At 57.4% G+C, this 55,463-nt stretch carries 56 protein-coding genes and 1 pseudogene (2 of these 57 running past the window's edge); 27 read left to right on the top strand and 30 right to left on the bottom strand.

The genetic code is table 11. From position 1 onward, the window contains the following. From ACJBF3_RS13175 to ACJBF3_RS13160, 4 genes are all read right to left on the bottom strand, one after another. On the bottom strand, nt 1-1,079 hold the 5' portion of the coding sequence (locus ACJBF3_RS13175) for a DUF1479 domain-containing protein (RefSeq protein WP_045327414.1). Its footprint begins 178 nt before the window's first position; only the first 1,079 of its 1,257 coding nucleotides appear in the window; its start codon is at nt 1,077-1,079; its stop codon lies off the left edge, out of view. Between the two features lie 150 nt (nt 1,080-1,229). Beyond that, nucleotides 1,230-2,045 (bottom strand): Cof-type HAD-IIB family hydrolase, encoded by an 816-nt coding sequence (locus ACJBF3_RS13170; protein WP_045327413.1) that lies wholly within the window; start codon nt 2,043-2,045, stop codon nt 1,230-1,232. 165 nt (nt 2,046-2,210) lie between these two features. Further along, nucleotides 2,211-4,643, bottom strand: coding sequence for a formate C-acetyltransferase/glycerol dehydratase family glycyl radical enzyme (locus ACJBF3_RS13165; protein WP_045327411.1), 2,433 nt, complete (start codon nt 4,641-4,643; stop codon nt 2,211-2,213). A 4-nt stretch (nt 4,644-4,647) separates the two neighbouring features. Next, nucleotides 4,648-5,547 (bottom strand): glycyl-radical enzyme activating protein, encoded by a 900-nt coding sequence (locus ACJBF3_RS13160; protein WP_047717661.1) that lies wholly within the window; start codon nt 5,545-5,547, stop codon nt 4,648-4,650. A 128-nt stretch (nt 5,548-5,675) separates the two neighbouring features. On the opposite strand from ACJBF3_RS13160, the gene fsa reads away from it, so the two are divergent. After that, nucleotides 5,676-6,338: a fructose-6-phosphate aldolase gene (gene fsa / locus ACJBF3_RS13155; RefSeq protein ID WP_008501195.1), complete on the top strand. Its 663-nt coding sequence runs from the start codon at nt 5,676-5,678 to the stop codon at nt 6,336-6,338. Nucleotides 6,339-6,442: 104 nt separating this feature from the next. On the opposite strand, the gene moeB is transcribed toward fsa, so the two are convergent. Next, nucleotides 6,443-7,195: a molybdopterin-synthase adenylyltransferase MoeB gene (gene moeB / locus ACJBF3_RS13150; protein WP_045327408.1), complete on the bottom strand. Its 753-nt coding sequence runs from the start codon at nt 7,193-7,195 to the stop codon at nt 6,443-6,445. 1 nt (nt 7,196) lies between these two features. Then, a complete protein-coding gene (gene moeA / locus ACJBF3_RS13145) occupies nt 7,197-8,429 on the bottom strand; it encodes a molybdopterin molybdotransferase MoeA (protein WP_045327406.1) in 1,233 nt (410 codons plus the stop codon). Nucleotides 8,430-8,617: 188 nt separating this feature from the next. On the opposite strand from moeA, the gene iaaA reads away from it, so the two are divergent. From iaaA to gsiD, 5 genes are read left to right on the top strand one after another with little or no spacing between them, the layout of a single operon-like run. Further along, complete coding sequence (iaaA, locus tag ACJBF3_RS13140; RefSeq protein ID WP_045327443.1) at nt 8,618-9,556, top strand: beta-aspartyl-peptidase; 939 nt, start codon at nt 8,618-8,620, stop codon at nt 9,554-9,556. A gap of 11 nt (nt 9,557-9,567) precedes the next feature. Further along, on the top strand, nt 9,568-11,439 hold the full coding sequence (gene gsiA, locus ACJBF3_RS13135; RefSeq protein ID WP_045327404.1) for a glutathione ABC transporter ATP-binding protein GsiA: 1,872 nt from the start codon (nt 9,568-9,570) through the stop codon (nt 11,437-11,439). Nucleotides 11,440-11,462: 23 nt separating this feature from the next. Then, complete coding sequence (gene gsiB, locus ACJBF3_RS13130) at nt 11,463-13,001, top strand: glutathione ABC transporter substrate-binding protein GsiB (protein WP_045327402.1); 1,539 nt, start codon at nt 11,463-11,465, stop codon at nt 12,999-13,001. 5 nt (nt 13,002-13,006) lie between these two features. Then, nucleotides 13,007-13,927, top strand: coding sequence for a glutathione ABC transporter permease GsiC (gene gsiC, locus ACJBF3_RS13125; RefSeq protein ID WP_045327401.1), 921 nt, complete (start codon nt 13,007-13,009; stop codon nt 13,925-13,927). A gap of 1 nt (nt 13,928) precedes the next feature. Then, complete coding sequence (gene gsiD / locus ACJBF3_RS13120) at nt 13,929-14,840, top strand: glutathione ABC transporter permease GsiD (protein WP_045327399.1); 912 nt, start codon at nt 13,929-13,931, stop codon at nt 14,838-14,840. A 60-nt stretch (nt 14,841-14,900) separates the two neighbouring features. Here gsiD and rimO read toward each other — a convergent pair whose 3' ends face one another. Further along, nucleotides 14,901-16,226: a 30S ribosomal protein S12 methylthiotransferase RimO gene (gene rimO / locus ACJBF3_RS13115; RefSeq protein WP_008501203.1), complete on the bottom strand. Its 1,326-nt coding sequence runs from the start codon at nt 16,224-16,226 to the stop codon at nt 14,901-14,903. A 216-nt stretch (nt 16,227-16,442) separates the two neighbouring features. Between rimO and bssR the strand changes: the two genes are divergently transcribed. Together bssR and ACJBF3_RS13105 are read left to right on the top strand one after the other, a co-directional pair. Beyond that, nucleotides 16,443-16,826, top strand: coding sequence for a biofilm formation regulator BssR (gene bssR, locus ACJBF3_RS13110; protein WP_045327397.1), 384 nt, complete (start codon nt 16,443-16,445; stop codon nt 16,824-16,826). 106 nt (nt 16,827-16,932) lie between these two features. Further along, nucleotides 16,933-18,051: a PQQ-dependent sugar dehydrogenase gene (locus tag ACJBF3_RS13105; protein ID WP_045327396.1), complete on the top strand. Its 1,119-nt coding sequence runs from the start codon at nt 16,933-16,935 to the stop codon at nt 18,049-18,051. On the opposite strand, the gene ACJBF3_RS13100 is transcribed toward ACJBF3_RS13105, so the two are convergent. Beyond that, on the bottom strand, nt 18,052-18,678 hold the full coding sequence (locus ACJBF3_RS13100; RefSeq protein ID WP_045327394.1) for a glutathione S-transferase family protein: 627 nt from the start codon (nt 18,676-18,678) through the stop codon (nt 18,052-18,054). Between the two features lie 241 nt (nt 18,679-18,919). Here ACJBF3_RS13100 and dacC point away from each other — a divergent pair, with 241 nt between their 5' ends. Continuing rightward, on the top strand, nt 18,920-20,125 hold the full coding sequence (gene dacC / locus ACJBF3_RS13095; protein WP_008501207.1) for a serine-type D-Ala-D-Ala carboxypeptidase: 1,206 nt from the start codon (nt 18,920-18,922) through the stop codon (nt 20,123-20,125). Between the two features lie 85 nt (nt 20,126-20,210). Here dacC and deoR read toward each other — a convergent pair whose 3' ends face one another. From deoR to ACJBF3_RS13080, 3 genes are all read right to left on the bottom strand, one after another. Then, nucleotides 20,211-20,969: a DNA-binding transcriptional repressor DeoR gene (gene deoR, locus ACJBF3_RS13090; protein ID WP_045327392.1), complete on the bottom strand. Its 759-nt coding sequence runs from the start codon at nt 20,967-20,969 to the stop codon at nt 20,211-20,213. A gap of 67 nt (nt 20,970-21,036) precedes the next feature. Next, on the bottom strand, nt 21,037-21,645 hold the full coding sequence (ybjG, locus tag ACJBF3_RS13085) for an undecaprenyl-diphosphate phosphatase (RefSeq protein WP_045327390.1): 609 nt from the start codon (nt 21,643-21,645) through the stop codon (nt 21,037-21,039). 7 nt (nt 21,646-21,652) lie between these two features. Then, nucleotides 21,653-22,381, bottom strand: coding sequence for a phosphatase PAP2 family protein (locus ACJBF3_RS13080; protein ID WP_045327389.1), 729 nt, complete (start codon nt 22,379-22,381; stop codon nt 21,653-21,655). 168 nt (nt 22,382-22,549) lie between these two features. Between ACJBF3_RS13080 and ACJBF3_RS13075 the strand changes: the two genes are divergently transcribed. Beyond that, complete coding sequence (locus tag ACJBF3_RS13075) at nt 22,550-23,782, top strand: MFS transporter (protein WP_045327387.1); 1,233 nt, start codon at nt 22,550-22,552, stop codon at nt 23,780-23,782. Nucleotides 23,783-24,272: 490 nt separating this feature from the next. On the opposite strand, the gene ACJBF3_RS13070 is transcribed toward ACJBF3_RS13075, so the two are convergent. Continuing rightward, nucleotides 24,273-25,085: a Cof-type HAD-IIB family hydrolase gene (locus tag ACJBF3_RS13070; RefSeq protein WP_045327385.1), complete on the bottom strand. Its 813-nt coding sequence runs from the start codon at nt 25,083-25,085 to the stop codon at nt 24,273-24,275. Next, entirely contained in the window at nt 25,075-26,289 is a 1,215-nt protein-coding gene (locus ACJBF3_RS13065) for an MFS transporter (RefSeq protein WP_045327383.1), read from the bottom strand. The genes ACJBF3_RS13070 and ACJBF3_RS13065 overlap by 11 nt, the downstream gene beginning before the upstream one ends. 81 nt (nt 26,290-26,370) lie before the next feature. Between ACJBF3_RS13065 and ACJBF3_RS13060 the strand changes: the two genes are divergently transcribed. Further along, the gene (locus ACJBF3_RS13060; RefSeq protein ID WP_045327381.1) at nt 26,371-26,922 is read left to right on the top strand and encodes a TetR/AcrR family transcriptional regulator; all 552 of its coding nucleotides are present in this window, start codon (nt 26,371-26,373) and stop codon (nt 26,920-26,922) included. A gap of 21 nt (nt 26,923-26,943) precedes the next feature. Here ACJBF3_RS13060 and arsC read toward each other — a convergent pair whose 3' ends face one another. From arsC to ACJBF3_RS13030, 6 genes are all read right to left on the bottom strand, one after another. Further along, entirely contained in the window at nt 26,944-27,375 is a 432-nt protein-coding gene (arsC, locus tag ACJBF3_RS13055) for a glutaredoxin-dependent arsenate reductase (RefSeq protein WP_045327379.1), read from the bottom strand. Nucleotides 27,376-27,387: 12 nt separating this feature from the next. Next, entirely contained in the window at nt 27,388-28,677 is a 1,290-nt protein-coding gene (locus ACJBF3_RS13050) for an arsenic transporter (protein ID WP_047717658.1), read from the bottom strand. Nucleotides 28,678-28,716: 39 nt separating this feature from the next. Continuing rightward, entirely contained in the window at nt 28,717-29,037 is a 321-nt protein-coding gene (locus ACJBF3_RS13045) for a metalloregulator ArsR/SmtB family transcription factor (RefSeq protein ID WP_045327375.1), read from the bottom strand. Nucleotides 29,038-29,259: 222 nt separating this feature from the next. Then, entirely contained in the window at nt 29,260-29,739 is a 480-nt protein-coding gene (locus ACJBF3_RS13040; protein WP_045327373.1) for a type VI secretion system tube protein TssD, read from the bottom strand. Between the two features lie 221 nt (nt 29,740-29,960). After that, a complete protein-coding gene (locus tag ACJBF3_RS13035; protein WP_045327372.1) occupies nt 29,961-30,668 on the bottom strand; it encodes a hypothetical protein in 708 nt (235 codons plus the stop codon). Between the two features lie 857 nt (nt 30,669-31,525). After that, nucleotides 31,526-32,320: a DUF6216 family protein gene (locus ACJBF3_RS13030; protein ID WP_045327371.1), complete on the bottom strand. Its 795-nt coding sequence runs from the start codon at nt 32,318-32,320 to the stop codon at nt 31,526-31,528. Between the two features lie 232 nt (nt 32,321-32,552). On the opposite strand from ACJBF3_RS13030, the pseudogene ACJBF3_RS13025 reads away from it, so the two are divergent. Continuing rightward, nucleotides 32,553-32,690 (top strand): annotated as a pseudogene (locus ACJBF3_RS13025) (ogr/Delta-like zinc finger family protein); the annotation flags it as partial. A gap of 73 nt (nt 32,691-32,763) precedes the next feature. Here the strand turns inward: ACJBF3_RS13025 and ACJBF3_RS13020 are convergent. Both ACJBF3_RS13020 and ACJBF3_RS13015 read right to left on the bottom strand, forming a co-directional pair. Continuing rightward, nucleotides 32,764-33,390, bottom strand: a complete 627-nt coding sequence (locus ACJBF3_RS13020; protein WP_223239969.1) for a GIY-YIG nuclease family protein — start codon at nt 33,388-33,390, stop codon at nt 32,764-32,766. A gap of 538 nt (nt 33,391-33,928) precedes the next feature. Further along, the gene (locus ACJBF3_RS13015; RefSeq protein WP_014169303.1) at nt 33,929-35,614 is read right to left on the bottom strand and encodes an aspartate:alanine antiporter; all 1,686 of its coding nucleotides are present in this window, start codon (nt 35,612-35,614) and stop codon (nt 33,929-33,931) included. A gap of 273 nt (nt 35,615-35,887) precedes the next feature. Between ACJBF3_RS13015 and ACJBF3_RS13010 the strand changes: the two genes are divergently transcribed. Continuing rightward, nucleotides 35,888-36,262 (top strand): inner membrane protein YbjM, encoded by a 375-nt coding sequence (locus tag ACJBF3_RS13010; RefSeq protein WP_045327367.1) that lies wholly within the window; start codon nt 35,888-35,890, stop codon nt 36,260-36,262. A gap of 35 nt (nt 36,263-36,297) precedes the next feature. Here the strand turns inward: ACJBF3_RS13010 and ACJBF3_RS13005 are convergent, their stop codons facing one another. Then, entirely contained in the window at nt 36,298-36,567 is a 270-nt protein-coding gene (locus tag ACJBF3_RS13005; protein ID WP_028012502.1) for a GrxA family glutaredoxin, read from the bottom strand. A gap of 183 nt (nt 36,568-36,750) precedes the next feature. Here ACJBF3_RS13005 and nfsA point away from each other — a divergent pair, with 183 nt between their 5' ends. The 11 genes from nfsA (at nt 36,751) to ACJBF3_RS12950 (ending at nt 47,531) form a co-directional block, all read left to right on the top strand. Further along, nucleotides 36,751-37,473, top strand: a complete 723-nt coding sequence (gene nfsA, locus ACJBF3_RS13000; protein WP_045327365.1) for a nitroreductase NfsA — start codon at nt 36,751-36,753, stop codon at nt 37,471-37,473. Nucleotides 37,474-37,542: 69 nt separating this feature from the next. Continuing rightward, entirely contained in the window at nt 37,543-38,445 is a 903-nt protein-coding gene (gene rimK / locus ACJBF3_RS12995; RefSeq protein WP_045327363.1) for a 30S ribosomal protein S6--L-glutamate ligase, read from the top strand. 63 nt (nt 38,446-38,508) lie between these two features. After that, a complete protein-coding gene (locus ACJBF3_RS12990) occupies nt 38,509-38,985 on the top strand; it encodes a YbjN domain-containing protein (protein ID WP_032639153.1) in 477 nt (158 codons plus the stop codon). 351 nt (nt 38,986-39,336) lie between these two features. Beyond that, a complete protein-coding gene (gene potF, locus ACJBF3_RS12985; protein ID WP_045327361.1) occupies nt 39,337-40,449 on the top strand; it encodes a spermidine/putrescine ABC transporter substrate-binding protein PotF in 1,113 nt (370 codons plus the stop codon). Between the two features lie 98 nt (nt 40,450-40,547). Next, nucleotides 40,548-41,681: a putrescine ABC transporter ATP-binding subunit PotG gene (potG, locus tag ACJBF3_RS12980; protein ID WP_047723690.1), complete on the top strand. Its 1,134-nt coding sequence runs from the start codon at nt 40,548-40,550 to the stop codon at nt 41,679-41,681. A gap of 9 nt (nt 41,682-41,690) precedes the next feature. Further along, a complete protein-coding gene (gene potH / locus ACJBF3_RS12975) occupies nt 41,691-42,644 on the top strand; it encodes a putrescine ABC transporter permease PotH (RefSeq protein WP_045327357.1) in 954 nt (317 codons plus the stop codon). Continuing rightward, the gene (gene potI / locus ACJBF3_RS12970; protein ID WP_008503447.1) at nt 42,641-43,486 is read left to right on the top strand and encodes a putrescine ABC transporter permease PotI; all 846 of its coding nucleotides are present in this window, start codon (nt 42,641-42,643) and stop codon (nt 43,484-43,486) included. Before potH ends, potI begins: the two co-directional genes overlap by 4 nt. Before the next feature lie 65 nt (nt 43,487-43,551). Beyond that, nucleotides 43,552-44,025, top strand: coding sequence for a YbjO family protein (locus tag ACJBF3_RS12965; RefSeq protein WP_045327355.1), 474 nt, complete (start codon nt 43,552-43,554; stop codon nt 44,023-44,025). Nucleotides 44,026-44,065: 40 nt separating this feature from the next. Next, nucleotides 44,066-45,196, top strand: a complete 1,131-nt coding sequence (rlmC, locus tag ACJBF3_RS12960) for a 23S rRNA (uracil(747)-C(5))-methyltransferase RlmC (protein ID WP_045327354.1) — start codon at nt 44,066-44,068, stop codon at nt 45,194-45,196. A 174-nt stretch (nt 45,197-45,370) separates the two neighbouring features. Then, on the top strand, nt 45,371-46,078 hold the full coding sequence (locus ACJBF3_RS12955; RefSeq protein ID WP_045327351.1) for a response regulator transcription factor: 708 nt from the start codon (nt 45,371-45,373) through the stop codon (nt 46,076-46,078). Further along, complete coding sequence (locus ACJBF3_RS12950) at nt 46,062-47,531, top strand: ATP-binding protein (RefSeq protein ID WP_045327350.1); 1,470 nt, start codon at nt 46,062-46,064, stop codon at nt 47,529-47,531. The genes ACJBF3_RS12955 and ACJBF3_RS12950 overlap by 17 nt, the downstream gene beginning before the upstream one ends. A gap of 85 nt (nt 47,532-47,616) precedes the next feature. Here the strand turns inward: ACJBF3_RS12950 and artJ are convergent, their stop codons facing one another. The 6 genes from artJ to ACJBF3_RS12920 form a co-directional block, all read right to left on the bottom strand. Next, on the bottom strand, nt 47,617-48,348 hold the full coding sequence (artJ, locus tag ACJBF3_RS12945; RefSeq protein WP_045327349.1) for an arginine ABC transporter substrate-binding protein ArtJ: 732 nt from the start codon (nt 48,346-48,348) through the stop codon (nt 47,617-47,619). Between the two features lie 195 nt (nt 48,349-48,543). Continuing rightward, a complete protein-coding gene (gene artM / locus ACJBF3_RS12940; RefSeq protein ID WP_045327347.1) occupies nt 48,544-49,212 on the bottom strand; it encodes an arginine ABC transporter permease ArtM in 669 nt (222 codons plus the stop codon). After that, entirely contained in the window at nt 49,212-49,928 is a 717-nt protein-coding gene (artQ, locus tag ACJBF3_RS12935) for an arginine ABC transporter permease ArtQ (RefSeq protein ID WP_045327345.1), read from the bottom strand. Before artQ ends, artM begins: the two co-directional genes overlap by 1 nt. 6 nt (nt 49,929-49,934) lie before the next feature. Beyond that, entirely contained in the window at nt 49,935-50,666 is a 732-nt protein-coding gene (gene artI / locus ACJBF3_RS12930) for an arginine ABC transporter substrate-binding protein ArtI (RefSeq protein WP_045327343.1), read from the bottom strand. A 19-nt stretch (nt 50,667-50,685) separates the two neighbouring features. After that, the gene (gene artP, locus ACJBF3_RS12925) at nt 50,686-51,414 is read right to left on the bottom strand and encodes an arginine ABC transporter ATP-binding protein ArtP (protein ID WP_032639162.1); all 729 of its coding nucleotides are present in this window, start codon (nt 51,412-51,414) and stop codon (nt 50,686-50,688) included. A 226-nt stretch (nt 51,415-51,640) separates the two neighbouring features. Further along, on the bottom strand, nt 51,641-52,159 hold the full coding sequence (locus ACJBF3_RS12920) for a lipoprotein (protein ID WP_045327342.1): 519 nt from the start codon (nt 52,157-52,159) through the stop codon (nt 51,641-51,643). 97 nt (nt 52,160-52,256) lie between these two features. Here ACJBF3_RS12920 and ACJBF3_RS12915 point away from each other — a divergent pair, with 97 nt between their 5' ends. From ACJBF3_RS12915 to ACJBF3_RS12905, 3 genes are all read left to right on the top strand, one after another. Then, complete coding sequence (locus ACJBF3_RS12915; RefSeq protein WP_045327341.1) at nt 52,257-52,580, top strand: heavy metal-binding domain-containing protein; 324 nt, start codon at nt 52,257-52,259, stop codon at nt 52,578-52,580. Next, the gene (locus ACJBF3_RS12910; RefSeq protein WP_045327340.1) at nt 52,577-53,407 is read left to right on the top strand and encodes an N-acetylmuramoyl-L-alanine amidase; all 831 of its coding nucleotides are present in this window, start codon (nt 52,577-52,579) and stop codon (nt 53,405-53,407) included. The genes ACJBF3_RS12915 and ACJBF3_RS12910 overlap by 4 nt, the downstream gene beginning before the upstream one ends. Nucleotides 53,408-53,677: 270 nt before the next feature. Further along, the gene (locus tag ACJBF3_RS12905; protein WP_045327339.1) at nt 53,678-54,301 is read left to right on the top strand and encodes a helix-turn-helix domain-containing protein; all 624 of its coding nucleotides are present in this window, start codon (nt 53,678-53,680) and stop codon (nt 54,299-54,301) included. Here the strand turns inward: ACJBF3_RS12905 and ACJBF3_RS12900 are convergent, their stop codons facing one another. Next, nucleotides 54,302-54,934: a hypothetical protein gene (locus tag ACJBF3_RS12900; RefSeq protein WP_045327338.1), complete on the bottom strand. Its 633-nt coding sequence runs from the start codon at nt 54,932-54,934 to the stop codon at nt 54,302-54,304. It abuts the gene before it with no gap. Further along, on the bottom strand, nt 54,934-55,463 hold the end of the coding sequence (locus ACJBF3_RS12895; protein ID WP_045327337.1) for an ExeA family protein. The gene runs 1,036 nt beyond the window's last position; the window shows 530 of its 1,566 coding nt (coding positions 1,037-1,566); its start codon lies beyond the right edge, outside the window; its stop codon occupies nt 54,934-54,936. The genes ACJBF3_RS12900 and ACJBF3_RS12895 overlap by 1 nt, the downstream gene beginning before the upstream one ends.

Here is a 55,463-nt window from a genome sequence, read left to right as displayed (position 1 = left end):
ATGTACATCACGTTGCCCCATCCCTGCTGATTGTCCACCGGTGCGACGGAGTGGATCACATCGCAGTGCCACCACACGGAATCGCCCGCCTCAAGTGCCGGAATGCTGGTCAGCGCCTCGATGAGCAGCGGGTGCCACTTCTCGGAAACCGGCAGCACGCGGCCCGGCGCCACGCCGCAGAGCTCGTCTTCCGGCACGTCGTCCAAAAGCGGACGCAGCAGGATGTAGGCCATCGCTTCCGGGATCGGCACCACGTGCAGCAGACCCTGGCCTGGGATCATGTCCGACAGCGCCGTCCAGCCCTGGAAGGTGCGGAACACCGAGCACTTGGTGGTGTTGTCCACGGTGTACTCTTCTACCTCGGTGCGGTGCGCGGCGTTCCACGGATCGTATTTCTCAACGTTGCCGTCAAACACGCGGGCAAAGACCTGCTGGTAGGCCGGCAGCAGCCAGCGCTCCAGCGCGCCGGAGTCGGTATGCGCGCCCAGCCCTTTCGAGGTCGTTCCCGGCGGACGGCGGCGAATACGGTCCGGATAAATCACGCTGACGTCCGGGTTAAACCACGTTTTACCGTTGCTCTCGAACGTCCATAAACGGTTCAGGAACGACTGCACCTGCGCCATCTCTTCGCTCTGGCGCGCCTGCATCTGCGCCTGGGACCAGTAAATCGGGTAAATTTCCGGACGGGAGGCGGTCAGGGTACCGAAGAAGTTATCGCCCGGCCCTTTGTACACTTCGTCAAACTTGTTCAGATCGAGGTAGTCGAGCATCGACCGATCCCACGCCAGCGCCTGTTCGCGCGGGAAATGACCTTTGATCACCGCGCAGCCGCGACGCTTAACCGCCTCGCGCTGTTCAGCGGTGATGGTGCCGTTTTTCACATCGGCAAACGGGATCTCCGGCCAGACGGTTTCGCCTTTGTTCTTAAGGGCGTTGATTTCCGCCACGCGGGTGGCAATTTTATCGCTGAGCGTATTAAACACCGCCTGCACGTCGCCGATCTGCGCGCGCAGCTCGCGCTTCAACTGGCGGATTGTCGCTTTGTGGTCCGCCGGCAAGGTTTCACTGGTAAGGGTCATAACTGCCTCGCATCTTTCATTTGAAAGTAAAAGTATCTACAAATGATACTTTAAGTTAAAAATAAGTTAATGCAAGTTTAAAAACTTGACGGAAGCCACAGGACGGAAAAAGAGTGAGGATGCCGGAGCGAGGCTCCGGCGAGGAGAGGATCAGGCGTCGAACGGGGAATGGCTGTCGAGCACGGCCTGAATGACGTTAAGCGCGCCCTGATGGTTGTTGTCGTCGGTGCTGTAGCGGCTGATTTCTTTGATGCTTTCCGCCGCGTTGCCCATCGCAAAAGAGTATTTCACCAGCTTCAGCATCTCGGCATCGTTGCCGCTGTCGCCAATCGCCACGCACTGTTGCGGGGAGAGCTCCCAACGCTTCAGCAGGCGGCTAATGCCGTTGGCTTTATGCAGGCCTGGAATAATCAAATCGACAAAGCCAAAGCCGCTGGTGACCGGCTTCATGATGCCGTCCAGAGAGACGTGCAGCTTATCGATCAGGTTTGGGATATCGCTGTCCGGCAGGTTCAGGGAGAATTTAAACAGCACGTCGTTAATCTCGTGATAGTCGCTGACGCGCTTTAAGCGGTGGTAGTGCTTTGACATCAGCGACACAAATTCATCCGGCGCTTTATCGCTCACGTACGCGCTCTCCAGCCCGCAGGCCACGAAGTTCAGCGCTTTGTCTTTCAGCAGCTCGCCAATCACGATTTGCGACTCGTGGCGCGTCAGCTCGCCGTGGAAAATCTGCTCGCCGCGATCGAACACCAGCGCGCCGTTTTCCGCCACGAAGGAGATGCGATCTTTCAGCTCGGGGAAGAAGGAGATGAGCTGGTAATACTGGTTGCCGCTGGCGACCACGAATTCAATGCCGCGGGCGTTAAGCTGCTCAAACTGTGCCTGGAAGCGGTCGCGATCGTACTGCTTGGCATCATCAAGGAAAGTTCCGTCCATATCGGTGACGATAACTTTAACGGTCATACTGTGCTCCTGGGTCACTGCGTTTTGAAACATTCTAATAACAAGGTGACGGGGAGCACAAATTTATTTCGAATGAAAGTCAGAAAGCCGGGTGGCGGCTTCGCCTTACCCGGCCTACGGAGAGAATATGTAGGCCCGGTAAGCGCAGCGCCACCGGGCGTTTTTTTACAGCGTATGCTCGGTACGGGCGATAATATCGTCCTGCGCATCCGGGGACAGGGCGGTGAAGAACGCCGAGTATCCTGCGACGCGCACCACCAGATCGCGGTACTGGTCCGGGTGTTTCTTCGCTTCCAGCAGCGTTTCGCGCGAGACGATGTTGTACTGAATATGCCAGCCTTTATGCACCTCGAAGAAGGTGCGCAGCAGCACCATCAGCTTCTGGCGATCGCTGTCGTTCTCCAGCGTCGACGGGTTCAGCTTCTGGTTCAGCAGCACGCCGCCCAGAATCGCTTCCGTCGGCAGTTTGCCCACCGAGCCGATCACCGCCGTCGGGCCGAGGTGGTCGGTACCGGACGCCGGGCTGGCCCCTTCCGCCAGCGGGGTGTGCGCCTTACGTCCGTCAGGCGTCGCCATCGTCGCCGCGCCAAACGGCACGTTTGCCGAGATGGACGACGTGCCCGCGTAGTAGTTACCGCCAATCGGGCCGCGGCCGTAGCGCGGGTTATGGTACTGCTTCAGCTCCTCAATGTAGGTCTGATAGGCGCGCGTCAGCAGCATGTCCACGCTGTCGTCGTCGTTGCCGTACTTTGGCGCGCCGTTGATCAGGCGCTGACGCAGCTGCTCGTGGGTCAGGCCGCCGAAATCATCCGCCAGCGCGGCCGCCAGCTGCTGTTGACCGATGACGCCCTGTTCAAACACCAGCTTCTTCACCGCCGCCAGGCTGTTGCCGAGGTTGGCGATACCGACCTGCAGGCCGGAGACCCAGTCATACTTCGCGCCGCCCTGCTTGATGCTTTTTGCGCGCTCGATGCAGTCGTCCACCAGCGCCGAGCAGAGAATATCGTGGACGTTCTCTTCCAGCATGGTGTCCACCACGTATTCAATCTCGATGGATTTACGGGTGTAGTAGCGGATCTGGCTATCCCACGCCGCCATGACTTCGTCGAAGCTATTGAAGTTACCGGCAGAGAGCGCTTTCTCCTGCGGCAGGAATACCTTGCCGCTGGTGGCGTCGCGGCCACCTTCCAGCGCGGCCAGCATCACGCGGGCGAAGTTGATAAAGCTCATGCCGGTGCAGCGATAGCCCCACTTGCCGCCCACCGCGGTTTCGATACAGCCGATGGCCGCGTAGTCGTAGGCGTCCTCTTTTTCGACGCCGAGCTTGATGAATTCCGGGATGACGATTTCGTCGTTGTTGAACGCCGGCATGCCGAAGCCGCAGCGGATCACCTGCACGCAGGCGTCGAGGAAGTCGTTGCTCATGCCCGCGTGGTAGCGCACGCTCAGGTTCGGCTGGGTGGAGCGCAGGCGACCGCAGGATTCCAGAATCGCGTAGGAGAGCGGGTTCACCGCGTCCATCGGCTCACCGTTGACCAGCTTCTGGCCGCCGATGGTCACGTTCTGGTACAGCGGGCTGCCTGCAGACGCTTTGGAGTGCGAGCCGGAGCGGATCTTGTTCACTTCCAGCAGCTTCAGCCAGCAGCTGTGCAGCAGCTCGATGGCGTGTTCGCGGTCAAGACTCTGGTTCAGCTCCACGTCGCGGCGGTAGAACGGATAGAGATACTGGTCCATGCGGGCAAAGGACAAGGAGTGGCCGTTGGACTCAATCTGCAGGATCAGCTGAATGAAGTAGCACAGCTGCAGCGCCTGCCAGAAGGTTTTTGGCGGCTCGTGGGCAATGATGTCGCAGTTTTCCGCCATTGCGAGCAGCTCGTCGCGACGGCTTTCGCGGGTCTCGGTTGACGCCATTTCGCGCGCCAGATCGGCAAAGCGCGTGATGTGCAGGCTCACCGCCTCCAGCACGATATCAATCGCCTTCAGGAACTGGTCGCCGTGCAGGTCTTCCAGCACCGTCAGGTTGATGCGCGAGCGGCGCTCGGCCACTTTGGCGCGCAGGCCGTCGAGGCCTTTCTCCAGCACCAGCGGGAAGTTCACCGCCAGGTGCGCGTCACCGGAGGTCATGTTGCCTTCGGCTTTGATAATGCCGGTTTCCAGCAGGCCTTTCTGCTCGTCGGTGAACATGCCGTAGCAGCGGTCCTGAACCGTCTGGCCGCGCCACCACGGGCAGATTTCATGCAGGACGCGCTTGTTCTCTTCGCTTACCGCAAAGCCCGCGCCGGGACGGTCCGCCAGATCGTCGATCTCTTTCTCAATCCAGGAGACGGTGTATTCCGGGAAGATCGGCGCAGCGCGGACTTCGCTTGCCTGGTTACCGATAATCAGCTCGTCGTGTTTGATCCAGATGGTGCGTTTCGCCAGGTGATGCGCCAGCGCCAGGGCGCGACGCACTGGGATCGGCTTATCCATGTGCTGCTGATACATTTCGGTGTAATGCTGCGCGCGCTCGGTGCAGACCGGCGGCTTAACGATATGGACCAGCGCGGTTTTGTGCGCCTTGATGCGCTCGCTGAGGGTGTTGAGATTCAGGGTTGTCATAAGTTTATCCTCGTAAGGTCGCGGTTAACCCTTTCTGGCAGGCGTACTGATGCGCGAAGTCCAGCAGGGCAGGGTTATCCAGCGGTTTGTCAGGGGCAGAGTAGGGTTGGCCGAGCAGGGTGTATTTGTTCATGCCCAGCGTGTGATACGGCAGAAAATGAATATCATCGACGCCGAGTTCGTCGGCGGCGAAGTTGGTTATGGCGGCTATGGACGCTTCGTCAGCGTTGAAGCCCTGGATCAGCGGCACGCGGATGGTGATCTTTTTCCCGGCAGCGGCCAGGCGTTTGAGATTATCGAGGATCCGTTTCGCCGAGCCGTCCGTCCACTGCTTGAACACCTCAGGATCGACGTGCTTCAGATCGGCGAGGAACAGGTCGACGTACGGTAATGACGGCGCGATATAGCGCCACGGCACGTGAAGACACGTTTCAACGGCGGTGTGGATCCCCTGTTCATGGCTGGCTTTAAACAGCGCATGGGCCAGCTCCGGGTTCATAAACGGCTCGCCGCCGGAGAGGGTGATCCCGCCGCCGCTGCGGTCGTAAAAGGGTTTATCGCGCAGCACGGTCGCCATGATCTCCTCGACCTGCTGCTCTTCACCGCAGACGGTCAGCGCCTGCGTCGGGCAGCAGTCGGTGAGGGCATTGAGCGTCTCTTCGCTCAATTTTTCACGGTGGATGACGAGGCCATTCAGCGCGCGTTCGATACAGCCCGGCGCCGCCTGCTGGCACAGGTCGCAGCCGTCCAGGCACAGGCGCGCATCAAACAGCACGTCCCGGCTGCGGGAGCGGCTTTCGGGGTTCTGGCACCAGCGACAGCCCAGCGAGCAGCCTTTCAGGAACACCACGGTACGAATACCGGGGCCATCGTGGGTAGAGTAACGCTGAATATTGAAGATCATGTTTTCGCCTCTCATCTTGCATATGAAGATTAAATGACTTTCGAATGAAAGTTATCTTGATGCAGGTCAACTCCTGAGCAGGTTTTCCTGTGATAGGTTAAGTGCAGGCTAATTTTGAGGGTGACATCATGGAACTTTATCTCGACACATCTGACGTTGCGGCGGTCAAAAAGCTGGCGCGTATCTTCCCGCTGGCGGGCGTAACCACTAACCCAAGCATTGTGGCGGCAGGTAAAACGCCGCTGGACGAACTGCTGCCCGCGCTGCACGACGCGCTGGGCGGTAAAGGCCGTCTGTTCGCCCAGGTGATGGCGACCACCGCCGAAGGGATGGTGGAAGACGCGCGTAAGCTGCGCGCCATCATTAACGATCTGGTGGTGAAAGTGCCGGTGACTGCCGAAGGGCTGGCGGCGATCAAGATGCTGAAGGCTGAAGGGATCCCGACGCTGGGCACGGCGGTGTACGGCGCCGCGCAGGGGATGCTTTCCGCGCTGGCAGGGGCGGAATATGTCGCACCTTACGTGAACCGCGTGGACGCGCAGGGCGGGGACGGGATCCAGACCGTGATTGAGCTGCAGCAGCTGCTGACGCTGCACGCTCCGCAGTCAAAAGTGCTGGCGGCGAGCTTTAAAACCCCGCGTCAGGCGCTGGACTGCCTGCTGGCAGGATGCGAATCCATCACGCTGCCGCTGGACGTGGCGCAGCAGTTTATTACCTCTCCTGCGGTAGACGCAGCGATCGTGAAGTTTGAGCAGGACTGGCAGGGGGCGTTTGGACGGACGTCCATCTGATGCGATTGCCGGGTGGCGCTAACGCTTACCCGGCCTACGTTCGAGCCGTTGTAGCCGTTGTAGCCGTTGTAGGTCGGGTAAGGCGAAGCCGCCACCCGACTTGTTTACCGGCTACACACCTCACACCCCGGGTTGCGCATCAGCTTCATCTCGCGGAACTGGCAGGTCATCGCGTCATACATCACGATTTTCCCCGCTGCGGGCGTGCCGTAGTGCGCCAGCACTTTGATCGCTTCCATTGCCTGCAATGAGCCAATCACGCCGACGAGCGGCGCCATCACGCCCGCCTCAACGCAGGTCAGCGCATTCTCGCCGAACAGGCGGCTCAGGCAGCGGTAGCAGGGTTCCCCTTCCGCGTAGGTGAAGACGCTGATTTGCCCTTCCATGCGGATTGCCGCGCCGGAAACCAGCGGGATTTTGTGGGCAAAACAGCCCGCGTTGAGCTGGTTGCGGACGGCGACGTTATCGGTGCAGTCCAGCACCAGGTCATGCTGCGCAATCTGCGCCGACACCGCGTCGTCATCCAGCATTGCGTCAATCAGGGTGAACTGAACGTTGGGGTTGATGCGCGCCAGCGCGGCCCTGGCGGATTCCACTTTCGGCTGGCCCACCGTCGCGTCGCCGTGCAGCGTCTGGCGCTGCAGGTTAGACACCGACACGGTATCGAAATCCAGCAGCGTCATCCTGCCCACGCCCGCGGCGGCAAGGTACTGCGCGGCGGCGCAGCCCAGACCGCCAAGCCCGACGACCAGCACATTGGCCGCCTTGAGCGCTTCCTGGCCCTCGAAATCAAACCCGCGCAGCACGATCTGGCGGTTGTAGCGCAGCATCTCCGGGTCGCTCAGCTCCACCGTCATGTCAGCCTCCGAACAGGTGGTTAAAGCGCTCTACCTCAACCCACTCGCCCGCTTCCACGTTGCCGCGCTCGCGCTCCAGCACGATAAAGCAGTTGCCCTGGCTGAAGGAGCTGAAAATGTGCGAGCCCTGGTGCCCGGTGGTGCTCACCTCGAGCTGTCCGTCCGCGCTACGTGCCAGAATGCCGCGCTGGAAATCGAGGCGGCCCGGCGATTTTTTCAGGCGCGTGGCGGCACGCACGCGCAGGCGTTCCGGCAGCGGGCTGGCGCGGTTGCCGGAAAGCTTCGCCAGCAGCGGGATCACCAGCTGATAGAAGGTGAGCGCCGCCGAGACCGGGTTACCCGGCAGGCCGCAGAACCAGCCGTGCGGGAGCTTGCCAAAGGCGAACGGCTTGCCCGGCTTGATCGCCAGCTTCCAGAAGGCGATTTCGCCCAGCTCTTCAAGCAGGGTTTTGGTGTAATCCGCTTCCCCCACGGAGACGCCGCCGGAGCTGATGACCACGTCGGCGGAGGTGTCCGCCTCGATAAACGCCGCGCGCAGTTTTTCCGGATCGTCTGGAATAATCCCGAGGTTAATCACCTCGCAGCCCAGCTGCTCCAGCATCAGGTGTACCGCCAGGCGGTTGGTATCGTAAATCTGGCCGTCCTGCAGCGGCTGGCCCGGAAGCTGCAGCTCGTCGCCGGTGGAGAAAATGGCGACGCGCACTTTACGGATAACGTCGACGTCCGCGATGCCGAGCGAGGCCAGCACCGGCAGTTCGGCCACCGTCAGCTTCTGCCCGGCAGAAAACACCGTCGCACCGAGGGTGATGTCTTCACCCGTGCGGCGGATGTTCTGGCCCGCTTTGACGCTGGCGGTAAAACGCACGCCGTCTTCGGTTTGCTCGGTCTCTTCCTGCATCACCACGGCATCGCAGCCAGCCGGTATTGGTGCGCCGGTCATGATGCGCACGCAGGTGCCCGCAGGCCATTCACCGCTAAACGGCTGACCTGCAAAGGCCTTACCCGCCACCGGCAGGGCGTTACCCGTCTGGAGATCCGCCAGGCGCACCGCGTAACCGTCCATCGCGGAGTTATCAAACCCCGGCACGTTAAGCGGAGAGACGATATCGCGCGCGGCAATGCGGCCAAAACAGCGCACGAGGGGCAGCGTTTCGACATCTTGCAGCGGGGAAAGTCGGTCAAGCATCTGCGTGAGTGCCGTCTCAAGCGGCATCAGTCCGGCGGTAAAATCCATGGTGGGCTCCTGCGGAGTAACAACGAAAGCGCCCATTATGGCAGAAAAGTGCGGCTAACTGTATGACCCGATGGGTGTACGCTTTACATCACTGTTACGTCTTTCTATATTCAAAAATCATCTGAAGTTTCGTCGACGATAATGATATTTATAGAAAAAGCCGCCAATCAGGCTAACGGGTGATGCGAATGGTTAATGCGGTAATCGCAATTCATGGTGGCGCAGGGGCAATCACCCGTGCTCAGCTCAGTCCCGAGCAGGAAAAGCGCTACATTGACGCGCTGTACGCCATTGTGGAAACGGGGCAGAAAATGCTGGAAGCGGGCGAGAGCGCGCTGGACGTGGTCACCGAGGCGGTGCGCCTGCTGGAGGAGTGTCCGCTCTTTAATGCGGGCATCGGTTCAGTCTTTACCCGGGATGAAACCCACGAGCTGGATGCCTGCGTGATGGACGGCGTCACCCTGAAAGCAGGGGCCGTGGCGGGCGTGAGTCGTCTGCGCAATCCGGTGCTGGCGGCGCGTCTGGTGATGGAGCAAAGTCCGCACGTGCTGCTGGCGGGCGCCGGGGCGGAGGCGTTTGCCTTCGAATACGGGATGGAACCGGTATCGCCGAATCTGTTTTCCACGGAAGAACGTTATCAGCAGCTGCTGGACGCCCGCTCCGCGGGCATGACGCAGCTTGACCATGCTGCCCCGCTGGACGAAAAAACCAAGATGGGCACGGTGGGCGCGGTGGCGCTCGATAAGGCAGGCAACCTTGCGGCGGCAACCTCTACGGGCGGGATGACCAACAAGCTGCCCGGACGCGTCGGCGACAGCCCGCTGCCGGGCGCGGGCTGCTACGCCAATAACGCCACGGCGGCGGTGTCGTGTACCGGCACTGGAGAAGTGTTTATCCGCGCCCTCGCGGCCTACGACATCACCGCGCTGATGGACTACGGTGGCTTAAGCCTCAGCGAAGCCTGCGAGCGCGTGGTGATGGAAAAACTGCCTGCGCTGGGCGGCGTCGGCGGGCTCATTGCGGTGGATCGTGAGGGCAACGTGGCCCTGCCGTTCAACAGCGAGGGCATGTATCGCGCCTGGGGTTATGCCGGTGATGAACCGAGCACGGGCATCTATCGTGAATAAGGGGGCCACGCGTGCCGCACTGTGAAGAACTGGACACCCGCGAAGTGCTGGCTGTCCATCAGCTGAATATTGCGTTTCAGGAAGAGCGGCAGTTCATCCCCGCAGTGCAGAATTTATCGTTTACGCTTCGGCGCGGCGAGACGCTGGCGATTGTTGGCGAGTCCGGCTCCGGTAAATCGGTCACCGCGCTGGCGCTGATGCGCCTGCTGGAACAGACGGGTGGGCAAATCAGCAGCGAGAAAATGCTCCTGCGCCGCCGTAACCGTGATGTCATTGATTTAAATGAGCTGAGCGGTTCGCAGATGCAGGGCGTGCGCGGGGCGGATATTGCAATGATCTTCCAGGAGCCGATGACCTCCCTGAACCCGGTTTTCCCGGTCGGGGAACAGATCGCCGAGTCCATCCGCCTGCATCAGGGGCTGAGCGGCGATGAGGCGCTCAGGGAAGCCAGAAGGATGCTGGAGCTGGTGCGCATTCCGGAGGCGCAGGCCATTCTGGGGCGCTACCCGCACCAGCTTTCCGGCGGCATGCGCCAGCGGGTGATGATTGCCATGGCGCTCTCCTGCCGTCCGGCGGTACTGATTGCCGATGAACCGACGACGGCGCTGGACGTGACGATTCAGGCGCAGATCCTGCAGCTCATCAAAGTGCTTCAGCAGGAGATGGAGATGGGGGTGATTTTCATCACCCACGATATGGGCGTGGTCGCCGATATCGCCGATCGGGTGCTGGTTATGCACAAGGGCAGCGCGGTGGAAACCGGCCCGGTGGAGCAGATATTTCACTCGCCCGCGCATCCCTACACCAAAGCGCTGCTGGCGGCGGTGCCGCGCCTGGGGGCGATGAACGGGCGCGACCTGCCGCGCCGTTTTCCGCTGATTTCTCTCGAGGCATCAGAGGTGCAGGAGGAGGAGCGCGAGCAGGACACCGTGGTGCCGGGCAGGCCCATTCTGGAAGTGCGCAATCTGGTCACCCGTTTTCCGCTGCGAAGCGGCGTACTGAACCGCGTGAAGCGCGAAGTGCACGCGGTGGAAAACGTCAGTTTCGATTTATGGCCCGGCGAAACCCTGGCTCTGGTGGGGGAGTCCGGCTGCGGTAAATCCACCACCGGACGCGCGTTGCTCCGTCTGGTGGAGTCTCAGGAAGGCAGCATCACCTTTAACGGTGAGCGCATTGATACCCTGCCGGACAGCAGGCTGCAGGCGGTGCGGCGAGATATTCAGTTCATTTTTCAGGATCCGTATGCCTCTCTCGATCCGCGCCATACGGTGGGGTACTCGATCATGGAGCCGCTGCGGGTCCATAACCTGCTCGACGGCGAGGCGGCGCAGCGGCGCGTCGCCTGGCTGCTGGAGCGCGTCGGCCTGAAGCCGGAGCACGCCTGGCGCTATCCGCACGAGTTTTCCGGCGGGCAGCGCCAGCGTATCTGCATCGCCCGCGCGCTGGCGCTGAACCCGAAGGTGGTGATTGCCGATGAATCCGTCTCGGCGCTGGACGTCTCCATCCGCGCGCAGATCATCAACTTATTACTGGATTTACAGCGGGATATGGGGATCGCCTTCCTGTTTATCTCGCACGATATGGCGGTGGTTGAGCGCATCAGCCATCGCGTGGCGGTGATGTTTATGGGGCAGATCGTGGAGATCGGGCCTCGACGAGCGGTGTTTGAGAACCCGCAGCACCTGTATACCCGCAAGCTCATCGCGGCGGTCCCGGTCGCCGACCCGGCGCATCGTCACGGCCAGCGGGTGCTGCTGCAGGATGAAATGCCGAGCAATATTCGTAAACGCGGCGAGGCCGTGGAGCGCGTGGCGCTGCGCGAGGTCGGTCCGGGCCATTTCGTCGCGCCGCCGCGTCAGGACAACGCGTTTTCGCGGTTATAACTTACAACAGGCAGGAGAACACAATGGTTACATTTGTAGCGCGTAGATGGTTGTTAGCCGCGAGCGTGACGGCAGCCCTGGCCGCTGCCCCCGCGTTCGCTGCCAAAGATGTGGTGGTGGCCGTCGGCTCTAATTTCACCACGCTCGATCCGTATGACGCCAACGACACGCTGTCGCAGGCGGTAGCGAAATCGTTCTATCAGGGCCTGTTCGGCCTGGATAAAGAGATGAAGCTGAAAAACGTGCTGGCGGAGGGGTACACCGTCTCCGGCGACGGGCTGGTGTATACCATCAAGCTCAGAACCGGCGTGAAGTTCCAGGACGGAACCGATTTCAATGCGGAGGCGGTAAAGATTAACCTCGATCGCGCCAGCAATCCGGACAATAGCCTCAAGCGCTATAACCTGTATAAAAATATCGCTAAAACAGAGGTGGTCGACCCGGCGACGGTAAAAATTACCCTGAAAGAGCCGTTCTCCGCGTTTATCAATATTCTGGCGCATCCGGCAACGGCGATGATTTCCCCTGCCGCGCTGAAGAAATACGGCAAGGAGATCGGCTTCCACCCGGTCGGTACCGGCCCGTACGAGCTGCTCACCTGGAACCAGACCGATTTTGTGAAGGTGAAGAAATTCGCGGGTTACTGGCAGCAGGGGCTGCCGAAGCTGGACACCATCACCTGGCGCCCGGTGGTCGACAACAACACCCGCGCGGCGATGCTGCAAACCGGCGAGGCGCAGTTTGCCTTCCCGATCCCGTATGAGCAGGCCGCCATTTTGCAGAAAAACAGCAAGCTGGAGCTGGTCGCCAGCCCGTCGATCATGCAGCGCTACATCAGCATGAACGTCACGCAAAAGCCGTTCGATAACCCGAAGGTGCGTGAAGCCATCAACTACGCCATCAACCGCCAGGCGCTGGTGAAGGTCGCTTTTGCGGGCTATGCTACCCCGGCGACCGGCGTACTGCCACCGGCGATTGCCTATGCCCAGAGCTATCAGCCGTGGCCGTACGATCCGGCCAAAGCCCGCGAGCTGCTGAAAGAGGCGGGCTTCCCGAACGGCTTCAGCACCACGCTGTGGTCGTCGCATAATCACAGTACCGCCCAGAAGGTGCTGCAGTTCACCCAGCAGCAGCTGGCGCAGGTGGGCATCAAGGTGCAGGTCACCGCGATGGATGCCGGACAGCGTGCGGCTGAAGTGGAAGGGAAGGGGCAGAAAGAGAGCGGGGTGCGGATGTTCTACACCGGCTGGTCGGCCTCGACCGGCGAAGCCGACTGGGCGCTGTCGCCGCTGTTTGCCTCGCAAAACTGGCCGCCAACGCTGTTCAACACCGCGTTCTACAGCAATCCGCAGGTGGACAAAGACCTTGCGGATGCCCTGAAAACCACCAAACCGGACGAGAAAGCGCGCCTCTACAAAGACGCGCAGGATATTATCTGGAAAGAGTCGCCGTGGGTGCCGCTGGTGGTGGAGAAACTGGTGTCAGCCCATAACAAAGCGTTGACCGGGTTCTACATCATGCCGGACACGGGCTTTAGCTTTGACGATGCGGATTTAAAATAAACCTCATGCTGAATTATGTTTGTAAACGCCTGCTGGGGCTTATCCCAACGCTGCTGATTGTGGCAGTGCTGGTGTTTTTGTTTGTGCATCTGCTGCCGGGCGATCCGGCGCGCCTGATCGCCGGGCCGGAAGCGGATGCCACCGTCATTGAGCTGGTGCGCAAGCAGCTGGGCCTCGACCAGCCGCTGTATATGCAGTTCATCCATTATATCTGCAACGTTCTGCAGGGCGATTTCGGCATCTCGATGGTGTCGCGTCGTCCGGTGTCCGAGGAGATTGCCAGCCGCTTTATGCCCACCTTCTGGTTAACGATTGCCAGCATGAGCTGGGCGGTCGTGTTTGGGCTTGGCGCCGGGATTGTGGCGGCGGTCTGGCGCAACCGCTGGCCGGACAAGCTTGGCATGGCGCTGGCGGTGACCGGCATCTCCTTCCCGGCGTTCGCGCTGGGGATGCTGCTGATGCAGATCTTCTCCGTTGAGCTGGGCTGGCTGCCGACCGTCGGGGCCGATACCTGGCAGCATTACATCCTGCCGTCCCTGACCCTGGGGGCTGCCGTTTCGGCGGTGATGGCCCGCTTTACCCGCGCCTCGTTCGTTGACGTGCTGAGCGAAGACTATATTCGCACCGCGCGGGCGAAAGGGGTCAGCGAGAAGTGGGTTATTCTCAAGCACGGGTTTCGCAATGCGATGATCCCGGTGGTGACGATGATGGGGCTGCAGTTTGGCTTCCTGCTGGGCGGTTCGATCGTTGTGGAAAAGGTGTTCAACTGGCCGGGGCTGGGGCGCCTGCTGGTTGATTCCGTCGAGATGCGCGACTACCCGGTGATTCAGGCGGAAGTTCTGCTGTTCTCCCTGGAGTTTATTCTTATCAACTTAGTGGTGGACGTGCTCTACGCCGCCATTAACCCGGCCATCAGGTATAAGTAAGATGCGATTGTTGAACTGGCGACGTCAGGCCGTGTTAAACGCGATGCCGGGGCTCAAACCGGACCATATCCATACCCCATGGTCTGAATTCTGGCGGCGTTTTCGCCGTCAGCCGGTCGCGATGGCGGCGGGGCTGTTCGTGCTGCTGCTGATAGCGGTGGCGATTGTGGCGCAGTGGGTCGCGCCGTTTGATGCGGAAAACTATTTTGACTACGACCGTCTGAACGACGGCCCCTCGATGCTGCACTGGTTCGGCGTGGACTCCCTCGGTCGCGATATCTTCAGCCGCGTGCTGGTGGGGGCGCAGATCTCGCTCGCCGCCGGGGTGTTTGCGGTGCTGATCGGCGCGGCCATCGGGACCGTGCTGGGTCTCGTTGCCGGGTACTACGAAGGCTGGTGGGACCGCATCATCATGCGCATTTGCGACGTGCTGTTTGCCTTTCCCGGTATTTTGCTGGCGATTGCCGTGGTGGCGATCATGGGCAGCGGCATGGCAAACGTCATCGTTGCCGTCGCGGTCTTTTCGATTCCGGCGTTTGCCCGCCTGGTGCGCGGCAACACGCTGGTGCTGAAACAGCAGACGTTTATCGAGTCTGCCCGCAGCATGGGGGCCAGCGATGCCACCATCCTGTTCAGCCATATTCTGCCGGGAACGGTGTCGTCCATCGTGGTCTATTTCACCATGCGCATCGGCGTATCGATTATCTCGGCGGCCAGCCTGTCGTTTCTGGGGCTAGGCGCGCAGCCGCCGACGCCGGAGTGGGGCGCGATGCTGAACGAGGCGAGGGCGGATATGGTGATTGCGCCGCACGTGGCGATCTTCCCGAGTCTGGCGATTTTCCTGACCGTGCTGGCGTTTAACCTGCTGGGAGATGGGCTGCGCGACGCGCTGGATCCGAGGATAAAGGGGTAGTGCAGTGAAAATGTGCCGGGTGGCGGCTACGCCTTACCCGGCCTACAACAGAGGGGGAGATTAAACCCGGCTACCCCACAGATCATACTCGTCCGCGTTTTCAACCTTCACGCGAATGATATCGCCCGGCTTAACGTTGGTTTCACCGTTCAGGTACACCGCACCGTCGATTTCAGGGGCGTCCGCCATGCTGCGGCCAATCGCGCCTTCTTCGTCCACTTCGTCGATGATGACCATGATCTCGCGGCCCACTTTCTCCTGCAGACGCTCGGCAGAGATCTGCTGCTGGAGCTGCATGAAGCGGTTCCAGCGCTCTTCTTTCACCTCTTCCGGCACCTGATCCGCCAGCTCGTTGGCGGTCGCACCTTCCACCGGGCTGTACTTGAAGCAGCCGACGCGGTCCAGACGCGCTTCTTTCAGGAAGTCGAGCAGCATCTGGAAATCTTCTTCGGTTTCACCCGGGAAGCCGACGATGAAGGTTGAGCGCAGGGTCAGATCCGGGCAGATCTCGCGCCACTGCTTGATGCGCGCCAGCTGACGGTCAACGGAGCCTGGGCGCTTCATCAGCTTCAGGATACGCGGGCTGGCGTGCTGCAGCGGGATGTCGAGGTACGGCAGAATTTTGCCTTCCGCCATCAATGGGATCACGTCGTCAACGTGCGGATACGGGTAGACGTAGTGCAGACGCGTCCAGATGCCGAGTTTAGACAGCTGCTCGCACAGGCCCACCATGCTGGTTTTCACCGGCTCGCCGTTGTGGAAGCCGGAGCGGTGCTTCACGTCCACGCCGTAGGCAGAGGTGTCCTGGGAGATGACCAGCAGCTCCTTCACGCCCGCGTCGGCCAGACGCTTGGCTTCTGCCAGCACTTCACCAATTGGACGGCTCACCAGATCGCCACGCATGGACGGGATGATGCAGAAGGTGCAGCGGTGGTTGCAGCCTTCGGAAATTTTCAGGTACGCGTAGTGGCGCGGCGTCAGCTTCACGCCCTGTTCCGGCACCAGGCTCAGGAACGGGTTGTGCTTAGGTTTTGGCACGTAGTGATGAACATGTTGCAGCACCTGCTCATAGCTGTGCGGGCCGGTGATCTCCAGCACCTTCGGGTGCACTTCGCGGATCTGGTCTTCTTTCGCGCCCAGACAGCCGGTCACGATCACTTTGCCGTTTTCGGTCAGGGCTTCACCGATGGCTTCCAGGGACTCCTGAACCGCGCTGTCGATAAACCCGCAGGTGTTAACAATCACCATATCGGCGTTGTCGTAGCTTGGCACCACGTCATAGCCCTCGGTGCGCAGTTCGGTCAGGATGCGTTCGGAATCCACGAGGTTTTTCGGGCAGCCCAGGGAGACGAAGCCGATTTTCGGCTGGTGCGTAACATTGCTCATAGGTTAAAAATTCATCAATTATGGAGTTATCAGGGCGGGATTTTACAGCGTATCGCGGGGGATTTATACACTCTTTGCAAGGCGGATGCGTCGGGCGGAGGTTGTAACATTGTAAATAATGTTAATCAGTTAATAAAAATTGATCCCAGGCATTAAACTGTACAAAAAATGTACTTATTCTGACTATGCACCATGGCTGACAGAGGAGGAAAGAGCATGACCGTTGACAGACTAAAACGCGATCTGCTGAACAAGCTGATCAACGCCCGAATCGACCTGGCCGCGTACCTGCAGTTGAGGAAGGCGAAAGGGTATATGTCAGTCAGCGAAAGCGAACATCTGCGTGATAACCTGTTTGAACTGTGTAATTTCATGCGTGAAAAAGCACCGACCCTGAAGGTGGACTACGGCGAAAGTGAAGAAGTCGCGCTGCGCCGCGCCGCCGAGGTGCTCTCCATTGCTGGGGTATGTTTGATGAATGGACGCCACGACTGTCCGAACTTTATCGCCGTAAACGCGGAGAAGCTTGAAAACTGCCTGACCACGCTCTCTCTATGCATCATGTGCCTGAACGAGCACAAACAGCTTGAACAGCACTGATTCCGGGGGAGGCAACTCCCCCTTCTGATTAAGCTTTTGTAAATGTGATAACGCCCCCGGTCGCAGTGGCTACCCTTTATGCCATATGCTGATAAAGGAGCGCGTTATGCACCGATCCTCGCTGATTTTCCTGCCTGCGTTGTTGTTTCCCGTGTCGCTGCTTGCTGCGCCAGAAGCGGTCAAGGTCGAGGTGCTGCAAAACCGGCTCGATCATCCCTGGTCCCTGGCGTTCCTGCCGGACAATCAAGGGCTGCTGGTGACCCTGAAGGGCGGTCAGCTCAAACGCTGGCAGGCCGGAAAAGGGCTATCCGATCCGATTATCGGCGTGCCGAAGGTGTGGGCAAACGGCCAGGGAGGTTTGCTGGACGTGGTTCTCGCCCCGGATTTTAAAACGTCGCGCCGCGTCTGGCTGAGCTACGCCGAGGCCGGTGATGACGGCAAAGCCGGAACGGCGGTGGGCTATGGCCGTCTGAGCGACGACTATTCCCGCATCGAAGGATTCCAGGTGGCGTTCCGCCAGATGCCGAAACTCTCGACCGGTAACCATTTCGGCGGGCGGCTGGTGTTCGACGGCAAAGGCTCACTCTTCATCGGGCTCGGCGAGAATAACCAGCGCCCGACGGCGCAGGATCTGGACAAGCTGCAGGGCAAAGTGGTACGTCTCACCGAAGACGGAAAAGTGCCGCCGGATAACCCCTTTGTGAATACCCCCGGCGCGCGGCCCGAAATCTGGTCTTACGGCATCCGCAACCCGCAGGGGATGGCGATGAATCCCTGGAGCGACACGCTGTGGCTGAACGAGCACGGTCCGCGCGGCGGGGACGAGATCAACATTCCGGAAAAGGGAAAGAACTACGGCTGGCCGCTGGCGACGCACGGCATCAACTACAGCGGGTTAAAAATCCCGGAAGCCAAAGGCGAGCACGTTGAGGGAACCGAGAAGCCGCTGTTCGTCTGGAAAGTCTCACCTGCCGTAAGCGGCATGGCGTTTTACAACAGCGACGTTTTCCCGCAGTGGAAAAACAAGCTGTTCATCGGCGCGCTGAAGGAGAAGGACGTTATCGTCCTGAGCGTGGACGGCAACAAGGTGACGGAGGACGGGCGCATTCTGGGCGACCGGGACCAGCGTATTCGCGACGTGCGGGTGGGGCCGGATGGCTATTTATATGTTCTGACCGACGAGACGGACGGGCAGCTCTTAAAAGTCAGCCCGTCCGATGCGTAATCAGGTAACCGGAATCATCACCACGTTGCGGTACGCCGGGCGATCGCTCAGCTGGTTTAGCCAGCGCTCAAGGTGAGGGCGCGGCGTCCACGTCAGGCCCATGTTGGTCAGGTTCCAGACGAACGGCGCCACGGCGATATCGCCCGTGCCGAAGGCCTCGCCGGAGAACCAGGCGTGCTTCGCCAGCTCGTCATCCATCATTGCAAACAGACTTTCGCAGGCATCCTGCGCGGCATGAATCGCGGGATAATCGCGTTCGGCTTCCGGCGTGCGGATAAGCCCCATCAGGATCACGCGGTGGGTCGGAGATAGCGTCTGGTTTGCCCAGTCCATCCATTTATCACCCTGTGCGCGGCGGGCCGGATTTTCAACCCACAGGCGGCCCTGGCCGTACTGGGCGGCAAGATAACGCACAATGGTGTTGGACTCCCAAAGCGTCGCGTCTGTTTCATCATCGCGCAGCAGCGGCACCAGGCCGTTCGGGTTCATGGCCAGGTAGTCGGCCTCTTTATTTACGCCAAACGACAGCCCGGCCATGATTTGATTGAACGGTAAATCCAGCTCTTCCAGCGTCCAGAGCACTTTCTTAACGTTGGTCGAATTATTCCTGCCCCACAGCGTAATCATATTTACTCCCGATGAGATGTGAATCCGAGTCAGCTTTTCGCCATGGTGAGATAAACCTAACAATTACGCAACAGAAGACAAAAAAATCGTCTTAATCAAAGCGTATCTGAATGTTATTGCATAAACTTTAATAACTTTACCCTCGCTGGGTTTCTTTAACCGTTTTAGTGCGCTATTACTCATCGCTTCTTGCGACACGGTGATGTGACGTAATTTTTGAATGGACACTCGGGTGGCATTTATGACGCGTAAAATGACTTCTCTGCGCAGCCTGGCGGCAGGCTCTGCGCTCCTTTTCCTGTTTGCACCAACGCTCTACGCAGCTGAGCAGGCTGCGCCCGAAGCGCCGCCTGTGGATGCGCGCGCCTGGATCCTGATGGACTACGCCAGCGGTAAGGTGCTGGCGGAAGGCAATGCGGATGAGAAACTCGATCCGGCCAGCCTCACCAAAATCATGACCAGCTATGTGGTGGGCCAGGCGCTAAAAGCGGGCAAGATCAAGCTGGACGATATGGTCACCATCGGGAAGGATGCCTGGGCGACCGGCAACCCGGCGCTGCGGGGCTCTTCCGTGATGTTCCTGAAGCCGGGCGATCAGGTTTCCGTTTCCGATCTTAATAAAGGGGTGATTATTCAGTCGGGGAATGATGCGTGCATCGCGCTGGCCGATTACGTTGCCGGCAGCCAGGATTCTTTCATCGGTTTGATGAATGGCTATGCGCAGAAGCTGGGCTTAACCAACACCACGTTTAAAACGGTTCACGGTCTGGATGCGCCGGGGCAGTTCAGTACCGCGCGCGACATGGCGCTGCTGGGGAAAGCGCTGATCCACGACGTGCCGGATGAATACGCCATCCATAAAGAGAAAGAGTTTACCTTCAACAAAATCCGCCAGCCGAACCGCAACCGCCTGCTGTGGAGCAGCAACGTTAACGTGGACGGCATGAAGACCGGCACCACGGCGGGCGCGGGTTATAACCTGGTAGCCTCCGCGACGCAGGGCGACATGCGCCTGATTTCGGTGGTGCTGGGCACCAAAACCGACCGCATTCGCTTTAACGAATCAGAAAAGCTGCTGACCTGGGGCTTCCGCTTCTATGAGACCGTGACGCCGATTAAGCCGGATGCCACGTTCGTCAGCCAGCGTGTCTGGTTTGGAGACAAGAGCGAAGTCAACCTGGGCGCGGGTGAGGCGGGTTCGGTAACCATTCCGCGCGGCCAGCTGAAAAACCTGAAGGCCAGCTACACCCTGACTGACCCGCAGCTCACCGCCCCGCTGAAAAAAGGCCAGGTGGTCGGGACGATAGATTTCCAGCTTAACGGGAAGTCGATTGAACAGCGTCCGCTGATTGTGATGGAAGCGGTGGAAGAGGGCGGCTTCTTCAGCCGGATGTGGGATTTCGTGATGATGAAATTCCACGGGTGGTTTGGCAGCTGGTTTAGCTAAGTTTTTGCCGAGTGGCGCTGCGCTTACCCGGCCTACGTTCGAGCCCCTGTAGGCCGGGTAAGGCGAAGCCGCACCCGGCATAACCTCAATACATCAACTTCACCTGCTGCGCCTTCGCGTGGGCCACAATCTCGTCATCCGGGCGGCAATCGCTGACGATGGCGTCAAACTGGGCCAGCTCGCCCATTCGTGCCGAACGCACCTTGCCAAACTTGCTGTGGTCGACCACCAGCACATGGTATTGCGCCGCGCTTAACGCCCAGTGCTTTACCGGCAGCTCTTCCAGGTTAAAGCAGGTCGCCCCCTGATGCACATTCACGCCCGCGGCGGAATAAAACGCGATATCCGGGCAGAGATTGCTGAGGGTGTCCTGCAGGTTGAGCGGCTTAAAGATCGCGTTGCTGGCGTGAAACTCGCCGCCGCAAAGGATCACCCGGCATTCGGGTTTTTCCTGCAGCGCCAGAAAGGTGTTCAGGGAGTAGCACACGGCGGTAAACGGAATGCTGCTGTCGATGGCTTCGATAATCCACGGCGTGGTGGTCCCGCAGTCAAAAAACAGCGTCTGGTGCGGCTGCACCAGCGAGGCCGCAAGCCGTGCGGCTTTGCGTTTCTCTTCCACCAGGCGCGTCTTCTGGTCGCTGATCAGATAATGGCTGGCGCTGCGCGGCTCAAGAACGATGTATCCGCCCAGCAGCACGACGGGCGCGCTTTCGCTGTTCAGATCCCGACGAATGGTCATCTCCGAGACGCCGAGGAGGTTGGCAGCTTCCTTAAGATGCAGCTTATCGCTGCGCTTCAGCGCCTGCAGCAGCTGAGCAATGCGGTCATCGCGACGTGTTTCCATAGTTCCTCGGCATAAAAAAGTGAACCCCCGCAGGGCGGGGGTTCAAGTGTAACCTGTCAGGTCAGGGTTAGTCACGTATCCAGCCTTTGCGGATCGGGATAGCGAAAAGGGCGCGATAGAGTGAAGACAGCGTGCGATAAAGCGCTTCACCAAAGAGGCTCCACAGGATAGCCGCGCTTACGCAGCCAATCAGCCCCACCAGGAAACCGCCCACCATATCCAGCGGCCAGTGAACGCCAAGGTAAATGCGGGACCAGGCGATGGCCAGAGCCGCCACCATCAGGACCGCGCCCGACCACAGGCGGTGCCAGAACAGGAAGGCCAGCGCGAAGGTGAAGATCACCGTACCGTGGTCGCTCGGGAAGGAGTCATCCGGCGCGTGGTGCAGGAAGGTATAGCCGACGTGAGCAACAAAAGGACGGGGATGCGGGAACACATGCCCCAGTGCAAAGCTCACCAGTACGCTCACGCCCAGCGCCATCGCCACTTTGATCACCAGCTGGCGGTGTGCCTTCACCTGGCTGCGGGGACCCCATAGCCAGAGGATGGCGGCCAGCGCAGGAACGATACCGATCAGATCTTTTGCCAGAAAGGTAGCGAAATCAATCATCGCCTCTGGCGAGGTCGGGGTAGCGTTGATCAGATAAAACAGCTGATAATTCAGATTCTCTAACATAGCGTTATCACTCTTTAGCAAACCGGGTGGAAATAAGCCCGTAGACCACCACCTGGGAAAACCAAACCCACCACCCGGCCCACAGGTTGTGAGAGAAAAAATGTGCCCCGCGCATGATCTGGCCGTAGCCCATCACCAGACCTAGCACCACGCCCACCGCGACGAAGCTCCAGGCAAGACGCGGACGCTCGCGCCAGAAGGCAAAAAACAGCCCCATCACCATAAACCCGCTGGAGGCATGACCGCCGGGGAAACAGCGCCCCGGACCGCTGTCAGCAGGGACGGCGCTGAACAGGGGATAAGACACTGCCTTACCGCCATATTCCACCAGATCCCACGGGCAGCTGTGATGGCTCACGCTTTTCAGCACGCCCACCACCAGCGCGCCAACGCCCATCAGCAGCGCCGCCGTCACCAGCCTTGCGTTACGCCTGTAAGCGCCGTAAAGCAGCGCCACGGCACCTAAGGCGATGGCGATATACTTCGCCAGGCGGTGATTCAGCAGATCCAGCAGGTGGTCTTTCTGCAGCGGGAAGCTTTGCGTTGCCGCGTCATACCAAAAGCCGGTAATCCATCTGTCGAGTGCTTCATTGCGAGATAACCACGTGAAAAGCACGGCAAGGGCCACCAGTATGAAAAGCTGATAACCATAAAAGCGGCCCGGCAAGCGGTAAAGTCGTTTTGTCTTATTTGTCTGTAAGTTAGACAATTCTGAACGGCTGGAAGTGAGTGCCATAATTAGGGGTCGTTGACGAGTAATGGGGGTATCATAAAACTGTCAACTTAAGGAAACCTTAAACGAAGACGATATGTGCTTTATTTCTGTTTATCCTCGATAAATCACTATCTCGGGCTGCGGCATTTCATTACACTCGTCGCGATTTTGTCATTATAAAGAGATTGCATGTTAAACCGTTCTTCTTCTGGTTCACGTCTGGGTCGTCAGGCGTTGCTTTTCCCTCTGTGTCTGGTGCTCTACGAATTTTCTACCTATATCGGCAACGATATGATCCAGCCCGGTATGCTGACCGTTGTGGCGCAGTACAACGCGGGCATTGAGTGGGTACCGACCTCCATGACCGCCTATCTGGCCGGCGGCATGTTTTTGCAGTGGCTGTTAGGCCCGCTGTCGGATCGCATTGGCCGTCGCCCGGTGATGCTGACGGGCGTGGTGTGGTTTATCGTCACCTGTCTCGCCACGCTGCTGGCGCAGAATATCGAGCAATTTACCCTGCTGCGCTTCCTGCAGGGGGTAAGCCTGTGCTTTATCGGTGCCGTAGGGTATGCCGCCATTCAGGAGTCGTTTGAAGAGGCGGTGTGTATCAAAATTACCGCGCTGATGGCCAACGTGGCGCTGATCGCTCCGCTGCTGGGGCCGCTGGTGGGCGCGGCGTGGGTGCACGTAGCCCCGTGGGAAGGGATGTTTGTCCTCTTTGCGGTACTCGCTGCCATAGCCTTCTTTGGTCTGCACCGCGCGATGCCGGAAACCGCCACCCGCATCGGCGAGAAGCTCTCGCTGAAAGAGCTGGGCCGGGATTACAAAGCAGTGCTGAAGAATGGCCGCTTTGTGGCGGGCGCGCTGGCGACCGGGTTCGTTAGCCTGCCGCTGCTGGCGTGGATTGCGCAGTCGCCGGTGATTATCATCAGCGGCGAAAAGCTCAGCAGCTATGAGTACGGTCTGCTGCAGGTGCCGATCTTCGGCGCGCTGATTATCGGGAACCTGGTGCTGGCCCGTCTGACGTCACGACGAACCGTGCGTTCGCTGATCATCATGGGCGGCTGGCCGATTGCGGCAGGGCTGATTCTGGCAGCGGTGGCGACCGTCGCGTCATCCCACGCCTACCTGTGGATGACGGCGGGGCTGAGCATTTACGCCTTTGGGATTGGCGTGGCCAACGCCGGGCTGGTGCGCCTGACGCTGTTTGCCAGCGAGATGAGTAAAGGCACGGTATCCGCGGCGATGGGCATGCTGCAGATGCTGATTTTTACTGTCGGTATTGAGGTGAGCAAGCATGCCTACGCGACGGGCGGCAACGGGCTGTTCAGCCTGTTTAACCTCGCCAACGGCGTGCTGTGGGTTGGCCTGATGGTGGTGTTCCTGAAGGACAAACGCGTCGGCAACGCCCTGCAACCGTGATCTTTATTCCCTCTCCCTGTGGGGTGAGGGATCCCCACAAAATAATGCCAGCACAGTCGGCCCCCTCTCCATTGAGGGAGATAATTGGGGTGAGGGGGGGAACATACGGCTGTGGTGGTCTTTCCGTTCACTTCATGTTCCTTGCTACTCTGTGACGACATGACCGGTGAACGTGCCAGGGTGGCTCAATCGCCACCACCCTGGCGACCCGGGCTCCCGGCGGTAAATCGCCGCTTCGCGGTGCCCTCAGCTTATTCCTTCAGGCTTTCGGGTCGGGCATGAGCCTGCATCCCTGCAGGCCACGCCCTCTCGGCGCATCCCTGCGCCTCGCCCCGGCCTTACGGAAACGCTTCGGCGATTTACAGCCGGACCGGGGCATCGCTGTAAGGCATTTATAACCCTGATGGCACACACATTGCTTCAGGTTTAAAAAATTACTGGGGATCCCTCAGCCCTGTGGGAGAGGGTTAGGGCATCAGACCGCACGATATCAATTAAACGGCTCCTCCCCGTTCAATACCTTCTCAATCACATCCAGCACGCCTTCGTCGTTATTATGCGGCGCTTCAAAACGCGCCACCGCCTTGATGTGCGGTCTGGCGTTCGCCATTGCAAAGCTGAACCCGGACTGACGCAGCATCTCCACGTCGTTGCCGCTGTCCCCAAAGGCCACCACTTCGCTGTTGTCTATGCCCCAGCGCTGTTGCAGGAGCCGCAGGCCGTTGGCTTTATGCACGCCGGGGATGATGAGGTCGATGCTGCCGTGACCGGTGGTGACGGGCACCATAATGTCGCTCAGCTTTTCATGCAGCAGCGCCTGAATGCGCGGGATCTCATCGTCAGAAACGTTAAGCCCGAACTTAAAGAAAATATCGTTCAGGTTGTCGAAATCACTCACCATTTCGAGACGGTGATAGTACTTCGCCGCGATCGCCTTAAAGCTCTCGTCATAGCCCTTCAGTGTGTAGGCGCTGCTTTTCCCGCAGGCGATGATCTCAATGCCCGGCACGTCGCTTAAGACGTTGGCGACGGTCTCGAAATGGGCTTTCGACAGTTCACCGTTAAAGACGTCTTGACCTTCGCTCACCACCCAGCCGCCGTTTTCGGCGACGAATGAAATTTCATGCGCTATTTCCGGGAAAAAGGAGATCAGCTGGTAGTACTGGTTGCCGCTGGCGACCACGAAGCGAATGCCCTGCGCCTTCATGCGGGCGTACTGCGTCAGAAAGCGCGCGCGATTGTAGGTCTTGGCATCGCTCAGGAATGTGCCATCCATGTCGACGGCGATCAGTTTAACGCTCATATCCCTTCTCCAGTGTCGTTTGATTCGTTTCCGGCTTCGCCACCGCGCGCGCCACCAGCGCCGCGATAATGACTAACCCTAATACCACCAGCATGGCGCTGCGCAGCCCGTAGTGCTCGCCGAGGAAGCCGAGCAGCGGCGGCCCCACCAGGAAGGCGAGATAGCCCGTTGTCGCTACCACGCTGACGCGCGTCGGGGCATCCGGGCCGGTATCGCTGGCGGCTGAAATGGTCAGCGGGAAGCCGAGCGACGCGCCCAGCCCCCAGAGGATCACCGAGACCCCGGCAATCCAGTCCACATCGACAAAGATAATCATCGCGATACCCAGCCCGCCCAGCAGGGCGCTGGCGCGCACCACCGCCACGCGGCTGTAGCGGTCAATAAACCAGCCGCCGGTGAAGCGCCCAACGGTCATCCCCAGCGTAAATCCGGCGTAGATCAGCGAGCCGGAGGTGGGGCTAAAGCCATGACCGTCCACCATCAGCAGCGGCAGCCAGTCGTTGGCGGAACCTTCCGCGAACGCCATCGCCAGCACCACCACGCCAATCAGCATCAGCTGAAAATCGCGGTAGAAGGGCCGCCCTTTTTCGGCCGAGTGCTGTTCGTCAGCAGAGTTTTTTCCGGTGCCGTCCGGAATAGCCCGGATGCCGGTCAGAATCGGAACGATGCACACCAGCGCCGCCAGCAGGATATGCAGATTCGCGCTCACGCCCGTAGCCGTCAGCGCCATCCCCACGCCCGCACCGGCCAGCGTGCCGAGGCTGTAAAAGCCGTGCATCATCGGCAGCACGGTTTTGTTTATCTCGCGCTCGACCGCTGCCCCTTCAACGTTGATCGCCACTTCCGCCGAGCCGAAGCTGCCGCCAAATACCGTCAGCCCCAGGGCAAACAGCACCGGTGACGCACACCACAGGGCGGCGCTCAGCACGATCATCCCCACGACCGCGAAGCACATCGTGGTGCGGATCACCGCCCGCGTGCCGAAGCGCTTTACCAGCCACGCGGAGCAGAGTATGCCGCTCATCGAGCCTATCGACAGGCCGAACAGCACGATGCCCATCTCAGCGGTCGAGACCGACAAAATGTCGCGAATGGCGGGGGTGCGCGTGGCCCAGGAGGCCATCAGCAGACCGGGAATAAAGAAGAACATAAACAGCGCCCACATGCGGAGCTGCAGGGCTTTACGGGGAGAGGTTAGCGTCATTGGGGTAGCACCAGAAGTACAACAATAGCGACAACACTAGCAAGTTTGTGTACATTTGTACACAAACCACGTGAGGAATTTATGAGCAGACCACCGAACGATCCGCATCGCCGGGAAAAAATACTCCAGGCAACGCTCGATACCATCGCCGAGCACGGGATTCACGCCGTCACGCACCGTAAAATCGCCACCTGCGCGGGCGTGCCGCTCGGGTCGATGACCTACTATTTCGACGGCATGGAGCCGCTGCTGGAGGAGGCCTTCACGTGGTTTACCCGCCAGATGTCGCAGCAGTACCGGGATTTCTTTGCAGGCGTCACCGGGCCGGAAATGGCGTGCGAATCCATCACCACGCTGATCCACAGCTCGCAGGTGACCACGCCGCACAATATGGCGCTGATGTACCAGCTCTACGCCTTTATGCACCGCAGCGCGGCGCTCAAGACGGTGATGCAGGACTGGATGAAGATGAGCCAGACTACGCTTGAGCAGTGGTTCGACCCGGTCACCACCCGCGCGCTGGACGCGTTTATCGAAGGGATGACGCTGCACTATGTGACCGACCGGGCGCCGCTAACACGGGAAGAGATCCGGGCGATGGTGGGGAGGATTGCGGGCGAGGAGAACCCTTAGGTATCCCGCGCCCTGTCAGTTTTACCTGTGTTGAATTTTTTTCCCGCTGGCGTCCACGACCGCTTCGCCATCCTCTTTCGTAAATGCCCCTTTCTGCGCGTCAGGCAGGATGTCGAGGACAACTTCAGACGGGCGGCACAGGCGGGTTCCCAGCGGCGTGACCACGATCGGACGATTAATCAGGATCGGGTATTGAAGCATAAACTCGATTAGCTGGTCGTCGGTGAAGCTATCTTCGGCAAGGCCGAGCTGCTCATAGGGCTCCACGTTTTTACGCAGCAGATCCCGCACCGAAATGCCCATCTCAGCAATCAGGGTGGTCAGCGTATCGCGCGACGGCGGGGTTTCCAGATAGAGGATAATCTCTGGCTCCGTGCCGCTGTTGCGGATCATCTCCAGCGTGTTGCGCGAGGTGCCGCAGGCGGGGTTGTGATAAATGGTGATGTGGCTCATATCGGTTGCTCATTACAGTGTGAAGGAGAGACATAGCGCCAGCGCGGCGAGCGTCACAAACAGGACCGGCAGCGTCATGATGATGCCCGTCCGGAAATAGTAGCCCCAGGTAATCGTCATGTTTTTCTGCGCCAGCACGTGGAGCCAGAGCAGGGTGGCGAGGCTGCCGATAGGCGTGATTTTCGGTCCCAGATCGCAGCCAATCACGTTGGCGTAAATCATCGCGTCCTTGATCAACCCGGTTGCCGCGCTGCCGTCAATGGAGAGCGCGCCAATCAGCACCGTGGGCATGTTGTTCATTATGGATGACAGGAACGCGGTGATGAACCCGGTGCCCAGCGTAGTGGCCCACAGCCCGTGCCCGGCCAGGCTATCCAGTACGCCTGAGAGATATTCCGTCAGCCCGGCATTGCGCAGGCCATACACCACCAGATACATCCCCAGCGAGAAGATAACGATCTGCCACGGTGCGCCGCGCAGCACCTTTCCGGTGTTTATCGCATGTCCGCGTTTTGCGACGGCAAACAAAATCAGCGCGCCGACGGCCGCAATGGCGCTGACCGGAATGCCCAGAGGCTCAAGCACGAGGAAGCCGACGAGAAGAAGGAGCAGGACGAGCCAGCCCGTTCTGAACGTCGGAAGATCGTTTATCGCGCGCGCGGGCTCGCGCAGTTTCGACAGGTCATATTCCGGCGGGATTTCCTTGCGGAAGAACAGATGCAGCATCACCAGCGTCGCGGCAATTGCGGCGATATCTACCGGGATCATCACCGAGGCGTATTCGCTGAACCCCAGCTTAAAGAAGTCCGCCGAGACGATGTTGACCAGGTTGGACACAATCAGCGGCAGGCTGGCGGTATCGGCGATAAATCCTGCCGCCATCACAAACGCCAGCGTCGCCTGCTTGCTGAACCCCAGCGCCAGCAGCATGGCGATAACGATTGGCGTCAGGATCAGCGCCGCGCCGTCATTGGCAAACAGCGCCGCCACGGCTGCGCCCAGCAGCACGATATACGTAAACAGCAATCGCCCGCGACCGTTTCCCCAGCGGGCGACGTGCAGCGCCGCCCACTCGAAAAAGCCGGACTCATCCAGCAGCAGGCTGATGATGATGACGGCGATAAACGTCGCCGTGGCGTTCCAGACGATATTCCACACCACCGGAATATCGCTAATGTGGATCACCCCGCAGGCCAGCGCCAGCACGGCACCGATGCTTGCGCTCCAGCCGATACTCAGCCCTTTTGGCTGCCAGATGACCAGCACCAGCGTAAACAGAAAAATAGCCCCTGCCAGAAACATGTGTAACCCCGTATATCTGTTTTTGTGAATGTGTTGTTATCAGCACGAGCCTGAAAGTCGGTTTTTAAGCTTCATGCGCGTCTCTTCCCGCAGGCAGTTCCAGCTGTTGTCGATAACGGCTGCGGACCATGCAGGCATGTTGGGAGAGAGGCGGTAATAAACCCACTTACCCTCGCGACGGTCAATCACCAGCCCGGCCTCGCGCAGAAGGGCCATGTGGCGTGAGACCTTAGGCTGCGGCTCGGTGGTCGCGGCGCAGAGATCGCAGACGCACAGCTCGCCCGCTTCGCGGAGCAGCATGACGATGGCGAGCCGCGTTTCGTCGGAGAGGGTTTTGAAGAGCTGGAGGGGGTGGAGCATTCTGTCATCCTGAATGTCTTTTATTATATATACTAAATCATATATGTTTATGGCTTGCGCGAGAAGAGGAAAAAGCAAGAAGGATAGAAAAAGCCAGGGGGGCTTGTAGAAGGTCAAAATAGTCTTTATGGCTTACCCGGACCACTCCAGACAGTCATGGGAAAGAAACCGTCCCCTGAAACGGTTTCTTTTTATCTGCTCACTTTCAACACTCGTCTGTGCTCAGCCAAAACAGCGATCGTTCCAGGTGTCACGGTAAATGATATTCCCCTCCGTGTACTTCCATGAGATGGCTTCATAACGCAATTCGAGCGTTTCAAGATGGGTGCTGCTCATGCCGTTAGGGGTCAGGAAGGGCGCCACTGTCGTGAACTTAACGTTTTCCATTACGATATTGAAATATTCGGCCTCGATACCGGACTCCAGAATACGATACATCTTAATAATTCCCTTCTTCATAACTCGCCCTTCACACACGGCGCGGTAAAGAAGTGGGGTAGTCTGATCAAATTCTTTGATTATCGTAATAGGGCGATGGACACGCGTGCCGGTGAGCTTGCCCCAGCTTGGGTCAACGGGAATGGTTACACCATGGGAGAACGATTTCAGTTCTATGGAACCCTGACGGGTGGGTATTATGCAGCTGCCGATAATTGGCGAGCCGTTCTCGTCCTCAAGCCAGAGATGTGCGGGTGTAGACATGTCATTTCCTTATTAGTAAACGTGAAGATTTTATGGTCCTCAATGCCATATCCAGTAAGCCAGCCCCAGTGTGACCAGGTAAAACAGGAGGATGAATCCCTGGCTAACCTCAGGGAAGTAAACGTCAAGGACATAGCCAAAAATGAACGCGAGGATGATGGGTATATAAGTCCAGAAGAAAAACTGGGCCTGAGATTTGAGCCAGCGTCTTAGAAAACCCATTAGCGCCTGTCCATGAGCTTCAGGATCTTGTCAGCAGCATCATAAGGGCGTTGAATGTTAGTCCATTGCTGGGTTAGTACGCCCGCGCGCATAAAAGCAGGCTCCACCAGGAAATACATCATCTCCAGCTCTCGCAGGTACAACGCTTGATAATAGGCGGGATGCATCACTTGCAGGCGATGAGCGCTGTCAGCGGCCTTTTGCACAATTCCATATATCCCCAGCCCGCCAACAGCCGCGCCCGTCAATCCAGAAACGATCTTTAACCCTGAAGGTGAAAGGTTCATATAGAGGCAAACAGTCGATGCGGCGCCTGCAGAGAATGAATACGAGGTTAGCGTGCTGGTGGATATGTAAACGTTAGCGCGCATTAGAGCATGCTGTATTGCTGATAATTCTGCCGGAGAATAATCCTTAACCAGCTCCTCAACGTACGTGTTGATTAGGTCAAAGACGATGTTCCAGCGAGAAATGAGGTGGAATATGCCCTTTCGGAAGCGAGCGTCCTCCAGATTTTGTCTGGTGCATACATCGTAATATTCATCAGTAAAGCAGGAGGTGTAGTACAGCAGGCGTTGGGCACCTGCACCTATATTACTTAGCTGGCTCTTTACCTCTTCACCTACCGCGCGTACCGCCTGGTCCAGCTTCATGGCTAGTATTTTTTGGCTCTGAAGCTGGCGGATGATCTCTTCAGAATGGTACATGCTTACTGACTCCGCACTTCAGCTCAATTGAGCGACCTTTTGCTGCATTCCCTAAGACCGGTATTGCTGTTAATGAACTTGAAAACTGCATTCCTGTCCCCTCCATAGTGTTTCTATCCGCTCCAGCGTATGCCTGTAACTAATATGGAAGTTCAAAGCAGATCATGTTTATGAAAAGCAGGGGATTTTTAGGATAATGACCTGATATTTTTTAACCTAAATACAATCTGTCATGAGTTCGAGTTGAAAATTGAATGACTCGTTACAAAGTCTGAAAGGAATGCAGGAAGAAGTTTCTTACTGATACTGACGCGCCGCTGGCAGGTTTTTTATTACCTATTACCTCCATATGGAAAATTCTGCTGCGATGATGTCGTCATGTAAGCGGAAGTGTTGTATAAATCTTTCATTCAAATATAGTTAGTATCAAGCCGGTAAAAAAATTAATTTATGGAAAAGGGTTAGTTAACATAAAGAATTGAATGAGAAATCAATGATATATTTTTGTCATGAAAGGAGGCGATTATGGCAGAATGCCTGCCACATCAGTTCAAAGCACCGTATATATTCTTGCTGTCGGACCTTTCTAAAATCCCAATAATAATTGACGAATTTCTTGGGCGGATTCATTGCATAACTGTTCTGACAAATAAAGGTCGCATTCATTGACAGGTCTTCACTAAACTCCGCACAACCAAATCTCAGAAAAAATCTGCTACTGCGGACTCTTTCAGCGTCGATTTTGCCGGGGTGGTGTATTGAACGGAAACAACATTATGGCTTATGTGATCGTTTTAAGCCATAAGAAGCTGTAAGTACTTTATACACAAAGACAATTGTTGGGTGTAAAAAAGAATCTATCTTTCTAACTCTTGATATATTGCATAAATACCTTCTGCCTTGAATTCACCATTTGCCCAAAGAATTGCATTTTTTTGTTCCGTTAGAATGTATTTTCTGACTTTTTTAGAATAGTGAATAGTTAGCATTAAGCCCATGGATAGCCAAAATAAAATAAACATGCCCATTGGAGTGATGGAGTAAATAAAAATTTTGTCTTTAATGAATTTCTTAACAGATTTATCAATGAAATTCTTTCCTTCTTCAGTATTTAGCAATTTACAAAGATCTTCTTTTTGTTCAATTGTTAATGACTTATACTTCTCTGTATAAGCAGGGAATGGTTGCGCGCAATCATCCTTTGAAATTTTCCAGTCAGGAGCGGAAAAAATTGTAGCCGCTGTCGCGAGTTTATTTGATATGTAAAATGACTCGCCAGAGCTCTTCCAGTAAAGTATCGTACTATTTGGCGGAGTTTTAATGGCTTGGATGAGTGTTGGTCCAAAAAGATAAATGGAATACAAAAAAAGAAGCGAAAAAAGAATGGTAACGGTTTTTTCAACCCATGTGATAGCAGGCAGTTTCTTTAATGATATTCGAATAAAGAAGAAATTTAGCACAAAAGCAGGGATGCCTGATTTTTTCAGTATAACATCATGAGACCGCCGGTATTTGAATAATGCTCTTGCAACTATTGTCAGCAAAGTTATAACAGCTCCAAAGATCGACAACCATGCTGCAAGTGCCGCTGCTGGGGAGTTTAAAAATTCAGCATTAAATATATTAGAACTTATTGGATTTATAACACTCATTCATCCTCCTGTTGGTTTTTATCCTTCAGTCTATTTGTACCATCAACGACACAATTTGCAAGACTTAACAAAACAGTTAGCGGTTGTCATTATTCCGTTGTGAGCATACCATTCGCAAAAATCATGCGACTTCTCTCCAACATGATCCGCACCGGGATTTTGACCGAAGCGGACCGTGATAACTAGTTATGTCCGGTGAAAAACGGATGTTCTTGAAACCTAATGGGAGCGGTACAACCAGTGCATTAATATCGAATGTGGGCATGCCTTCGTGACGCATGAGGCTTTATTCCGATCAGTTTGCCGCCTGCAAAAAAACAGCGAATCACCGACTCATTTCAAAGGTATGCAGGAACAATGTTCTTACTGAGTCTTACCCACCGCTGATGTAATAACATTGTCGTGACGAACTAGCTTAGAAAGCGGCGGATTTCATATTTGGTTTAGTCCACTTCCACAGCTTGCTTTATCATTTCTGCAACTACACTCCTGCTAGATCCTGTTTCATCTGCGATCTCCATTACTTTGGCTTCAGCCATGGCTTTGCTGCGCATTGCTGAGAGCACGGGTTTAAAGGCGTGGTTGTTTCCCTGAAGGTTTAATGGTAACGAAGTGCTGGTAATCAATATTTCTTCCAGCACCCAGGGTTCTTCATCTGCGACCCAAGAAACCTTAGCATTCTTTTCCATCCAGAGATCAAGCCATTGCTCGCCAGGATGAGTAAATGTCGTTCTCTTGCCTGAACCAACCCGACGGAGCGGGAAATTGCTTTTCGTCGCAAGCAGAACTCCCAGTGTACGCCTGAGTGTTGAACCTTCAGCGTTACCGTTATAGTGGGTTTTGATTCGCTGCCTAAGATTAGCCCGGCTATTAGGTTTGCTTTTTTTATCGGGTGAAATACCGACATAGAGCAACGTGTATCCCTCTTGAGTAATGCATCCCTCAATTGGAACACCAGGGGGGATTCCTTTAAACCACCAAAAATAAATACCTTTTACAGAAGGAACAGGTGTTGGATGACACATGACATCTGCTCTGCTGAATGTTTTTTCAGGATAAAAATCAAACACGCATATTCTCCACGCTGATTCACCCTGATATTTTATTAGATGATCATGTGGGAATGCTTGATTTACTCAGGGGGAATGATGAGTTTAAGAGTAACGACACAGCAGGTAGACACCTGGAAGAAACGTCTTCAGAGGGATGGGTTGAAAGGTTCGACCTACTTTTGTCAGCAGAGCGGTGCTGTGTGGGTATCTGCATCCGTTGACCACCAGGCAATATGCCAGCGCGTTTTAGGGCAAGATTCGGGAACAAGCTCTCTGTCGAGTTACCTGCGCTGGGATGATGTGAGTGCGGTTGATCTGGTTGAACTGCTATATGCGATTGAAACGGCGTAGCAAGGCTTTGCCTATGGCTGTTCGCCACAAGGACACGAATTTCAGGCAACAAAAAACCCATCAACCTTGAACCAAAACGGCGGGGTTGATGGGCTCCACAAATTGGGGACATCAAAGAAAAGCAGTGGCACTAGTTATGACTGCCCCCTGCTAAAAAAGTTCTGCGCGTAACTAAAATATTTTCCACTACGCGCAAACTTAGGAGTTATCCGAGCCCCGGCCAGATGATGATGATCAGCGTACCCGCCAGCGTCAGCAGCACGTTGGCGATAGCGTACGTGCCCGCATAGCCCAGCGCCGGGATGTTGCTGCGCGCGGTATCGCTGATGATTTCCATCGCGGGGGCACAGGTACGCGCCCCCATCATCGCCCCGAAGAGCAGGGCGCGGTTCATACGCAGCACGTAGGCGCCGAACAGGAAGCAGATCACCACCGGCACCAGGCTGACGATAAGTCCGGAAACCAGCATCTGCCAGCCGACGGCGCCGAGGCTGTGGCCAATGCCGCTGCCCGCGCTCAAGCCCACGCCCGCCATAAAGACCATCAGGCCGAACTCTTTCACCATATTGAGCGCACCCTGCGGAATGTAGCCGAAGGTCGGGTGGTTCGCTCGCAGGAAGCCCAGCATGATCCCGGCGAACAGCAGCCCGGCGGCGTTACCGATGCCGAAGCTAAAGTTGCTGAACTGGAAGGTGATCATCCCGATCATCAGGCCAACGATAAAGAAGGCGCAGAAGGCCAGCAGGTCGGTGACCTGGCTGTGAATGGAGATAAAGCCGATGCGGTCGGCCACGGTTTTCACGCGGCGGGCGTCGCCGCTGACCTGCAGCACGTCGCCTTTGTTGAGCACCACGTTGTCGTCGATAGGCATCTCAATCTGGCTGCGGATCACGCGGTTGAGGAAGCAGCCGTGGTCGGTCAGCTTCAGCTGCGCCAGGCGGCGGCCCACGGCGTTATGGTTTTTCACCACGATCTCTTCGGTGACGATGCGCATGTCGAGCAGGTCGCGGTCGAACACCTCTTTGCCGTTACGGAAGCTCGGGTCGAGACGGGCGTGGGCGTCCGGGTATCCCACCAGCGCGATGTCGTCGCCCATCTGCAGCACCGCGTCACCGTCCGGGTTCGCCAGAATGCCGTTACGGCGGATACGTTCGATGTAGCAGCCCGTCTGGCGGTAAATACCCAGCTCGCGCAGGTTTTTGCCGTCCGCCCAGGCCACCAGCTCTGGCCCGACGCGATAGGCGCGGATCACCGGGAGATAGACTTTACGTTTGGAGTCGGTATCGAGACCGCGCTCGCGGGCGATTTGCTGGGCGCTGGTCTGCAGATCCTGGTGCTGCAGTTTTGGCAGGTAGCGCGCGCCAACGATCAGGCTCACCAGACCAATCAGATAGGTCAGGGCATAGCCCAGGCTCAGGTGGTCGAGCGCGGTAGAAAGCTGCGCGCCGGCCATGCCGGAATGGCGCAGGGTATCACCGGCACCCACGAGTACCGGCGTGGAGGTCATGGAGCCTGCCAGCATACCGGCCGTTAACCCGATATCCCAGCCAAACAGTTTACCCAGCCCCAACGCGATCAGCAGCGCGCTGCCGACCATCACCAGCGCCAGCATCAGATAATTTTTGCCGTCGCGGAAGAAAATTGAAAAAAAGTTAGGTCCCGCTTCCACGCCAACGCAAAAAATAAACAGCATAAAGCCTAAGTTGAGCGCGTCCGTGTTAATGCTGAAGTGCTGCTGGCCTAATAATAGTGAGACGACTAAAACGCCAATGGAATTACCGAGTTGAACCGACCCCAGGCGCAATTTACCCAGGCAAAGACCCAGCGCCAGTACCACAAATAATAACAGGATGTAATTCCCATTTAACAAGTCTGCGACGTTTATATTCACGGAGGCTAACTTCTTGTTTACGAGTAAGTTGTTGAATGAAAGGACTTTTTGGGCTACTGTTTTCTGGGTCAGGGAAAGGCGTTAACGCTCCCTGTTTCCTGCTTTATTCCCTAAAACATTAGCTGGCGTGTAGTTTAATCGCATTAGCTACTGACAGCCACCTATTATCGCATCACCCTGTGCGTACTTTGGCAAGGATTGCCGCACTGCTTTATCTGACTGGGCGTCTACCCGACGAAAGTGTATTTGATAGAGATAAGTCAGGAGGATAGTTTGAACATTAAACGAAACTGGGCGGGGGTGATCAGCTGCTTTTTGCTGTTCACGGTCGTCTGCATGTCGCTCGCTTTTAATGTGAAAGGCGCATTCAGGGCGGCGGGTCACCCGGAGCTGGGGCTGCTCTTTTTTACGCTGCCGGGGGCTGCAGCCAGTTTTCTCTCCCGTAAAGGGGAGGTGGTGAAGCCGCTGCTGGGCGCTATGCTGGCCGCGCCGCTGTGTCTGCTGCTGATGCGCCTGCTGTATATATCAACGCGGAGTTTCTGGCAGGAACTGGCGTGGTTGATGAGCGCCGTATTCTGGTGCGCCCTGGGCGCGCTCTGCTACCTGTTTGTGCGCAGCCTGCTTCAACACCGACGGCACCACAAATAAAAACGCCCTCACGGTGAGGGCGTCCTTTCATTTCATTACTGCTCGGCAAACAGGCCCAGATGCTCTTTGGCGTAGGCTTCAAAGTCGGTGCAGCCGCCGATGTGTTTCTGATCGAGGAAGATCTGCGGGACGGTTTCAACCGGCTTGCCGACGGTTTTTTCCAGATCGGCTTTGGTGATGCCTTCCGCGTGGATATCCACGTAGCGGAAGTTGAAGTCATCGCGCTCTTCGGTCAGTTTCTCAGCCAGCTCTTTCGCGCGCACACAGTAAGGGCACCCTGGACGACCAAAAATTACTGCAAACATTTCTCTCTCCTCAAAAACAAGCCTGACGGCGAATAGGGCATATAGTGCCCCATAACCTGCCGCCATTAAAGAAGGTTTCGCCTGTCGCTTTGATACAGTGAGGCTATGTTTCGCCAATTACATCACGCAAATCATTGCCTATACTGGCAGGCATAAGGTTTACGCAAGATAAAGAGAGATAAGATGACACCCACGATTGACCTGCTCCTGTCCCACCGTTCCATCCGCCACTTTACCGATGAGCCGATTACCGAGGCGCAGCGTACCGCCATCATTAACAGCGCGAGGGCGACCTCCAGCTCCAGCTTCCTGCAGTGCAGCTCGATAATCCGCATTACCGACCCGGCGATGCGCGAACAGCTGGTCACCCTGACCGGCGGACAGAAGCATGTGGCCCAGGCCGCCGAGTTCTGGGTGTTCTGCGCCGACTTTAACCGCCACCTGCAGATCTGCCCTGAAGCGCAGCTGGGGCTGGCCGAACAGCTGCTGCTGGGCGTCGTGGATACCGCGCTGATGGCGCAAAACGCCTTCACGGCCGCGGAGTCGCTGGGGTTAGGCGGCGTCTACATCGGCGGGCTGCGTAACAACATCGAAAGCGTGACCGAGCTGCTGAAGCTGCCGAAACACGTGCTGCCGCTGTTCGGCCTGTGCCTCGGCTGGCCGGCGGATAACCCGGATCTTAAGCCGCGCATTCCTGCCGCCATGCTGGTGCACGAGAATCACTACCAGCCGGTCGATCGGGACGTCCTCCATCAATACGACGAAGAGCTGGCGAACTACTATCTGACGCGCGACAGCAATAACCGTCGCGACACCTGGAGCGACCATATTCGCCGCACCATCATTAAGGAAAACCGTCCGTTTATTCTCGATTATCTGCACAAACAGGGCTGGGCGACGCGATAGTCCATTTATCCTGCGCCAGCCTGCGTATATGATACGCAGGCTTTTTCCATGTCTTCAGAGAGGTGCAGGGTGAAAATTGCCATATTGTCCCGGGATGGAACGCTCTATTCATGTAAACGCCTGCGAGAAGCGGCAGCCAAACGCGGGCATCAGGTTGAGATCCTCGACCCGATGTCCTGCTATATGAACATCGACCCGGCCGCCTCGTCGATTCACTACAAAGGCCGCAAGCTGCCCCACTTTGATGCGGTGATCCCGCGCATCGGCTCGCAGATAACCTATTACGGCACCGCCGCGCTGCGCCAGTTCGAGATGCTGGGCAGCTATCCGCTCAATGAATCCGTCGCCATTTCCCGCGCCCGCGACAAGCTGCGCTCGCTGCAGCTGCTCGCCCGTCAGGGGATCGATCTCCCGGTCACCGGAATAGCCCATTCCCCCGACGATACCAGCGATCTCATTGACATGGTGGGCGGCGCGCCTCTGGTGATCAAGCTGGTGGAAGGCACGCAGGGCATCGGCGTGGTGCTGGCGGAGACGCGTCAGGCGGCTGAAAGCGTGGTTGACGCCTTCCGCGGGCTGAATGCGCACATTCTGGTGCAGGAGTATATTGAAGAGGCGAAAGGGCGCGATATTCGCTGCTTCGTGGTCGGTAACGAAGTGGTGGCGGCCATCGAGCGACAGGCGAAAGAGGGCGACTTCCGCTCTAACCTTCACCGCGGCGGCGTTGCCAGAATCGCCGATATCAGCGAGCGCGAGCGCGAGATAGCCGTAAAAGCGGCGCAGACTCTCGGGCTGGACGTGGCGGGTGTAGACCTTCTGCGGGCGACGCGCGGGCCGCTGGTCATGGAGGTTAACGCCTCCCCGGGGCTGGAAGGCGTGGAAAAAACCACCGGCGTCGATATTGCGGGTAAAATGATCGCATGGATCGAGCGTCATGCAACGCCGGGCTACTGTCTGAAAACGGGCGGTTAAATGGCATTGAATGCACTTTTTGCGTAATCTAGACGAAGTTTTTATTTAAGAGGCTGCACAGCGATGGATTTACAGGTCGTACCTACACTGGATACGTTACGTCAATGGCTTGATGATGCCGGAATTACGTTTTTTGAATGCGATTCCTGCCAGGCGCTGCATCTGCCTCATATGCAGAATTTCGACGGCATTTTCGATGCCAAAATCGATCTGATTAACGACGTGATCCTTTTCTCCGCGCTGGCCGAAGTGAAGCCGTCCGCGCTGCTGGCGCTGGCCTCCGACCTGTCGGCCATCAATGCCAGTTCTTTGACGGTGAAGGCATTTCTCGACATACAGGATGATAATCTGCCAAAACTGGTCGTTTGCCAGTCTTTATTCTCCGGCGCCGGGCTGTCGTTCAAGCAGTTCGCCTGGTTTATGCGCTTGAGCGAAGAGCAAATTTCCATGGTGATGATGGAAGCCAATGCACATCATCTGCTGTATAGCGCAGAAGAGGATGCAGAGAATAATGATGCATCTCCCAATTTTCTCCACTAAGGCTGTCTGACTTTTGCGCAGTCGCTGCCATGGCGACTGCAGAAGGCCATCTTTTCTGCTGCTTTTAACCTTTCTTTAAAGAATTTTTCACCTCCCTGAAGGCCGTTTCGGCTTATCACGTAGACATAACCTGCATAAAAAATTGATAAAAGGCGTTTTTTCGTCTGGGCTATAGCCGGAGACACGGGCTACAGTTATTCTTGCGATGCTTCAAAAAGCGAGCGGATCCTGCCGGGTAAAGAGGTTTCTTTTTATTTTGAGCAGAGCGACAAACTATGCATGATTTTTGCATACATCCAGATTGCACAGTTTTAGTTCGTTTGTTAACGAGCTTTCAGAAGGAATAACACTATGATCGCCTTGAACAAAAAATGGTTATCGGGTCTGGTTGCGGGTGCTCTGATGGCCGTCTCTGCCGGCACGCTCGCTGCGGAACAAAAAACGCTGCACGTTTATAACTGGTCTGACTATATTGCGCCGGACACGGTGGGTAACTTTGAGAAAGAGACCGGCATTAAAGTGGTGTACGACGTGTTCGATTCCAACGAAGTGCTGGAAGGAAAGCTGATGGCGGGCAGCACCGGGTTTGACCTGGTCGTGCCTTCTGCAAGCTTCCTGGAGCGTCAGCTGACGGCGGGCGTCTTCCAGCCGCTGGACAAAAGCAAGTTACCGAACTGGAAAAACCTCGATCCCGACGTGCTGAAGCTGGTGGCAAAGCATGACCCGGACAACAAATACGCGATGCCTTACCTGTGGGCGACCACCGGTATCGGCTATAACGTGGACAAGGTCAAAGCGGTGCTGGGCCCGGACGTCAAGCTGGACAGCTGGGACGTGGTGCTGAAGCCGGAAAACCTTGAGAAGCTGAAAAGCTGCGGCGTCTCCTTCCTCGATGCGCCGGAAGAGATTTTCGCCACCGTGCTGAACTACCTCGGCAAAGATCCGAACAGCAGCAAGGCGGATGACTACACCGGCCCGGCGACCGATCTCCTGCTGAAGCTGCGTCCAAACATTCGTTACTTCCACTCGTCTCAGTACATCAATGACCTGGCGAACGGCGATATCTGCGTCGCGATCGGCTGGGCAGGGGACGTGTGGCAGGCGGCGAACCGCGCGAAAGAGGCGAAAAACGGCGTAAACGTTTCTTACTTCATCCCGAAAGAGGGGGCGCTGGCCTTCTTTGACGTCTTCGCGATGCCGGCTGACGCCAAAAACAAAGACGAAGCCTATCAGTTCCTCAACTACCTGATGCGTCCGGAAGTGATTGCCCACATCAGCGACCACGTCTATTACGCCAACGGTAACAAGGCCTCCGTGCCGCTGGTCAGCGAAGCGATCCGCAATAATCCGGCTATCTATCCGCCAGCTGACGTGTTCGCCAAGCTCTTCACCCTGAAGGTTCAGGATCCAAAAATTGACCGCGTGCGTACCCGCGCGTGGACCAAGGTGAAAAGCGGTAAGTAGCCCTTTGTCACAGGCCGGGCAAGCGAAGCGCCCCCGGCAACAGGCGCACCGTTCTGGTGCGCCTGCACCATGATTTGATCTCTACCGGAGAACACCCCGTGAATGACGCGATCCCCCGCCCGCAGGCGAAAGTCCGTAAAGCGCTGACCCCGCTTCTTGAAATTCGTAACCTCACCAAATCTTTCGATGGCCAGCATGCCGTGGACGACGTCAGCCTGACTATCTATAAAGGCGAAATATTCGCGCTACTGGGCGCATCGGGCTGCGGCAAATCGACCCTGCTGCGCATGCTGGCCGGTTTTGAACAGCCCACCGCCGGGCAGATCGTGCTTGATGGCGTGGATCTCTCCAGCGTGCCGCCGTATCAGCGTCCGATCAACATGATGTTCCAGTCCTACGCGCTGTTCCCGCACATGACGGTGGAGCAGAACATCGCCTTTGGCCTGAAGCAGGACAAGCTGCCGAAGGTCGAAATTACCGCGCGCGTGGCCGAGATGCTGAGCCTGGTGCACATGCAGGAGTTCGCGAAGCGTAAGCCGCACCAGCTCTCCGGCGGCCAGCGCCAGCGCGTGGCCCTGGCCCGCAGCCTGGCAAAACGTCCGAAGCTGCTGCTGCTCGACGAGCCGATGGGCGCGCTGGACAAAAAGCTGCGCGACCGCATGCAGCTTGAAGTGGTGGATATCCTCGAGCGCGTGGGCGTGACCTGCGTGATGGTGACCCACGACCAGGAAGAGGCGATGACCATGGCCGGACGTATCGCGATCATGAACCGCGGGAAGTTCGTGCAGATTGGCGAGCCGGAAGAGATTTATGAGCATCCGACCACCCGCTACAGCGCGGAGTTCATCGGCTCGGTTAACGTCTTCGAAGGGCTGCTGAAAGATCGTCAGGAAGATGGCCTGGTCATCGAATCGCCGGGGCTGCAGCATCCGCTTAAGGTCGATCCGGATAGCTCCGTGGTGGATAACGTGCCGGTCTACGTCGCGCTGCGCCCGGAGAAGATCATGCTCTGTGAGGATCCGCCTGCCGATGGCTATAACTTTGCCGTGGGCGAAGTGGTGCACATTGCCTATCTGGGCGATCTGTCCATCTATCACGTGCGCCTGAAAAGCGGACAGATGCTCAGCGCCCAGCTGCAGAACGAACATCGCTATCGCAAGGGGCAGCCGACATGGGGCGACGAAGTTCGCCTGTGCTGGGATGCTGACAGTTGCGTCGTACTGACGGTATAAGGAGCGATCATGAGCACACTTGAACCTCCAGCCCGAGCAGAAAAGCCGGGCGGCTTTGCCCAGTGGCTGACGCGCATGCAGATGAAGCACGGCCGCAAGCTGGTGATCGCCATGCCTTACGTGTGGCTGATCCTGCTGTTCCTGCTGCCGTTCCTGATTGTTTTCAAGATCAGCCTGGCGGAGATGGCGCGGGCGATCCCGCCCTACACCAACCTGCTGGACTGGGCCGACGGGCAGCTGACGCTGACCTTAAACCTGGGCAATTTCCTGCAGCTCACCGACGACCCGCTCTACTTCGAAGCCTATCTGCAGTCGCTGCAGGTGGCGGCGATCTCGACGCTCTGCTGTCTGGTGATGGGCTACCCGCTGGCGTGGGCCGTGGCGCACAGCAAGCCGTCGACGCGTAACATCCTCCTGCTGCTGGTGATCCTGCCGTCGTGGACCTCGTTCCTGATCCGCGTTTACGCGTGGATGGGGATCCTGAAAAACAACGGCGTGCTGAATAACTTTCTGATGTGGTTAGGCGTTATCGATCAGCCGCTGACGATCCTGCACACCAACCTCGCGGTCTATATCGGCATTGTGTACGCCTATCTGCCGTTTATGGTGCTGCCGATCTACACGGCGCTGACGCGGATTGACTACTCGCTGGTGGAAGCGTCGCTCGATCTCGGCGCGCGGCCGCTGAAAACCTTCTTCAGCGTCATTGTTCCGCTCACCAAAGGGGGGATTATCGCCGGGTCAATGCTGGTCTTTATCCCGGCGGTGGGGGAGTTTGTGATCCCGGAACTGCTCGGCGGCCCCGACAGCATCATGATTGGCCGCGTGCTGTGGCAGGAGTTCTTCAATAACCGCGATTGGCCGGTGGCGTCGGCGGTGGCGATTGTGATGCTTCTGCTGCTGATCGTGCCGATCATGTGGTTCCACAAGCATCAGCAGAAACAGATGGGAGATCGCGGATGAACAACTTACCGGTAGTGCGCTCCCCGTGGCGAATCGCGATCCTGGTCATCGGCTTTACCTTCCTCTATGCGCCGATGCTGATGCTGGTGATCTACTCGTTCAACAGCTCCAAACTGGTGACGGTCTGGGCGGGCTGGTCGACGCGCTGGTACAGCGAGCTGTTCCACGACGATGCGATGATGAGCGCCGTGGGGCTGAGCCTGACCATTGCGGCGCTGGCGGCGACGATGGCCTCCGTGCTGGGCACCATCGCCGCGCTGGTGATGGTGCGCTTCGGGCGTTTTCGCGGCTCGAACGGCTTTGCCTTTATGATCACCGCCCCGCTGGTGATGCCGGACGTGATCACCGGCCTTGCGCTGCTGCTGCTGTTTGTGGCCCTGGCGCACGCCATAGGCTGGCCGGCGGATCGCGGCATGCTCACCATCTGGCTGGCGCACGTCACCTTCTGTACCGCCTACGTGGCGGTGGTGATCGCCTCGCGCCTGCGCGAGCTGGATCGCTCCATAGAAGAGGCGGCGATGGATCTCGGCGCGACGCCGCTGAAGGTCTTTTTCATCATCACGCTGCCGATGATTATGCCGGCGGTGATCTCCGGCTGGCTGCTGGCGTTTACGCTGTCGCTCGACGATCTGGTTATCGCCAGCTTTGTCTCCGGCCCGGGGGCGACGACGCTGCCGATGCTGGTCTTCTCCAGCGTGCGCATGGGGGTCAACCCGGAGATCAACGCCCTGGCCTCTATCATCCTCGGCGTGGTCGGAATTGTCGGATTTATCGCCTGGTATTTGATGGCGCGCGCGGAAAAACAGCGCGTGCGCGATATCCAGCGTGCAAGACGCGGCTGAAGCATTTAAAATTTCCAGTGATGTGCCGCGCATGACGCGGCACTGTTTTTCAGGGAAGTAAAACATTGGGATTATTAAAAAAATCACGTATTACGCACGCGCGTCCAAACGTCCCTGCGCTGGTTCAGGTGGCGGCGCTCGCCATTATTATGATCCGCTGCCTGGACGTGCTGATGATTCTGAACACCCTGGGCGTGCGCGGCATCGGTGAATTCATTCACCGCAGCGTGCAGACGTGGAATCTGACGCTGGTCTTCCTGAGCAGCCTGGCGCTGGTGTTTATCGAGATCTACTGCGCGTTTTCGCTGGTTAAAGGGCGCAACTGGGCGCGCTGGGTCTATCTGCTGACGCAAATCACCGCCGCCAGCTATCTGTGGGCCGCCTCGCTGGGGTACGGCTACCCGGAGCTGTTCAGCATTGCCGGTGGATCCAAACGCGAGATCCTGCGCGCGCTGTTTATGCAAAAACTGCCGGATATGCTGGTTCTGTCCCTGCTTTTTATCCCCGCGTCCAGTCGGCGGTTCTTCCGCCTGCAATAATGTGTATAATCGCAGCCCTCGTTTTCCTTAAGGTTTTCATATGCACTGCGCACTCTATGACGCCGGACGCTGCCGCTCCTGTCAGTGGATAGAACAGCCGGTCTCTCAACAACTCACCGCCAAAATGGCCGACCTGCAACAGCTGCTGGCAGCCCACGCGGTGGGCGAGTGGTGCGCACCCGTCAGCGGCCCGGAACAGGGATTCCGCAACAAAGCTAAAATGGTGGTCAGCGGCAGCGTAGAAAAACCGCTGCTGGGGATGCTGCACCGGGACGGCACGCCGGAAGACTTAACCGACTGCCCGCTTTATCCCGCCTCGTTTGAGCCCGTTTTTGCCGCACTGAAACCGTTTATCGCGCGGGCAGGGTTAACGCCCTACAGCGTCGCCCGCAGGCGCGGCGAGCTTAAGTACCTGCTGCTGACCGAAAGCCAGATTGACGGCGGCATGATGCTGCGCTTCGTGCTGCGCTCTGAAACCAAGCTCGAGCAGCTGCGCGCGGCGCTGCCGTGGCTGCAGGAACAGCTGCCGCAGCTTAAGGTTATTACCGCAAACATTCAGCCGGTGCATATGGCGATCATGGAGGGGGAGAAAGAGATCTTCTTCACCGACCAGCACGCGCTGGCGGAGAACTTTAACGGCGTGCCGCTGTGGATCCGCCCGCAGAGCTTCTTCCAGACCAACCCGACCGTCGCGAGCGCGTTATACGCCACCGCCCGTGACTGGGTTCGGGGGTTAAACATCCATCATATGTGGGATCTGTTTTGCGGCGTGGGCGGCTTTGGCCTGCACTGCGCCACGCCGGAGATGCAGCTCACCGGCATTGAGATCTCTGCCGAAGCGATTGCCTGCGCGAAGCAGTCCGCCGCCGAGCTGGGGTTAACGAATCTGCACTTCCAGGCGCTGGACTCCACGCAGTTCGCCACCGGCCAGGGCAACGTGCCGGAGCTGGTGCTGGTTAACCCGCCGCGCCGCGGCATTGGAAAGGCGCTTTGCGACTACCTGAGCCAGATGGCGCCTGATTTTATCGTCTACTCCAGCTGCAATGCGCAGACCATGGCAAAAGACATCGCCAGCCTGCCGGGCTACCGCATTGAACGCGTGCATCTTTTCGATATGTTCCCGCATACCGCGCATTATGAAGTGCTGACGTTGTTAGTGAAAACGCGCTAATCCTTAACATTGCCCGGTGGCGCTGCGCTTACCGGGCCTACGGTCCTGAGTAGGCCGGGTAAGGCGCAGCCGCCACCCGGCATGACCCCCGCACAATGTTCAACAAAATGTGAACTCTTCATCCCGGCGAAATCAGGTAAGCTTACGTCATAAGAATTGAATGAAGGCTTACCCATGAAGCAGATCCTGCTGGTGGAAGACGACCACGATATCGCGGCGCTTCTGCGACTCAATTTAGAAGACGAAGGCTACGCCATCACCCACGAGCCCGACGGGGGCAATGCCCTGCAGCGCCTGGAAAAACAGCCGTGGGATGCGGTGATCCTCGATCTGATGCTGCCCAACGTTGACGGGCTGGAGATTTGCCGCCGCATCCGTCAGATGACGCGCTATCTGCCGGTCATCATCATCAGCGCCCGCAGCAGCGAAACCGACCGCATCACCGGGCTGGAAACCGGCGCCGATGACTATCTGGCAAAACCGTTCTCCGTGCAGGAGCTGATTGCGCGCATCAAAGCGCTGTTTCGTCGCCAGCAGGCGATGGGGCAGGCGCAAACGGATGGGCAAATCCAGGCCCACGGTCTGACCATCGATCCGCTGGCGCGCAGCGTCCTGCTCCACGGCCAGGTGGTGGATCTCACCCCGCGTGAATTTGAGCTGCTCTACTTTTTTGCCCGCCACCCTGGCGAGGTCTTTTCGCGTCTGGCGCTGCTTGAGCAGGTCTGGGGCTACCAGCACGAAGGCTACGAGCACACCGTCAATACCCATATCAACCGCCTGCGCATCAAGATAGAGAAGGACGCCGCCGAGCCGGAGATTATTCGTACCGTCTGGGGCAAGGGCTACAAATTTGCGGAGCCAAATCATGATGCGCCGTTTTAGCCTGAGCCAGCGCCTGACGCTGCTGTTCATCCTGCTGATGATGCTCTGCGCCGCCGTTGCCTGCGCGGTGCAGCTCTACACCAGCACGCAGTACGGCAACGCGATGGTGCAGCGGCTATCCGGCGGGCTGGCGCAGCAGATCGTCCAGCGGGAACCGATTCTGGACGCGCAGGGCAGGGTTGACCGAACGGCGCTCAAGCCGCTGTTTGACCGGCTGATGACCTTCAATCCGAGCGTTGAGCTGTACGTTGTGTCGCCCGACGGCGATATCCTGGCCGATGCCGCACCGCCGGGCCACATTCAGCGGCAAAAAATCGACCTGGCACCGGTTCAAACCTTCCTGAGCGGGACCGCCATACCGGTACTGGGCGACGATCCGCGCAGCCAGAACAAAAAGGTTTTCAGCGCCACGCCGCTGCGACAGGATGGCGAGCTTAAGGGCTACCTGTACATTATTTTGCAGGGCGAGGAGTCGAACGCGCTGGCGGAGATGGCCTGGCACAAGGCGCTGTGGAGCACGGTGCTCTGGTCACTGCTGTGGGTGGCGCTGTTTGGCCTTCTGGCGGGCCTGCTGGTCTGGTACTGGGTCACGCGCCCGGTAAAACAGCTGACGGTGGAGGTCGCCGGGCTGGAGCAGGACAGCATAAGCGCGATCCGGCAGCTGGCTGCACAGCCGCCGGAAGATGCGGCAAATGACGAAGTGGCGCGCCTGCGCAACAGCTTTATCGAGCTGGCGCGCAAAATCACCCAACAGTGGGATCGGCTGGCCGACAGCGATCGCCAGCGCCGGGAGTTTATCGCCAATATTTCGCACGATCTCCGCACGCCGCTGACCTCGCTGCTGGGCTACCTGGAAACTCTGTCGCTCAAGTCCGCGACCCTGACGCCGCAGGAGCACCAGCAGTATCTCGCCACCGCCCTGCGTCAGGGACAAAAGGTACGTCACCTTTCGCAGCAGCTGTTTGAGCTGGCGCGCCTTGAGCACGGCGGCATCAAGCCGCAGCGCGAGCGTTTCGCGATGGGGGAGCTGATTTCCGACGTGGCGCAGAAGTTTGAGCTCACCGCCCGCACGCGCGAGGTGAATCTGCATATTGACGTGCCGGGACCGCTGCCGCTGGTCAACGCCGACGTGTCGATGATTGAACGCGTGGTGACTAACCTGCTCGATAACGCGATGCGCCATACGCCGACCGGCGGGGAAATTCGCCTGGCGGTCTGGCAGGAGAATGAACGGCTTCAGGTCGAAGTGGCCGACAGCGGCACGGGCGTGGATGCCTCGCTGCGCGACGATCTGTTCCAGCGGCCGTCGGCGCTCAATACCCAGGCCTCGCGGGAGAACCGCGGCGGGCTGGGGCTGTTAATCGTGAAACGGATGCTGGAGCTGCACGGCGGCGGGATCAGGCTGATGGAGTCGGTGAGCGGGGCGCGTTTCAGGTTCTTTGTGCCGCTTTGAGAATTGCCGGGTGGCGCTGCGCTTACCCGGCCTACAACTCCCCCCGTAGGCCGGGTAAGGCGAAGCCGTCACCCGACAAAAAGGGTTACTGCGGGAACCACTGCTCGCTGATTTTCTGGTACGTACCGTCGGCTTTAATCGCTTTAAGCGCGCCGTTCAGCTTTTCCAGCAGGGCTTTATTATCCGGACGTACCGCGATGCCGAGGCCGGTGCCGAAGTACTGCGGATCGGTCACTTTTTCCGTTGCGGTGCCCAGCTGCGGGTTGGTTTTCAGCCACTCGTTGACCACGGCGGTGTCGCCGAAGACGCCGTCGATACGGCCATTTTTCAGGTCGATGATGGCGTTCTGGTAGCTGTCATAGGCCACGGTCTTCACTTCAGGATGTTTGTCCTGGAGGTATTTCTGGTGCGTGGTGCCGTTTTCCATTCCGATACGCTTGCCTTTCAGCTGATCGAAAGAGGTGTACGCCCCTTTCTTCGCAATCACTACCGCCGAGTTGGCGTAGTACGGGTCGGTAAACGTCACCTGCTTGCTGCGCTCTGGGGTGATGTCCATCCCGGAGATCACCGCGTCGTATTTTTTGAACTTCAATGACGGGATCAGGCTGTCAAAGGCGTGGTTGGTAAAGGTGCAGTCGGCCTGCATCTGTTTGCACAGCGCCTTCGCCAGATCGATATCGAAACCCACGATCTGGTTGCTGGCATCCAGCGATTCAAACGGCGGATAGGTGGCGGACACGCCGAAATTGATTTTATCCGCAGCGGATGCGCCAGCGGCGAAGGTTGCCAGTAGTGCGGCCAGAACTAACTTTTTCATTATCATGCTCCCGTCTGTCTTATTGATGCGCCGTGTCTGCGGCCTGGATGTACAATGCCAGTAAATGAATTTGTATGCAATAAAAATGATTAAATATTATTTTTTGTAAAAAAAAAAGCGGATAACCAGAAGGTTACCCGCAGTGATAAATCACATTTATGCACTTCTTGCCGGGTGGCGCTGCGCTTACCCGGCCTACGATCTGCGCTCAAACGCTAAAGCTTTACGCTCGATCAGACGCATCATCAGCGTCAGCAGACCGTTCACCACCAGATACACCACGCCCGCCGCGCCGAACACCATCACGTCATAGGTGCGCCCGTACAGCAGCTGTCCGTGGCCCATCACCTCCATCAGGGTGATGGTGTAGGCCAGCGAGGTACTCTTGAACACCAGCACCACTTCGTTGGAATAGGAGGAGAGCGCGCGCTTAAAGGCGTACGGCAGCAGGATCGCCAGCGTGTCTTTCTTGCTCATGCCGAGCGCCCCGCAGGACTGCCACTGGCCTTCCGGGATGGCGCGGATCGCCCCGTAGAACAGCTGGGTAGTATAGGCCGCGCTGTTCAGGGAAAGGGCAATCAGGGCGCACAGCCACGGCTCAGAGAGCAGGTGCCAGATAACCGGATACTCCTGCAGCGACGGGAACTGGCCCGGGCCGTAGTAAATCAGGAAGATCTGCACCAGCAGCGGCGTACCGGTAAACAGGGTGATGTAACCGCGCACAATCCACACCAGCACCGGCGTTTTCAGCGTCAGGATGATGGTGAAGATAAGGGCCAGGATCAGCGCCACGATGATGGACGCCACGGTCAGCGTCAGGCTGGTGTGCAGCCCTTTCATGAGCTCCGGGAAATAGTCAAGCATCAGCCTGGTCTCCGTTCAAAGCGCGTCGCCCGCAGGTCAATACGCTTGAGAATGTACTGACTGAGCAACGTAATCACCAGGTAGATCGCCGCCGCCACAATGTACCAGGTGAAGGGCTCCTGGGTACGGGTGGCGATGCTTTTGGTTTGCAGCATCAAATCGTTAACGCTTATCAGGCTCACCAGCGCGGTATCTTTCAGCAGCACCAGCCACTGGTTGCCGAGGCCCGGCAGGGCATGACGCCACATCTGCGGCATCACCAGACGGAAAAAGATGGCGGATTTCGACAGCCCTAACGCCTGGCCCGATTCCCATTGGCCCTGCGGCACGGCCTTCAGCGCTCCGCGCAGGGTTTGCGACGCGTACGCCGAGTAGAGCAGAGAGAGGGCAATCACGCCGCACAGGAACGGGCTGACGTCGAAGTTGTCAATCTGCATCTGCACCGGGATCTGCGCAAAGCCGAGATTGAGCGTAAAACCGTCCGACAGCGTAAGCAGCAGCTGTGACGAGCCGAAATAGATAAACAGGACCACCAGAATTTCCGGTAGCCCACGCAGCACGGTGACCAGCGCCGAGCCTGCCCAGGCGACGGGGAACCATTTCGCGGATTCCCACACCGCAAAGAACATCGCCAGCACGAGGCCGATAATCAGTGCGCAAACGGCAAGGCCGACGGTCATCCCGGCGGCGCTTGCTAAAGGAAAAATTTCATTCATCAGGAATTACTTCTGGAACCATTTTTTGTAGATGGTTTCGTAGGTGCCGTCTTTCTTCACTTTTTCCAGCGCAGCGTTGAATTTCTGCTGCAGCTCGGTGTTGCCCTGACGGACGGCAATGCCCAGACCGGTGCCGAAGTAGTCTTTATCGGTCACTTTGTCGCCCACTGGCGCCAGCTTGTCGTTGGCTTTCAGCCACTCGGTCACTACCGCGGTATCACCGAAAACGCCGTCAATACGGCCATTTTGCAGATCCAGCTTCGCGTTCTGGTAGCTGTCATAAGGAACGGTAGTAATTTCCGGATGCTTATCCGTGATGAATTTCTGGTGCGTGGTGCCGTTCTGCACGCCCACTTTTTTGCCTTTCAGCTGATCGACAGAGGTGAATTTCCCTTTCTGACCAATAAACAGGGCGGAGTTATCGTAGTAAGGGGCAGTGAACAGCACCTGCTTTTCACGTTCCGGGGTGATGTCCATACCGGCCATCACCGCGTCGATACGGCGGAACTTCAGGCTTGGGATCAGGCTGTCGAACGCCTGGTTGCTGAAGGTACAGGTCGCATCGATCTCTTTACACAGGGCGTTAGCGAGGTCCACGTCGAAGCCCACAATTTTGTTGTTCGCATCAATCGACTCAAACGGAGGGTAGGAGGCTTCCGTGGCGAAACGAATGGTCTGGGCTGCGGTAGCAGAAAGGGTAACGCCAGCAAGCAGCACGGCAAGTAATACTTTTTTCATTATATTTCCCCTGACACAATCAATGAGATAAATAGTTTTTGAAGGCATCGGTTTGCGGGTTTGCGAAGCAGCTCGCATCACCTTGCTCAACGATATAGCCGTTTTCCATGTACACCACGCGGCTGGCGGTTTTACGCGCCACTTCCACTTCGTGGGTAACAATAACCTGCGTAATGTTGGTTTCCGCCAGCTCGCGAATGATGCTGACGATCTGGGCGGTGATTTCCGGATCCAGCGCTGCGGTCGGTTCATCAAACAGCAGAACGGCGGGCTCCATCATCAGCGCGCGGGCAATGGCGACGCGCTGCTGCTGACCACCGGAAAGGTGCAGCGGATAGCGGTCGCTGTAAGGCTTAAGGCGCAGACGATCCAGCAGCTTGTCGGCACGCGCGATCGCCTGATCCTTGCTTAACCCCAGCACGCGGCACGGCGCTTCAATCAGGTTTTGCAGGACGGTCAGATGCGGCCAGAGATTGTATTGCTGGAAGACCATGCCGACGTTTTGACGCAGCTCGCGAATCGCTTTATCAGAGGGCGTTTTCGCAAAATCAAAATGGTTGCCGGCAATCGCCAGCGTACCTGAGCGGGGCATTTCAAGCAGATTAAGGACACGCAGAAGGGAGCTTTTGCCTGCACCGCTCGGGCCAAGCAAAACCAGCGTTTCGCCTTCCGGGCAGTTCAGCGTGATGTCAAACAGCGCCTGGTGTGCGCCGTAGAAGCAGTTAATGCCGTTTAGTTTAATACTCATCGGGGCAGTCTTTACTCATCCAGGCAATCTATAGCAATTGAGGCCGCAGATAGTACCGTTGACAGAATAGTTATGCAATATTTCTGCGTTAAAAGTTAAATATAACCCGTGTTTCCTCTTAAACATAGCACAAAATAGCGACGGGCAAGGTCGGCGAGTATAAATGTCGGCATTCCGCGAGAAATGCCGGACATTTTACGGGGGTAACATTTTTATAACTGATGGTTTAGCGGTTCTCAACTGACTGGCGAAGCGTGCCGGCCGGGGCATGAACGCTGCCGCCAACGTAGCGCACGTCGTCGACCGCCCAGCACTGGCCCTCACGGATCATCAGGACTTCGTCCTGCCAGGTTTGGGTTCCCTGCGTCAGCTTCACGCGCAGCGGAATGTTACGCGCATCGGTGTTCGGGATGGTTGACGCGCTGGCCACTTCGGCGCTGTCCGGCAGCGTGCTGCGGCTGGAGAACGGGTCGGATTTCAGCAGCGCGTTGTGCTGCGGATCGCGGGCGGCGTCGTTAAGCAGTTTTGCCAGGCCGTCGCTGAGATAGGGGCGCAGGCCGGTGAGGTCGTTGCTGCGGTGCTGAATGCGATAATCATAGAACTGCTGCGCCACGGCGTCCGGGCCGCCCTCAATGCAGGGGCCGCTGCGGGTTCCGATATCCTTAAAGGCTGGCGTGACCGTGGTGGTACAGGCGCTGAGCACCAGCGCGCAGGGCACCAAAAGTGTTAAAGCTGAATAGCGCATGTTGATTTCCTTATTTATTAACTATCCTTTCAATCATAGCGTAACGAACCGATAATGCTGTGCCTAAGGCATTGAACGCTAAAGAAGGAGAGAAACCATGCAGTTTTCAACAACGCCAACCCTGGAAGGGCAGACGATAACCGAGTATTGCGGTGTGGTCACCGGCGAAGCGATTCTCGGCGCCAATATCTTCCGTGACTTTTTTGCCGGCATCCGCGATATCGTGGGCGGGCGCTCGGGCGCATACGAAAAAGAGCTGCGCAAAGCGCGCGAAATTGCCTTTAAAGAGCTTGGTGAGCAGGCGGAAGCCCTCGGCGCCGATGCGGTCGTGGGGATTGATATCGACTACGAAACGGTCGGGAAAGATAGCAGCATGCTGATGGTAAGCGTAAGCGGTACGGCGGTGAAAACCCTGCGATGAGGCGTTCGTTTGCCGCGCTCCTGCTGGCGCTGCTGCTGGCAGGATGTGCCACCGAAAAAGGGATCGTCGACAAAGGCGCCTACGAGCTGGATACGCGTCATCAGGCGCAGGCGGCTTATCCGCGCATCAAGGTGCTGGTGATCCACTACACCGCGGACGATTTTGACAGCTCGCTGGCCACGCTGACGGATAAAAACGTCAGCTCTCATTATCTGATCCCGGCCAGGCCTCCGGCGCCGGACGGTAAGCCGCGCATCTGGCAGCTGGTCCCCGAGAGCGAGCTGGCCTGGCATGCGGGCATCAGCTTCTGGCGCGGTACCAACCGGATAAACGATACGTCCGTCGGCATTGAGCTGGAGAACCGCGGCTGGCAAAAAACGGCCGGGGTGAAGCACTTCACGCCGTTTGAGCCCGCGCAGATTGCGGCGCTGGTGCCCCTCGCCAAGGACATTATTGCCCGCTACAACATCAGGCCCGAAAACGTGGTGGCCCATTCGGACATCGCCCCGCAGCGCAAAGACGATCCCGGCCCGCTGTTCCCGTGGCGACAGCTTGCCCGGCAGGGCATTGGCGCATGGCCCGATCTGGCGCGCGTCGCGTTCTATACAGACGGGCGGCCGCGCTATCAGCAGGTGGACACCGGGGCATTGCTCGATCTCCTCGCGCGCTATGGCTATGAGGTGCCGGTTGACGGCACCCCGGCGCAGCAAAAGCGCGTCATCACGGCATTCCAGATGCATTTCCGACCCGAGCGGTGGAACGGCGTCGCGGACGTCGAAACGATGGCCATTGCCGAAGCGCTTTTAGAGAAATACGGGCAGGGATAATCCTTCGGACTGCCCCGAATGCCTTGTTTAACCCCAGCCCTTTTAAGATTAATCTTAAGTACAAACGCAATTCATTTTTAGTTAATTGACTTAAAATTATCCCGATTTAAGATGGACACATAGCTTGCTAACTATTGCGGCAAATAAAACTATCACCTTCATCTTTTGTTTTTTTTCTTATGAACATCTCCAGGAAATATTCCAGAGCTGAGGCTTTTCTTTGCCTTGGTTTTGCATTCTAAAAATTAACATCTTAAATCGGGTATAACAATGTTAAGCATCTATGCAAAAAAATTACGTCCGCAACATGAAATGGAAGCCATTATTTCTGCAACGTCAGGCTTTGAAGAAAAAACGTTAAAGAAATGGCAGAAAATATCCACGTCTGATTCACAATATATTCATATTATTGTCAGCGGCGAAGTTGAATTCCGACGCGAATCCGACGAGCTGTGTATGTTCACGGTGACCGGCCAGTGCATTTTCGGTCTTTCAGCAATGTACTACAACGCGACCCACATGTATGGCCTCGTTCGCGCCAATACCGTGGTGCGCTCGATCAAGAAAGAAGTCTTCGCACAGCTGATGACGGAAAACAATTTATGGCCTGAACTGACCAAAGTGCTCTCCTGGTACATCTGCATGCTGAGCAAACGTGACGACGTTTTAGTTGCCCGCAGCGCTTATTCAGTGGTGCGTGAATTTTTATACGAAATTAACGATCTGATGGTCCATCAGCAGCGCGATATTAACGTTTATGATTATATTCAGGAGTACACCAACCTGGCGCGCAGCACCATCATTAAAATTCTCTCCGACCTGAAAAAAGGGCAATATATCGTTGTGGAAAAGGGTCGACTCCTTAACCTGACAACGTTGCCAGAAAAATATTAACTATTCCAGCCGGTCTCCTTTCTCACTTAAAGGAGACCGGGCATCCACGTTATGTACACCCTCTTTTTGCGAATTATCCTGCGTTTCGTCTACCGGCGGCGCGGGAATTTTGCCTTGCGCGTAATCCTGCTCCTGTTCTTTTAACGCCTGCTTCACTAAATCGCTTAATGAGGCATCGTCACTCCCGGTACTGCTGGAGGCCGCCTCGTGCGCTTCGGTGCCGGGCAAGGTGTCGCGGGACGTATCATGCGGCACGTCGCCGTCAGGTGCCTGCTGCCAGTCGGCATCATCACCGTTAATGGGCAGATCCTGCATGGCTGGAACATCCGCCTGCACCGGTGCGGGTTTTGGCTCCGGATGAGGATGCGGGAACGGCTTGCTCACATACACATAGTGCATATCTGAAAGCTGCGTCTCGGGCTTCGCGACGCTCGCTTTGACCGGCTCAGGTGCAGGATGGCGCAGGTTCCAGTAAATATGCGCGTAAAGCCCTGCGATTATCATGGCGCACAGGCCCAGCATGACCAAAACAGCATGGCTGACGATGTTTCTCAGACGCGGGAGGCGGTATGAAAACCAGACCGCCTCGCCGGTGGTGTAACTGCGCTGAGCCGCAAGACAGATGGTAGACATCAGGAATGTTTCTCCTGCTTTTTCGCATCCGGCGTGGATTGCGAGGCTTGTATTAATACGCTCGGCGTGGAATGGGTTTCACGCATCAACTGCATCAACGTATCTTCACCGGGAATGCCATCCACGTGCAGATGCATTTTTTGCTGGAATTCACGGGTGCGTTTCACCATCTCCGCCGTCCAGGTCTGCGCATGGGTTTCCGGCTGACTGAGGGCCAGGCTGAGCTGCTGGTCGAGCCAGGTCATGTCTTTCGCGTCGCTGGCGGCCGTGATCGCATCTTTGCCGTCAGGCGTCAGGCGGTGAAGCTGGGTATAGTTGCCGGTGGCATGCTGGTTAAACCAGCTGCGGCTCACCTGCCACGTGCGGTTATTCATCAGCAGGTCGAGGGAGTTATCCCCGACGCGTGCGACGACGGCATAGTTAAGGTGGTTACCGGTTTTCAGCTCACTGACCCACGGGTAACCCTCCTGCGCCAGCGCGTCCAGTGAGGCGCTACCCTGCTTGCACATCAGGTTCACCTTCGCGGCGT

Source organism: Enterobacter sp. PP-008-ECC_S150, assembly GCF_045257065.1.
Lineage (GTDB): Bacteria > Pseudomonadota > Gammaproteobacteria > Enterobacterales > Enterobacteriaceae > Enterobacter > Enterobacter chengduensis.
The sequence above is the reverse complement of the archived record's forward strand: the minus strand, read 5'-3'. Positions and strand labels throughout refer to the sequence as shown.

What these genes read in the sequence shown, in the direction of transcription:
- ACJBF3_RS12955 (WP_045327351.1), top strand. Translation starts at nt 45,371, where the DNA reads ATGAAGCAGATCCTGCTGGTGGAAGACGACCACGATATCGCGGCGCTT.
- fsa (WP_008501195.1), top strand. Translation starts at nt 5,676, where the DNA reads ATGGAACTTTATCTCGACACATCTGACGTTGCGGCGGTCAAAAAGCTG.
- ACJBF3_RS13065 (WP_045327383.1), bottom strand. Translation starts at nt 26,289, where the DNA reads ATGACGCTAACCTCTCCCCGTAAAGCCCTGCAGCTCCGCATGTGGGCG.
- nfsA (WP_045327365.1), top strand. Translation starts at nt 36,751, where the DNA reads ATGACACCCACGATTGACCTGCTCCTGTCCCACCGTTCCATCCGCCAC.
- ACJBF3_RS13035 (WP_045327372.1), bottom strand. Translation starts at nt 30,668, where the DNA reads ATGTACCATTCTGAAGAGATCATCCGCCAGCTTCAGAGCCAAAAAATA.
- rlmC (WP_045327354.1), top strand. Translation starts at nt 44,066, where the DNA reads ATGCACTGCGCACTCTATGACGCCGGACGCTGCCGCTCCTGTCAGTGG.
- ACJBF3_RS13060 (WP_045327381.1), top strand. Translation starts at nt 26,371, where the DNA reads ATGAGCAGACCACCGAACGATCCGCATCGCCGGGAAAAAATACTCCAG.
- ACJBF3_RS12920 (WP_045327342.1), bottom strand. Translation starts at nt 52,159, where the DNA reads ATGCGCTATTCAGCTTTAACACTTTTGGTGCCCTGCGCGCTGGTGCTC.
- moeB (WP_045327408.1), bottom strand. Translation starts at nt 7,195, where the DNA reads ATGACGGTGGAGCTGAGCGACCCGGAGATGCTGCGCTACAACCGCCAG.
- ACJBF3_RS12910 (WP_045327340.1), top strand. Translation starts at nt 52,577, where the DNA reads ATGAGGCGTTCGTTTGCCGCGCTCCTGCTGGCGCTGCTGCTGGCAGGA.
- ACJBF3_RS13080 (WP_045327389.1), bottom strand. Translation starts at nt 22,381, where the DNA reads ATGGCACTCACTTCCAGCCGTTCAGAATTGTCTAACTTACAGACAAAT.
- ACJBF3_RS13045 (WP_045327375.1), bottom strand. Translation starts at nt 29,037, where the DNA reads ATGCTCCACCCCCTCCAGCTCTTCAAAACCCTCTCCGACGAAACGCGG.
- bssR (WP_045327397.1), top strand. Translation starts at nt 16,443, where the DNA reads ATGACCGTTGACAGACTAAAACGCGATCTGCTGAACAAGCTGATCAAC.
- rimO (WP_008501203.1), bottom strand. Translation starts at nt 16,226, where the DNA reads ATGAGCAATGTTACGCACCAGCCGAAAATCGGCTTCGTCTCCCTGGGC.
- ACJBF3_RS13040 (WP_045327373.1), bottom strand. Translation starts at nt 29,739, where the DNA reads ATGTCTACACCCGCACATCTCTGGCTTGAGGACGAGAACGGCTCGCCA.
- ACJBF3_RS13160 (WP_047717661.1), bottom strand. Translation starts at nt 5,547, where the DNA reads ATGATCTTCAATATTCAGCGTTACTCTACCCACGATGGCCCCGGTATT.
- deoR (WP_045327392.1), bottom strand. Translation starts at nt 20,969, where the DNA reads ATGGAAACACGTCGCGATGACCGCATTGCTCAGCTGCTGCAGGCGCTG.
- artM (WP_045327347.1), bottom strand. Translation starts at nt 49,212, where the DNA reads ATGCTTGACTATTTCCCGGAGCTCATGAAAGGGCTGCACACCAGCCTG.
- gsiD (WP_045327399.1), top strand. Translation starts at nt 13,929, where the DNA reads ATGCGATTGTTGAACTGGCGACGTCAGGCCGTGTTAAACGCGATGCCG.
- gsiB (WP_045327402.1), top strand. Translation starts at nt 11,463, where the DNA reads ATGGTTACATTTGTAGCGCGTAGATGGTTGTTAGCCGCGAGCGTGACG.
- ACJBF3_RS13075 (WP_045327387.1), top strand. Translation starts at nt 22,550, where the DNA reads ATGTTAAACCGTTCTTCTTCTGGTTCACGTCTGGGTCGTCAGGCGTTG.
- potH (WP_045327357.1), top strand. Translation starts at nt 41,691, where the DNA reads ATGAGCACACTTGAACCTCCAGCCCGAGCAGAAAAGCCGGGCGGCTTT.
- ACJBF3_RS12905 (WP_045327339.1), top strand. Translation starts at nt 53,678, where the DNA reads ATGTTAAGCATCTATGCAAAAAAATTACGTCCGCAACATGAAATGGAA.
- ACJBF3_RS13050 (WP_047717658.1), bottom strand. Translation starts at nt 28,677, where the DNA reads ATGTTTCTGGCAGGGGCTATTTTTCTGTTTACGCTGGTGCTGGTCATC.
- dacC (WP_008501207.1), top strand. Translation starts at nt 18,920, where the DNA reads ATGACGCGTAAAATGACTTCTCTGCGCAGCCTGGCGGCAGGCTCTGCG.
- ACJBF3_RS13165 (WP_045327411.1), bottom strand. Translation starts at nt 4,643, where the DNA reads ATGACAACCCTGAATCTCAACACCCTCAGCGAGCGCATCAAGGCGCAC.
- ACJBF3_RS13070 (WP_045327385.1), bottom strand. Translation starts at nt 25,085, where the DNA reads ATGAGCGTTAAACTGATCGCCGTCGACATGGATGGCACATTCCTGAGC.
- arsC (WP_045327379.1), bottom strand. Translation starts at nt 27,375, where the DNA reads ATGAGCCACATCACCATTTATCACAACCCCGCCTGCGGCACCTCGCGC.
- ACJBF3_RS13030 (WP_045327371.1), bottom strand. Translation starts at nt 32,320, where the DNA reads ATGAGTGTTATAAATCCAATAAGTTCTAATATATTTAATGCTGAATTT.
- ACJBF3_RS13105 (WP_045327396.1), top strand. Translation starts at nt 16,933, where the DNA reads ATGCACCGATCCTCGCTGATTTTCCTGCCTGCGTTGTTGTTTCCCGTG.
- ybjG (WP_045327390.1), bottom strand. Translation starts at nt 21,645, where the DNA reads ATGTTAGAGAATCTGAATTATCAGCTGTTTTATCTGATCAACGCTACC.
- moeA (WP_045327406.1), bottom strand. Translation starts at nt 8,429, where the DNA reads ATGGATTTTACCGCCGGACTGATGCCGCTTGAGACGGCACTCACGCAG.
- potI (WP_008503447.1), top strand. Translation starts at nt 42,641, where the DNA reads ATGAACAACTTACCGGTAGTGCGCTCCCCGTGGCGAATCGCGATCCTG.
- ACJBF3_RS13100 (WP_045327394.1), bottom strand. Translation starts at nt 18,678, where the DNA reads ATGATTACGCTGTGGGGCAGGAATAATTCGACCAACGTTAAGAAAGTG.
- potF (WP_045327361.1), top strand. Translation starts at nt 39,337, where the DNA reads ATGATCGCCTTGAACAAAAAATGGTTATCGGGTCTGGTTGCGGGTGCT.
- artP (WP_032639162.1), bottom strand. Translation starts at nt 51,414, where the DNA reads ATGAGTATTAAACTAAACGGCATTAACTGCTTCTACGGCGCACACCAG.
- gsiC (WP_045327401.1), top strand. Translation starts at nt 13,007, where the DNA reads ATGCTGAATTATGTTTGTAAACGCCTGCTGGGGCTTATCCCAACGCTG.
- ACJBF3_RS12900 (WP_045327338.1), bottom strand. Translation starts at nt 54,934, where the DNA reads ATGTCTACCATCTGTCTTGCGGCTCAGCGCAGTTACACCACCGGCGAG.
- ACJBF3_RS12915 (WP_045327341.1), top strand. Translation starts at nt 52,257, where the DNA reads ATGCAGTTTTCAACAACGCCAACCCTGGAAGGGCAGACGATAACCGAG.
- artQ (WP_045327345.1), bottom strand. Translation starts at nt 49,928, where the DNA reads ATGAATGAAATTTTTCCTTTAGCAAGCGCCGCCGGGATGACCGTCGGC.
- iaaA (WP_045327443.1), top strand. Translation starts at nt 8,618, where the DNA reads ATGGTTAATGCGGTAATCGCAATTCATGGTGGCGCAGGGGCAATCACC.
- ACJBF3_RS12990 (WP_032639153.1), top strand. Translation starts at nt 38,509, where the DNA reads ATGGATTTACAGGTCGTACCTACACTGGATACGTTACGTCAATGGCTT.
- ACJBF3_RS13170 (WP_045327413.1), bottom strand. Translation starts at nt 2,045, where the DNA reads ATGACCGTTAAAGTTATCGTCACCGATATGGACGGAACTTTCCTTGAT.
- ACJBF3_RS13005 (WP_028012502.1), bottom strand. Translation starts at nt 36,567, where the DNA reads ATGTTTGCAGTAATTTTTGGTCGTCCAGGGTGCCCTTACTGTGTGCGC.
- artJ (WP_045327349.1), bottom strand. Translation starts at nt 48,348, where the DNA reads ATGAAAAAGTTAGTTCTGGCCGCACTACTGGCAACCTTCGCCGCTGGC.
- ACJBF3_RS12950 (WP_045327350.1), top strand. Translation starts at nt 46,062, where the DNA reads ATGATGCGCCGTTTTAGCCTGAGCCAGCGCCTGACGCTGCTGTTCATC.
- artI (WP_045327343.1), bottom strand. Translation starts at nt 50,666, where the DNA reads ATGAAAAAAGTATTACTTGCCGTGCTGCTTGCTGGCGTTACCCTTTCT.